Source organism: Azotosporobacter soli, from assembly GCF_030542965.1.
Lineage (GTDB): Bacteria > Bacillota > Negativicutes > SG130 > SG130 > Azotosporobacter > Azotosporobacter soli.
In genome coordinates this window covers 115,343-173,013 of record NZ_JAUAOA010000006.1, presented here as the reverse complement: position 1 = coordinate 173,013, position 57,671 = coordinate 115,343, and the positions used below count along the sequence as shown (strand labels likewise).

General features: G+C 54.3%; 49 protein-coding genes (2 of these 49 running past the window's edge). 33 read left to right on the top strand and 16 right to left on the bottom strand.

Features of this window, described 5'->3' with window-relative positions:
* On the top strand, positions 1 to 503 hold the 3' portion of the coding sequence (locus QTL79_RS08080) for an ABC transporter ATP-binding protein (protein WP_346354454.1). The gene continues 436 nt to the left of window position 1, outside the view; 503 of the gene's 939 nt are visible here — the last part of the coding sequence; its start codon lies off the left edge, out of view; it ends in the stop codon at positions 501 to 503.
* 2 nt (positions 504 to 505) lie between these two features.
* Positions 506 to 1,255: an ABC transporter permease gene (locus QTL79_RS08075; protein WP_346354453.1), complete on the top strand. Its 750-nt coding sequence runs from the start codon at positions 506 to 508 to the stop codon at positions 1,253 to 1,255.
* Between the two features lie 216 nt (positions 1,256 to 1,471).
* Here QTL79_RS08075 and QTL79_RS08070 read toward each other — a convergent pair whose 3' ends face one another.
* Positions 1,472 to 2,572, bottom strand: coding sequence for a zinc ribbon domain-containing protein (locus QTL79_RS08070; RefSeq protein WP_346354452.1), 1,101 nt, complete (start codon positions 2,570 to 2,572; stop codon positions 1,472 to 1,474).
* A 348-nt stretch (positions 2,573 to 2,920) separates the two neighbouring features.
* On the bottom strand, positions 2,921 to 3,286 hold the full coding sequence (mgsA, locus tag QTL79_RS08065; RefSeq protein WP_346354451.1) for a methylglyoxal synthase: 366 nt from the start codon (positions 3,284 to 3,286) through the stop codon (positions 2,921 to 2,923).
* Positions 3,287 to 3,528: 242 nt separating this feature from the next.
* Between mgsA and QTL79_RS08060 the strand changes: the two genes are divergently transcribed.
* From QTL79_RS08060 to pdxT, 7 genes are all read left to right on the top strand, one after another.
* Positions 3,529 to 5,250 carry a hypothetical protein gene (locus QTL79_RS08060; RefSeq protein ID WP_346354450.1) on the top strand — a complete coding sequence of 574 codons (1,722 nt, stop codon included), beginning with the start codon at positions 3,529 to 3,531 and terminating at the stop codon, positions 5,248 to 5,250.
* A 97-nt stretch (positions 5,251 to 5,347) separates the two neighbouring features.
* On the top strand, positions 5,348 to 6,562 hold the full coding sequence (locus tag QTL79_RS08055; protein WP_346354449.1) for a DUF445 family protein: 1,215 nt from the start codon (positions 5,348 to 5,350) through the stop codon (positions 6,560 to 6,562).
* 16 nt (positions 6,563 to 6,578) lie between these two features.
* Positions 6,579 to 7,823 (top strand): DUF445 domain-containing protein, encoded by a 1,245-nt coding sequence (locus QTL79_RS08050; RefSeq protein ID WP_346354448.1) that lies wholly within the window; start codon positions 6,579 to 6,581, stop codon positions 7,821 to 7,823.
* A 157-nt stretch (positions 7,824 to 7,980) separates the two neighbouring features.
* On the top strand, positions 7,981 to 8,355 hold the full coding sequence (locus QTL79_RS08045; protein WP_346354447.1) for a hypothetical protein: 375 nt from the start codon (positions 7,981 to 7,983) through the stop codon (positions 8,353 to 8,355).
* Between the two features lie 344 nt (positions 8,356 to 8,699).
* On the top strand, positions 8,700 to 10,181 hold the full coding sequence (pdxR, locus tag QTL79_RS08040) for a MocR-like pyridoxine biosynthesis transcription factor PdxR (RefSeq protein ID WP_346354446.1): 1,482 nt from the start codon (positions 8,700 to 8,702) through the stop codon (positions 10,179 to 10,181).
* 36 nt (positions 10,182 to 10,217) lie between these two features.
* The gene (gene pdxS, locus QTL79_RS08035; RefSeq protein WP_346354445.1) at positions 10,218 to 11,099 is read left to right on the top strand and encodes a pyridoxal 5'-phosphate synthase lyase subunit PdxS; all 882 of its coding nucleotides are present in this window, start codon (positions 10,218 to 10,220) and stop codon (positions 11,097 to 11,099) included.
* Between the two features lie 13 nt (positions 11,100 to 11,112).
* Complete coding sequence (pdxT, locus tag QTL79_RS08030) at positions 11,113 to 11,682, top strand: pyridoxal 5'-phosphate synthase glutaminase subunit PdxT (protein ID WP_346354463.1); 570 nt, start codon at positions 11,113 to 11,115, stop codon at positions 11,680 to 11,682.
* Positions 11,683 to 11,827: 145 nt separating this feature from the next.
* Here pdxT and QTL79_RS08025 read toward each other — a convergent pair whose 3' ends face one another.
* Complete coding sequence (locus tag QTL79_RS08025; RefSeq protein WP_346354444.1) at positions 11,828 to 13,153, bottom strand: hexokinase family protein; 1,326 nt, start codon at positions 13,151 to 13,153, stop codon at positions 11,828 to 11,830.
* A gap of 197 nt (positions 13,154 to 13,350) precedes the next feature.
* On the opposite strand from QTL79_RS08025, the gene QTL79_RS08020 reads away from it, so the two are divergent.
* The 6 genes from QTL79_RS08020 (at position 13,351) to QTL79_RS07995 (ending at position 19,765) form a co-directional block, all read left to right on the top strand.
* Positions 13,351 to 15,321 (top strand): methyl-accepting chemotaxis protein, encoded by a 1,971-nt coding sequence (locus tag QTL79_RS08020; RefSeq protein WP_346354443.1) that lies wholly within the window; start codon positions 13,351 to 13,353, stop codon positions 15,319 to 15,321.
* Positions 15,322 to 15,446: 125 nt separating this feature from the next.
* Entirely contained in the window at positions 15,447 to 16,307 is an 861-nt protein-coding gene (locus tag QTL79_RS08015; protein ID WP_346354442.1) for a response regulator, read from the top strand.
* A gap of 3 nt (positions 16,308 to 16,310) precedes the next feature.
* Positions 16,311 to 16,769, top strand: coding sequence for a chemotaxis protein CheX (locus QTL79_RS08010; protein ID WP_346354441.1), 459 nt, complete (start codon positions 16,311 to 16,313; stop codon positions 16,767 to 16,769).
* A 151-nt stretch (positions 16,770 to 16,920) separates the two neighbouring features.
* Positions 16,921 to 18,048 (top strand): AAA family ATPase, encoded by a 1,128-nt coding sequence (locus tag QTL79_RS08005; protein WP_346354440.1) that lies wholly within the window; start codon positions 16,921 to 16,923, stop codon positions 18,046 to 18,048.
* Between the two features lie 6 nt (positions 18,049 to 18,054).
* Positions 18,055 to 18,612: an RNA 2',3'-cyclic phosphodiesterase gene (gene thpR / locus QTL79_RS08000; RefSeq protein ID WP_346354439.1), complete on the top strand. Its 558-nt coding sequence runs from the start codon at positions 18,055 to 18,057 to the stop codon at positions 18,610 to 18,612.
* 151 nt (positions 18,613 to 18,763) lie between these two features.
* Positions 18,764 to 19,765 carry an FAD:protein FMN transferase gene (locus QTL79_RS07995; protein ID WP_346354438.1) on the top strand — a complete coding sequence of 334 codons (1,002 nt, stop codon included), beginning with the start codon at positions 18,764 to 18,766 and terminating at the stop codon, positions 19,763 to 19,765.
* 56 nt (positions 19,766 to 19,821) lie between these two features.
* Here QTL79_RS07995 and QTL79_RS07990 read toward each other — a convergent pair whose 3' ends face one another.
* Positions 19,822 to 20,106: a YjcQ family protein gene (locus QTL79_RS07990; protein WP_346354437.1), complete on the bottom strand. Its 285-nt coding sequence runs from the start codon at positions 20,104 to 20,106 to the stop codon at positions 19,822 to 19,824.
* Between the two features lie 139 nt (positions 20,107 to 20,245).
* On the opposite strand from QTL79_RS07990, the gene QTL79_RS07985 reads away from it, so the two are divergent.
* Together QTL79_RS07985 and QTL79_RS07980 are read left to right on the top strand one after the other, a co-directional pair.
* On the top strand, positions 20,246 to 20,503 hold the full coding sequence (locus tag QTL79_RS07985; RefSeq protein ID WP_346354436.1) for a type II toxin-antitoxin system HicB family antitoxin: 258 nt from the start codon (positions 20,246 to 20,248) through the stop codon (positions 20,501 to 20,503).
* 298 nt (positions 20,504 to 20,801) lie between these two features.
* On the top strand, positions 20,802 to 22,880 hold the full coding sequence (locus tag QTL79_RS07980) for a methyl-accepting chemotaxis protein (protein ID WP_346354435.1): 2,079 nt from the start codon (positions 20,802 to 20,804) through the stop codon (positions 22,878 to 22,880).
* 54 nt (positions 22,881 to 22,934) lie between these two features.
* Here QTL79_RS07980 and QTL79_RS07975 read toward each other — a convergent pair whose 3' ends face one another.
* Positions 22,935 to 25,184 (bottom strand): diguanylate cyclase domain-containing protein, encoded by a 2,250-nt coding sequence (locus QTL79_RS07975; protein ID WP_346354434.1) that lies wholly within the window; start codon positions 25,182 to 25,184, stop codon positions 22,935 to 22,937.
* Between the two features lie 164 nt (positions 25,185 to 25,348).
* On the opposite strand from QTL79_RS07975, the gene QTL79_RS07970 reads away from it, so the two are divergent.
* The 3 genes from QTL79_RS07970 to QTL79_RS07960 all read left to right on the top strand — a co-directional run bounded on the left by QTL79_RS07970 (position 25,349) and on the right by QTL79_RS07960 (position 28,717).
* On the top strand, positions 25,349 to 26,296 hold the full coding sequence (locus QTL79_RS07970; protein ID WP_346354433.1) for a DUF1858 domain-containing protein: 948 nt from the start codon (positions 25,349 to 25,351) through the stop codon (positions 26,294 to 26,296).
* 20 nt (positions 26,297 to 26,316) lie between these two features.
* Positions 26,317 to 26,961, top strand: coding sequence for a hypothetical protein (locus QTL79_RS07965; RefSeq protein ID WP_346354432.1), 645 nt, complete (start codon positions 26,317 to 26,319; stop codon positions 26,959 to 26,961).
* Positions 26,962 to 27,112: 151 nt separating this feature from the next.
* Complete coding sequence (locus tag QTL79_RS07960; protein WP_346354431.1) at positions 27,113 to 28,717, top strand: peptide chain release factor 3; 1,605 nt, start codon at positions 27,113 to 27,115, stop codon at positions 28,715 to 28,717.
* 74 nt (positions 28,718 to 28,791) lie between these two features.
* Here the strand turns inward: QTL79_RS07960 and ptsG are convergent, their stop codons facing one another.
* The 8 genes from ptsG to QTL79_RS07920 form a co-directional block, all read right to left on the bottom strand.
* Positions 28,792 to 30,357: a glucose-specific PTS transporter subunit IIBC gene (gene ptsG / locus QTL79_RS07955; RefSeq protein WP_346354430.1), complete on the bottom strand. Its 1,566-nt coding sequence runs from the start codon at positions 30,355 to 30,357 to the stop codon at positions 28,792 to 28,794.
* Between the two features lie 189 nt (positions 30,358 to 30,546).
* Positions 30,547 to 31,392, bottom strand: a complete 846-nt coding sequence (locus QTL79_RS07950) for a PRD domain-containing protein (RefSeq protein ID WP_346354429.1) — start codon at positions 31,390 to 31,392, stop codon at positions 30,547 to 30,549.
* A 40-nt stretch (positions 31,393 to 31,432) separates the two neighbouring features.
* The gene (locus QTL79_RS07945) at positions 31,433 to 31,915 is read right to left on the bottom strand and encodes a PTS sugar transporter subunit IIA (protein ID WP_346354428.1); all 483 of its coding nucleotides are present in this window, start codon (positions 31,913 to 31,915) and stop codon (positions 31,433 to 31,435) included.
* A gap of 178 nt (positions 31,916 to 32,093) precedes the next feature.
* A complete protein-coding gene (locus QTL79_RS07940; RefSeq protein ID WP_346354427.1) occupies positions 32,094 to 34,073 on the bottom strand; it encodes a methyl-accepting chemotaxis protein in 1,980 nt (659 codons plus the stop codon).
* 165 nt (positions 34,074 to 34,238) lie between these two features.
* A complete protein-coding gene (locus QTL79_RS07935) occupies positions 34,239 to 35,606 on the bottom strand; it encodes a PTS fructose transporter subunit IIC (protein ID WP_346354426.1) in 1,368 nt (455 codons plus the stop codon).
* 23 nt (positions 35,607 to 35,629) lie between these two features.
* Entirely contained in the window at positions 35,630 to 36,076 is a 447-nt protein-coding gene (locus QTL79_RS07930; protein ID WP_346354425.1) for a PTS sugar transporter subunit IIA, read from the bottom strand.
* Between the two features lie 7 nt (positions 36,077 to 36,083).
* Positions 36,084 to 37,028 (bottom strand): 1-phosphofructokinase, encoded by a 945-nt coding sequence (pfkB, locus tag QTL79_RS07925; RefSeq protein ID WP_346354424.1) that lies wholly within the window; start codon positions 37,026 to 37,028, stop codon positions 36,084 to 36,086.
* A gap of 21 nt (positions 37,029 to 37,049) precedes the next feature.
* Positions 37,050 to 37,805 (bottom strand): DeoR/GlpR family DNA-binding transcription regulator, encoded by a 756-nt coding sequence (locus QTL79_RS07920; RefSeq protein WP_346354423.1) that lies wholly within the window; start codon positions 37,803 to 37,805, stop codon positions 37,050 to 37,052.
* A gap of 175 nt (positions 37,806 to 37,980) precedes the next feature.
* Between QTL79_RS07920 and QTL79_RS07915 the strand changes: the two genes are divergently transcribed.
* The 6 genes from QTL79_RS07915 (at position 37,981) to pepV (ending at position 44,624) form a co-directional block, all read left to right on the top strand.
* Positions 37,981 to 38,499, top strand: a complete 519-nt coding sequence (locus QTL79_RS07915; protein WP_346354422.1) for a SixA phosphatase family protein — start codon at positions 37,981 to 37,983, stop codon at positions 38,497 to 38,499.
* A gap of 13 nt (positions 38,500 to 38,512) precedes the next feature.
* Complete coding sequence (locus tag QTL79_RS07910; protein ID WP_346354421.1) at positions 38,513 to 40,000, top strand: CYTH and CHAD domain-containing protein; 1,488 nt, start codon at positions 38,513 to 38,515, stop codon at positions 39,998 to 40,000.
* A gap of 186 nt (positions 40,001 to 40,186) precedes the next feature.
* On the top strand, positions 40,187 to 40,633 hold the full coding sequence (locus QTL79_RS07905) for an ATP-binding protein (RefSeq protein WP_346354420.1): 447 nt from the start codon (positions 40,187 to 40,189) through the stop codon (positions 40,631 to 40,633).
* A gap of 5 nt (positions 40,634 to 40,638) precedes the next feature.
* The gene (locus QTL79_RS07900; protein ID WP_346354419.1) at positions 40,639 to 41,025 is read left to right on the top strand and encodes an STAS domain-containing protein; all 387 of its coding nucleotides are present in this window, start codon (positions 40,639 to 40,641) and stop codon (positions 41,023 to 41,025) included.
* Positions 41,026 to 41,052: 27 nt separating this feature from the next.
* On the top strand, positions 41,053 to 43,059 hold the full coding sequence (locus tag QTL79_RS07895) for a methyl-accepting chemotaxis protein (RefSeq protein WP_346354418.1): 2,007 nt from the start codon (positions 41,053 to 41,055) through the stop codon (positions 43,057 to 43,059).
* Positions 43,060 to 43,232: 173 nt separating this feature from the next.
* Complete coding sequence (gene pepV, locus QTL79_RS07890; protein WP_346354417.1) at positions 43,233 to 44,624, top strand: dipeptidase PepV; 1,392 nt, start codon at positions 43,233 to 43,235, stop codon at positions 44,622 to 44,624.
* A 458-nt stretch (positions 44,625 to 45,082) separates the two neighbouring features.
* Here pepV and ppdK read toward each other — a convergent pair whose 3' ends face one another.
* Genes ppdK through ccpN form a run of 3 tightly spaced genes read right to left on the bottom strand, consistent with a single transcriptional unit; the run spans position 45,083 to position 49,214 of the window.
* Positions 45,083 to 47,740, bottom strand: a complete 2,658-nt coding sequence (ppdK, locus tag QTL79_RS07885) for a pyruvate, phosphate dikinase (RefSeq protein WP_346354416.1) — start codon at positions 47,738 to 47,740, stop codon at positions 45,083 to 45,085.
* A complete protein-coding gene (locus QTL79_RS07880) occupies positions 47,740 to 48,558 on the bottom strand; it encodes a pyruvate, water dikinase regulatory protein (RefSeq protein WP_346354415.1) in 819 nt (272 codons plus the stop codon). The genes ppdK and QTL79_RS07880 overlap by 1 nt, the downstream gene beginning before the upstream one ends.
* A gap of 23 nt (positions 48,559 to 48,581) precedes the next feature.
* Positions 48,582 to 49,214, bottom strand: coding sequence for a transcriptional regulator CcpN (gene ccpN, locus QTL79_RS07875; RefSeq protein ID WP_346354462.1), 633 nt, complete (start codon positions 49,212 to 49,214; stop codon positions 48,582 to 48,584).
* 408 nt (positions 49,215 to 49,622) lie between these two features.
* Between ccpN and QTL79_RS07870 the strand changes: the two genes are divergently transcribed.
* From QTL79_RS07870 to QTL79_RS07840, 7 genes are all read left to right on the top strand, one after another.
* Complete coding sequence (locus tag QTL79_RS07870) at positions 49,623 to 50,687, top strand: BMP family lipoprotein (protein WP_346354414.1); 1,065 nt, start codon at positions 49,623 to 49,625, stop codon at positions 50,685 to 50,687.
* A gap of 132 nt (positions 50,688 to 50,819) precedes the next feature.
* Entirely contained in the window at positions 50,820 to 52,352 is a 1,533-nt protein-coding gene (locus tag QTL79_RS07865) for an ABC transporter ATP-binding protein (RefSeq protein ID WP_346354413.1), read from the top strand.
* The gene (locus QTL79_RS07860) at positions 52,345 to 53,454 is read left to right on the top strand and encodes an ABC transporter permease (protein WP_346354412.1); all 1,110 of its coding nucleotides are present in this window, start codon (positions 52,345 to 52,347) and stop codon (positions 53,452 to 53,454) included. The genes QTL79_RS07865 and QTL79_RS07860 overlap by 8 nt, the downstream gene beginning before the upstream one ends.
* Before the next feature lie 3 nt (positions 53,455 to 53,457).
* Positions 53,458 to 54,372, top strand: a complete 915-nt coding sequence (locus tag QTL79_RS07855) for an ABC transporter permease (RefSeq protein WP_346354411.1) — start codon at positions 53,458 to 53,460, stop codon at positions 54,370 to 54,372.
* Between the two features lie 179 nt (positions 54,373 to 54,551).
* Complete coding sequence (locus QTL79_RS07850; protein WP_346354410.1) at positions 54,552 to 54,746, top strand: Spo0E family sporulation regulatory protein-aspartic acid phosphatase; 195 nt, start codon at positions 54,552 to 54,554, stop codon at positions 54,744 to 54,746.
* A 156-nt stretch (positions 54,747 to 54,902) separates the two neighbouring features.
* Entirely contained in the window at positions 54,903 to 56,318 is a 1,416-nt protein-coding gene (locus tag QTL79_RS07845; RefSeq protein WP_346354409.1) for a glycogen synthase, read from the top strand.
* Between the two features lie 143 nt (positions 56,319 to 56,461).
* A protein-coding gene (locus tag QTL79_RS07840) for a glycogen/starch/alpha-glucan phosphorylase (protein ID WP_346354408.1) crosses the window boundary here: on the top strand, positions 56,462 to 57,671 show its beginning. It continues 1,235 nt past the right edge of the window; 1,210 of the gene's 2,445 nt are visible here — the first part of the coding sequence; the start codon lies at positions 56,462 to 56,464; the stop codon falls past the right edge of the window.

Below are 57,671 nucleotides of genomic sequence, written 5' to 3'. Positions count from 1 at the left end.
GGCGTCTGGTCATCGCGCGCGCGCTGATCAATAAGCCGGAATTGCTGATTCTCGATGAACCGACGACCGGACTCGATCCGCAGGGAAGAAGGCTTGTCTGGCAGAAGCTGCGCCGCCTTAAAGAAGAGGGCGTCACGATGATCCTGACGACGCATTACATGGAAGAGGCGGAGCAGCTTTGTGATCGACTCGTTTTGATGAACGACGGCGAGATTCTGGCCGAAGGAACGCCGGAGGATTTGGTCAGCAAACAGGTCGACCCGTGCGTCATCGAGGTCAGGGCGCCGCTCGAAAGTCTGCCGGAACGGATTGAAGAAGCGGTGCTTTCGATTGGCGGTCGTCCGGTTTATCTGGCGGAAGGACTGTTTATCTTTGCCAAAGACGGCATTAAAGTCTGGCGGGAATTGGAATCGATCGGCTTGCCGCAGGCGAATTGCTATATGCGCGCGGCCAACTTAGAAGATGTGTTCCTGCAATTGACCGGCAGGCGAGAGGAGGGGTAGCGATGGTCGCGCTTGCGATTTTACGACGCCATATGATCGTTTTTCGGCGCAATTGGTGGTCGAATGTGATGATGAACTTTTTGGAGCCGTTCATGTATCTCTCGGCGATGGGCTTTGGTCTCGGCGCGTTTGTACAGGAAATGGACGGCATGAGTTATGTGCAGTTCATGGCGCCGGGCATGGTTGGCGCGTCGGCGATGTGGGCGGCCACGTTCGAATGCACATATGCCAGCTTTATCCGGCTGCATTTTCAAAAGACGTTTCATGCGATCCTGGCCGGCCCGGCTACGATCGGCGATATCGTGCTCGGCGAAGTGCTGTTCGGGATGGTGAAAAGCGTGGTCTTCGGCATGATCATTATGCTGGTGATCGGCGTATTGGGGCAGCTTCAGTCGGTCTGGAGTCTCTTGATACCGCTCTTTTTACTCTTGCCGGGCGCGGTGTTCTCCCTTCTGGCCCTGTCCTATACGGCGTGGGTAGGCCATATCGATTATATGAATTATTATATTACGCTGGTGATTACGCCGATGTATCTGATTTCGGGCATTTTTTTCCCGGCCAATACATTGCCGCTCTGGCTGCAGTATCTGAATTGGTTCAATCCTCTTTTTCACAGCGTGGAGGTATGCCGGGCGCTGGCGACGGGACGAATCAGCGCTGATCTCTGGCTGCACGCGCTGGTCTTGGCGCTCGGAACGCTTCTCTTTTGCCGTTTGCCGGTCCGTCTTTTGGAAAAGAAAATCATCAGCTAAGGAAAGGCGGAGACTGTCGACAAAACGAAATCAAGTGGGACGTTTTCTACACGAAGAGTTGAAGAAGGGAAGATCGGAAGGATTTTTAAATTCTTCTTCCTTTCTTCCCAACGGGCCGATACGAGCGGCCCGCTTCGCCTCTTCGTGTTATCGCATTCTATTTTTCAATTCTCTACACTCTGCGCCGCTGCCTTTTTAAAAAGGCAGCGGCGCAGGCTATTTCGGATTTTTTTCTAAAAAAGAACCGCAATTGATGCAAAATTTTGCGCCGACGTTGCCCAAATGGCCGCAGGTCTTGCAGAGAATGCGGTTTGTTATGGGCAAAGGTGCGGCTGCGGCCTCCGTATTGGCGGCGGCCGTGCAAAGAGCGGCAAGCCAAGCCGTCATGTTTTCCTCTAAAGCCGCGCAGGTCAGGGCTTGATGTCGGAAGGTGAGCTGTGCAGCGCTGGCGGGTGAAAACGAGAAAAGATGGTTGCTTTCCTGACTGGCAAGAAAAAAGAAACGCGCGAGACTGGAAAGACCGTTTTCGCCGAGCGTCATCGCTTCGCAGCCGAGCGGCGCGAGAAGGGAGCGCTGCAGTTCGCGGCACAGGCGCTGACCTTGCGGGCCGAGCTGCAGCGTAGCCTTGCTGTGCGAAGAGAGGAAACCCAGTTCGAACGCCGTTTGAAAGGCTTGTTCGGATAACTGCGGTTCTGTTTGCGGCAAACCGGGCGTCAGCGCCAGCAAGGCGATGCTCAGCCAGCGAAAGTCCTGCTTGCTCCAAGCGGCATGCAAATGGCTGCGCAGCGTTTCCTCACTGAGGGCAAAAGCGTCGGCCGTTTCATAGCGCAGCAAAGCTTCGAGTTCGAGACGCCGGTAGCTGTCTACGGTTTGCAAAAGGCAAAGCAGCGTCGGCAGGCCAAACGCATGCGCGCTGAGCGCGGGCTGCGCAGTGAGTGCAACGCGAGCGAAATTTTGCAGCCACCAGGCTATGTAATCGGCAGCGCTTGCGAAATAGAGCAGCGTCAGATTTTCTTCCGGCGAAGGCAAAAGGACGACGAAGGCTTGATTGCCGTTGCCGGGACTGCCGTAGGCCGTTATCGAACGCCAGCTTGGATCGCCTGTGGCCTGGCGATATTCGAGACGCAAACGCGGCTGTGCCAGAATCGCCAGCGCGGCTTGAAAATCCGGGCGCAGGGAAAGGGAACGCGTTTCAACGGACAGAGGAAGCGGCAAAGCGTCGAGCGTGAACGGCGAGAGTGCATTTAAGGGAATCTGGCGCAGTGCGAAAAGCTGCTCTTTCTTGAGCTGAAAGGACAGAACGGATTGTGAATTCATGCGCGGGCTCCTTTCAAAAAAAATAAAAGAAAAAGACTGAATAGTCAAAAATAATGTTGCAATCTGTCAAAGTTTATGCTATTCTCTAGACAAGCACCATCCTTATAGTAAAGACAGGTCCACAGGATTGCCCAGTGTCGAGGAACTCATCATTCCAAGTCTGTGCAGGTTGTAACCAGTCCCGGGGTAGTGTGTTTTTTATTCCGAACAAAAGGCGAGTGATCCGAAAAAAGATTTTAGGATTCTTAAATGGAGGGCTGCTCATTTATTTATCAACGAGTCTATAAGGATGGTCGCTAGTGAAAGAAGCTCCCGTAAGGGAGCTTCTTTTTTGCGCCAAAGCGCCGACTAGGCCAGCGTGGAAAGGAGCAGATGGCCGCAAGCGGCATTGGTGGCCACAGGAACATCATGGACGTCGCAGACGCGCAGCAACGCGGTGATATCCGGTTCGTGCGGCTGCGCAGTCAACGGATCACGCAGAAAAATGACTAGCTGTACCTGTCCGGTCGCAATCTGTGCGCCGATCTGCTGGTCGCCGCCGAGCGGGCCGGAGAGATAGGCGGTTACGGCAAGATCGGTATGTTCCTTGATGATTCGCCCGGTAGTGGCGGTTGCGATTAAATTGTGGCGACTGAGAATGGCAGCATGCGTCTTGACGAAATCAAGCATCAGATCTTTCTTGCGGTCATGTGCAATGAGTGCAATGGTCTTCATACGGCACCTACCTTATCGATTAAAATCAAAACAACTGCCTCTATCATATCGTACTTACGGGTGAGAGGAAAAGAGGGGAGCGCGATAATTTTCGCGCGCGGGTGCAGAAGGGAGAAAATAATGGAAAAAAAGAATGCAATCGCTAAAGCGAAGAGCAGGATGAAGGGGAAAAGGCTAGAATATTTATAGTACCGCCAATATGCTGGCGGATAAAAAGGTGTGGCTGAGGGGTGGAACTTGCTATGTTATCGACGCTAGGTGCTTTGTTATTGTTGTTTCACATCCTGTACTTTTACTTTGAACGCCCGGTATTTGCCTGGGGTTTTACAGACTGGTCGGGACTCGCGATCATCTGGGGCCTGGTCTTGCTCCTGGTCGCCGCACTGATGCTGCTGCAAAAATTCAGGCTGTATCTGGCGAAAACACCCTGGGGCGATGTCCTGAAACGCTTTTTTCCGCAGAATTGGCGGGAACATGCCCGCGTCGTCGATATCAGCGAATATCAAAGCGGCGGGACGGCGGTGCGCCGCTATAAAGTGATGGGCGCAGTCGGCGTATTCCTGCTCGGGCTTGGCATATGTAACGCCGTCGTATTTCCGCTGGTGACCAGTGCACCGCTTTTTTACAGTCAGGCCTACCGCAGTCTGTTAGGTGAGGTCAGAGAAAGCTCGTTTTCCAGTGACGTCGAACCGATCAATCTGAGCCAGATCCGGATTGTGGATGAGGAAACGGCACGTAAGCTCGCCGACAAAAAGATCGGCGAAGTTCCGGCGCTCGGCAGTGAAGTGCAACTCGGCGAGATGGTGCTGCAGCGTGTGCGCGACAAACTGTACTATGTGGCGCCGCTCGAACATCGTGGTTTTTTTCAGTGGCTGTCCAATTATAAGCAAGGCAGCAAAGGTTTTGTTTTAGTTTCGGCAACGAATCCGCAAGATGTGAGGCTGGTGCAAAACAGCTACATCAAATACCAGACGAGAGGCTTCCTATTTGATTATTTACCGCGCTATCTCTATGCGAACGGCTTTGTTAATGTTGGGATGACCGATTTTTCCTTTCAAATTGACAATGAGATGACGCCGTTTTGGGTCGTGACGCTCTATAAGAATAAGATCGGCTATCGCGGCGGCGATGCGGTCGGCGTCGCTACGGTCAATGCGCAGACCGGCGAAATAGCACGCTATGATATGGAAAATATTCCGCCCTGGATTGTACGGGTGCAGCCGGAAGAATTTATTTTGCGCCAGATTCAGGACTGGGGCGAATATGTAAATGGATTTTGGAATAGTATTTTTGCCAAGGTGGGAACGATGAAACCGACCGGGCGGGAAATGCATCTGATTTACGGCAATGACGACAAGATATATTGGTATACGGGGATTACGTCATCAGGCAAGGACGAAAGCACGGTCGGCTTTATCATGGTCAACTCGCGTACGAAGGAGGCGAAATGGTACAAGGTCGCTGGCGCGGATGAATCCGGCGCGAAGAAGTCGGCGGAAGGCCAGGTGCAGGAAAAAGGCTATCGGGCCGGATATCCTATTTTGTATAATATCTATGGCGTGCCGACATACATATCGCCGCTCAAAGATAAGGAAGGACTGCTCAAAGCGGTGGCCTTTATTTCCGTGGAAAACTACACGCAGGTCGGCGTCGGGGCCGATATTGAAAGTGCGATGCGCAACTACCAGCAAACGTTGGCCAGCAAAGGCAACCAGTTCATTCCCGGCAACGAAATGACGCCGGTCAAACTGCAGGGCAAGGTCAGCCGCGTGTCTACGGTCGTGAAGAATGGCGAATCCTATTTTTACTTCATGCTCGAAGGCGACAATCGGATCTTTGTCGGCACGGTGTCCACTTCACCGCGCCTGCCGCTCGTCAAGGTCGGCGACACCGTGACGGTGCAGGCGAATGACAGCAGCGATACGACGATACCGATCCATCTCTTCAAAGGCGAAAATTACTAGAACGCGAAAGCCTGCCGTTTCTCTTTGGAACGGCGGCTTTTCTTTTGGCGGCGCTGCCGCTATACTGGAGATAAAAGAGCAGAAAAGGCGGTGCGGCATGGGCAGCAAACAAGCAAAGGCGACAGTGGTTTTGGCATTGTCAGGACTTGGCGTCTTGACGGCCTATCCGTTTCAGGCCAGTTTTTCCGGCGGACTCTTGACCGCCGGTTTTACGGCGGCGACGGTCGGCGGTTTGGCCGACTGGTTTGCGGTCGAAGCGCTGTTTCGCAAACCGCTGGGCATTCCCTATCGAACGGCTGTAATTTCCCGCAACCGGCAGCGGATTTTTCAATTGCTGGCGGAAACGGTGCAAAAGGAATTGCTGTTGCCGGAGAAAATCCACCAGCATCTAGCGGAATATGACGTCGTTAAAGCGCTGCTGCGCATAGCGGACGGACGCGGCAGCCATCGCCTGCTGCGCGGTCTTTTATACCGCTTGGTTCGCGACATGCTGCGTCCGGAAAGCGGTGCGGTTCTTGCGCAAAAAGGCGAAGAAATGGTGCGCGAACTGGCCGAACACTGGGCGATTGCGCCGCGCATCATGACGTGGCTACAGGAAATGTCGAAGCGCGAAGAGGATGAGCGCATCATAAGCTGGCTGTTTGGCAAAGCGGCGCGCTGGGGACAAAGTCCGCTGCTGACGGCGGTATTAAATCGCTGGGCGGCGCAGGTGCTTGAAAAATATGGGCAAGGGGGCGCTTTGCGTGAACTGGCGGTCTCTTTTGCCGAACTTGATCCGAAGTTGCTCGGGCAATGGGCGCAGACGGAGCTGCTTCGTTTGCTTACTGCACTGCAGAATCCGCAACATCCATGGCGCATCAGTTGGCGAAAGGAGCGGCTTAGCTGGCTGCAAGAAAAGCAAGGCGATGCGCTCTTTTTGGCGAAACTGGAAGGTTGGAAAGAGCGGCTGCTGGCGAATGCAAGATTGGGCGGGCGGCTGCAGGCGATGCTCGTCGACCGCCGTCAGGCGGTTTGGCTCACCAGGCGTTTATACGGCTGGCTGCGCCAGTATCAAGAACAGCTGCAAAGCGATGCGGGCAAGCGGCAGCAGTTGAACGAAAAAGGAAAGGCCGGCCTCTTGGCCTGGCTGGAGCGCAACCATGAGGAAATCGGCCGGACGGTTCTGCAAAATCTGGAGAAATTCAGTGATCAGGACTTGGTGAAGTTGATCGAAAGCCGCGCCGGGGATGATTTGCAGATGATTCGGATCAATGGCGCCGTAGTCGGCGGCCTGGCAGGCATGGCCTTGTATTTGATCACCTGCCTGTTTTAAAGAAAGGGGAAAGAGGATGGCAAATCGACAATTGGCAAACGGTGCGCTGGCGGTCGCGTTCGGCGTTTTTTTGCTCGCAACGTGGCTGGGGCGCAAAAATCCGGATCTGCTTTTTTTAGAGTGGCTGCGCTGGGCCGCGGAGGCTGCGTTGGTCGGCGGCATCGCCGACTGGTTTGCGGTGAATGCGCTGTTCCGTAGGCCGCTTGGCTTTCCCTGGCATACGGCGCTCATTCCGCGTCACCGTCAACGTGTCACGGAAGCGGTAGCGCAGCTGGTGGAAACGGAATTGCTGAATTTGAAAGCGCTGCGCAGCCGACTCGCGGGCATACGGCTGGTCGAATGGCTGATTGGCGCTGTGGCGGAAAAAGGCATCGTCCATTGGCTGCGTTATTTGCTGACCGCGTTGGCTGGCATGGACAGCACGCGCTGGGGGCGGGAAATCGCGGTCTTATGGCGCAGTCAGGTGCGCGTTTTGCCGCTTGAGGAATGGTTACGCCGCGCTGCGCTTTGGGCGTTGGAAAAGGAACGCTATCGCCAGGGCCTTGCCGTTGCAGCCGATGCGTTGACGAAACTGATGGCGCGGCCTGAGATGGCAGACGAAATTCTGCAGCTTTTACAACGCTGGAAAGAAGCGAAAGAAAACGAGTCCTTCTTAAACAAAATGCTGCTTTGGCTGGGTGAAGCGACCGATGCGGTCAATTTAGAGGCGGCCGCGCAAACGACGCATCAGAGTCTGCTGCAGTTCATCAACGATCTGCAGCAGCCGGAGCATCCGTTATATGACTGGGTGCGTGAACAGCTTCAGGCGTTGGCGGCGGAAGCGGGAGCGAAAAGCGAGTGGCAGGCTTTGATCCGGGACGGACTGCGCAGTTTTCTCGACGGCGAAGCGGCGCGGCATCTGGCAGAGTATCTTTTGGCGCTGCTCGGTCGGACGGATTCGGCGCTTGGCAATTGGCTCGTGCGCCAGGGGGAAGAAAACTGGCAACGCTTTGCGGCGTCAAACGAAGCGAAAGAATGGTTGGAAGAGATTTTACAAGCGGCGTTGCAACGCTTGTTGGAAAGCGAGCATCCGATGATCGGTCGCCTGGTTCGTCTGGTCCTAAATCAGTTCAGCGACGAAGAATTGAACCGTTTCATTGAAGATAAGGCAGGGGAAGATTTGCAGTGGATTCGGGTCAATGGCGTTTTGGTCGGCGCGTTAGCGGGCAGTCTGCTGTTCGGATGTTTGCATTTTATCTATCGGCCATTACTGGCGTTATAAAAGGAGCGGTTTGATGCGCGAACGGCTGTTGGTTTATCTGGCGGTAGTCATAGCGACGATCTGTGAGATCATTGATATGGGGTTGAAGTGGGCGGCGGCAAAGCTGCGTAGATGACGGCTGTGAAAAAGACGCCATCAGGGACAACGGAAGAGTTTATTGCGCGGTGTATATTTTACAATAGAAGAGGGCGAAGAAATAGTGATTGTTTTTGAAAAACAACAAGCAAATGAAATACGAGAGATTAATTTTCATGATGCGGAAATTGCAAAAATTATTTGTGATTATGATGAGGGGACAGTTATGATGCCCATAATTGTGAATAATATTTATAAGCAGAGTGCATTGCTGAAATTTGAAAATGTAGTAAAAGTGGAAGTCAATCGCAAGGAACCATGGGGGGCAGGGAATTACATTTTTGAAGTAAATGTAGAACCGGATGGAGAGGCATATTTTAGCGTTGGATTTTTACTTAATTCGGGCGATGAGATAACTGTTATTGCATCAAAAATGAGCTATGAGGCTATCTCTTAAAGGATTTGTCTGCGTAAGCCGTTCTTTCGTCGATGTTTCTCCAAAACCACTTTTGCAAAACGCGAGCAAGGAATGAGCTATGGCTTCACTGCCAAGTTAAATTTGCTAAGACTGACTAAAAAGGCCTAGAGAAGAGTAGCATCTCTTTGCTCTAGGCCTTTTTGCTTTTTCCGCGTAAAAAGTACCAAAGAAGAAAATTCAAAACTGGACGGTTAAAAAAGCAACAAACTGTCCGTTGACGACAGGCCGGATAAAGAGTAAATTGACAATGTAAGTCCCATGAAGATTGCAAAGCTTCAATTAATTTAGGTAAAGTTGAAAACCTTCCTGCAGGAGGTAACCGGATGTTGCTATTGGAAATTGATGAGCAAAGCCGTAAACCACATTATCAGCAAATTGTCGAACAGATTCAGGAGAAAATAGAAAATCAAATGCTGCCGCCGGGAGAAAAATTGCCGTCGACGCGACGCTTGGCGGAACATCTGGGGTTGCATCGTTCGACGGTGGCCAGCGCGTATCAGGAATTGTGGGCGCTTGGCTTTGTCGATCTCAGACCCGGCGCTTGCCCGAAGGTGCGCGAACGGATGCAGCTGGCCACCGTTGAACGACGGACGCCAGCCGGCGTGGTCAACTGGTCGGCGATTGCCTCAAAGGCGAGCAATGCGGTCTGGCAGACCAGCCGTGAATGGGAACAAGAGTCCGGGCGTGAGCGAAAGGAAACGGGCATTGATTTTAGCAATCTGAATATTGATTATCGCTTGTTTCCGCTCGATCATTTTCGCTCCTGCCTGAATCAGGCGATCAGGGAACATGGTTTGCAGCTCTTGGGATACGGCGAACGGGCCGGTTTTTCGCCGCTGCGCGAGTATATCGCGCGGCACTTGCAAGGCCATGGCATTTCGGTGACGGCGGAAGAAATCCTGATTACCAATGGCTTGCAGCAAGGGATCGATCTGGTGTTTCGCATGATTGCGGAACCGGGCAAGGCGGTGGCGATCGAGTCGCCTACGTATTCGGAAATCATTCCGCTGCTCCGCTTTTGCGGTTTAAAGCCGATCGAAATTCCGATGCGTTCTGACGGCATGGATCTTGACGTCTTGGAGCAAGCGATCGCCAGAGAAAAACCGGTGCTCGTTTATACGATGCCGAATTTTCAAAACCCGACCGGCGTCAGTACGAATCAGGCGCACCGGGAACGGTTACTCTCGATTTGCCAGCAACATCGCATCCCGATCTTAGAAGACGGTTTTGAAGAAGAAATGAAATATTTTGGCCGCGTCGTGCTGCCGATCAAGTCGATGGACAAAGAACAGTTGGTCATTTATTGCGGCACGTTTTCCAAGGTCTTGTTCCCCGGCGTGCGAATCGGCTGGATTGCCGCCGATAAAGAGTGCATTGCCAGGCTGATTTCGATTCGCAGCTTCAGCGACTTGTCATCGAGCATGATTTTGCAGGCCGGAATCTATGATTTTTGTCAAAACGGCCATTATGAACGTCATATCAGCAAGATGCATCGCTTGTTTCGCAAACGGATGCAAACGATGCTCGAAGTGCTGCAACGCGAGATAAAACCGGCTTGGGCCAGTTGGCGTGAACCGAGCGGCGGTTACTTGGTCTGGCTGAAACTGGCGGAGTTGAAGGGGAAAACGCCCGACTTACCGGAAATTTTGCGTCGCCACGGCGTGCATGCGGCTTTCGGAGACAGCTTTTTTCTTTCCAAGAGCGCCGATCTTCACTTGCGCCTTTCCATCTCGCAGCTCAACGAGGCGGAAATTGTCCGGGGGATCGAGTGTTTGGCGCAGGCGCTGGCGGAAGTGTATGGCTAACACAAGACAAGAAAGAAATTTGAGGAGGAAATCAATATGGAATTAGGAACGTTTCGGGTAAAAGCAGGTCTGGCGGAAATGCTCAAAGGCGGCGTGATCATGGATGTCACAACGCCGGAACAGGCGAAGATCGCGGAAGCGGCCGGCGCCTGCGCGGTTATGGCGCTGGAGAGGGTGCCGGCGGACATCCGCGCGGCGGGCGGCATCGCGCGCATGGCGGATCCGACGATCGTGCAGCGGATCATGGAAGTGGCGACGATTCCGGTGATGGCGAAGGCGCGCATCGGACATTTCGTCGAGGCGCAGATTCTGGAAGCGCTGGGCGCGGATTATATCGACGAAAGCGAAGTGCTGTCGCCGGCCGACGATAAGTTTCACATCGACAAGAGCCAGTTCAAGGTTCCCTTCGTCTGCGGTGCGAAGAATCTGGGCGAGGCGCTGCGCAGAATCGGCGAAGGTGCGGCGATGATCCGCACGAAAGGCGAACCGGGTACCGGCAATGTCGTCGAAGCGGTAAAGCATATCCGGATGGTGATGGGCGAAGTACGGCAATTGCAAAATCTGCCAGACAATGAAGTGGCCAATTTTGCGAAAAATATCGGCGCGCCGCTCGAACTGGTCTGGGAGACGAAGAAACTGGGCCGTCTGCCGGTCGTCAATTTCGCCGCCGGCGGCATCGCGACGCCAGCCGATGCGGCGCTGATGATGCAGCTCGGCTGCGACGGAATTTTTGTCGGATCCGGCATTTTCAAATCCGGCGACCCGGAAAAACGGGCAAAAGCAATCGTCGCTGCGACGACTTATTACAATGACCCAAAAATTCTGGCCGAAATTTCCAAGGATCTGGGCGAAGCGATGGTTGGCATCGGCATCGATACGATTCCACCGCATGAACGGATGCAAGATCGCGGCTGGTAGGAGGCGAAAGTTGATGAGAATCGGAGTATTGGCTCTGCAGGGAGCATTTCGCGAGCATTGCCGGATGCTCGAAAAGTGCGGCGCTGAAACGCGCGAGGTGCGCAAGGCAGAAGAGCTCGACGGGCTTGACGGTCTGGTCATTCCAGGCGGCGAAAGCACGACGATGGGCAAGCTGATGACCGAGTGGGGCTTGCTGGAGCCGATCCGCGCCAAAGCGGCGCAGGGTTTGGCGATCTATGGCACCTGCGCCGGCATGATCCTATTGGCGAAAGACATTGCGAACAGTGAACAGCCGCGCCTTGGTCTGATGGATGCGACGGTCGTGCGCAATGCGTTCGGGCGGCAGCGCGAAAGTTTTGAGGCGGATCTGACGGTGAAAGAAATTTCGCCGCAGCCGATCAAGGCGGTTTTCATCCGGGCGCCGTATATCGAAGCGGCGGGCGCTGGCGTCACCGCGCTGGCGAAGGTCGGCGAGAAGATCGTCATCGCCCGGCAGGGTAAGTTGCTGGCGACCGCTTTTCATCCGGAACTGACGCAGGAAGAAAGCGTGCATCGTTATTTTTTACAGATGATTCAGGAATAAAAAAACAGCAGGGCTATACCGAAAAAATCGGCATGGCCTTGCTGTTTTACGTTCGCTACTTGAAAGAGTAAAAGAAAGATTAAAAAACTTCAAAAATATTTATTGTCGTGTTTGGTAATGCTATGATTAGGAAAGTGAAATAGTTCTAAAGTCCTAGGTTGCGGGATGCGATGGCTGTGGCAATCGCGGCCCCGATGCCGGAACCATCTTTGCTGAGTGCGGTCGTGATTTTCTGCGGCGCAGCCGCAAAGAGTTCGCTCAGCGCCTGGTCGATGAGCGTTGCATATCCGGGCGTCTTTTCGTAGAGCGAGCCGTCGACCGCGATATGGTGGCAGCGCGTGAGCTGCGGGTCGATGTGCAGCAGGATGCCGGCGTAAGTTGCCGCGGCCAGTCTAGCCGAACGTTCGACGACTGCGGAGGCCAAGGCGCGAAAAACCTGACGGTCGGCGAGCGTCGAGCGGCGCAGCTGCAGGCCATCTAGCACGGCGCGGATCTCAGACGCATCGGCGCTTTGGTCCGCTAAGAAGAAGGACAAATGCTCCGTGCCGAGGATGCCCGGCGTTTTGAGGCGCGGCGCATCGCTGCTTTCCGAAAGCAGGCCTGCCTCAAGCAGCTCGACCGCGAGCTGGCGCGCCAATTCGCCAAGATAGCGACCGGAGAGCATTTTTTCCAGACGACCGATGCGTGGTTGCTCGCTCGCCGCATTCAGCCTGTCGTCAAAGACGGTGAAAGGGAGCTTGTCAAAGTTGCCGGATTCCATATTGACGATCATCGGCTGATCTGTCTGACGCGGCGAAGGTTCCACGTAAGCGGTGTTGTGTCCGGTACCGCAAATCGAGCCGATATCGGTCGCCGGATTGCCGTAGGCGGCGGCTAAGAGCGTGCCGACGGTATCGTTGAGCAAGGCGACGGGATGAACGTTGTCTAATCCCTGGCGCAGCAGCGCGGCGCGCAGCAGTTGGTTGATCTCCTGGCCGACGACGCCGCCGGTCTCGATTTCCTTCGTCCAGTGCAGCAAGACGCCTTCGTTGAGCGCGGTTTGGCGGATCGGAAAGGAGAACGTGTGGCCAAGCGTATACGTGATGCCGGGCTCAACGAGCGCGCCGATCAGCGTGGCGATGAAATCGAACAGCTCTCGGCCGTCGGCCTGGCGGGACAGATAGTCGTAATGTCCGGCCGGATCGGTGAGCGGTTTGCTGCAGCGGTCGCTGATGCGAAACTTTCCCTGGCCGGACAGCTCCGCCTTTAGGATGCGCAGATTGGTCCCCCCGAAATCGAGCGCAAGAAAAGAACCGCATTCCTGACCGTCTGGCAAGCCGAGAAAAGAAGGCAACATTTTTAATGAACTCTCTTGTTCCATAAGACCAGCTAACATTTCCTGGTGAAAGGCACGCGCGACTTTTAACAGGTCGGCGCTGGACAGGGTGAAAGGAGCAAGAATGTTTTCTAAAGCAAGGCGTAGATGCGTCATGAGCGGCCTCCCCAAAACATAAAATAAATTACTATTATTATAACACATTTTACCAATGCCGCAGGCGGAGAGAAAAGAATGAAAAAACAGATTCTTCTTTCATTGAAGCGGAATAAAATGGCAGGAGTGAGTAGCATTATGTCGAATCTACTCAACACGGACTATATTATAAAAAATGAAGTGATAGGGGGAGCAGAATGAATTTACGAGCGAAATTATTGTTCAGTGTAGTGGCAGCGTCTACGATCGCGTTGATTGTCGTATCCGTAATGGGTTATTGGAATGCCAAAACGCAGGTCGTCCAGGGTATTAACGGACAAATGACCGCGATCACCGATGCCAACGTCAAAGAGCTCGACGGCTGGATCATGAGTCAGGCGCGCACGATACAGGATGCGGCCAACACCATCAACACCGTGGTGCCGAACGGCGACATTCCGGCGGGTTTCGTGACGCCGGACAAAGCGAACAAGGCGCTTAGCGACATGTATGTCGGCATGGAATCAGATGGAAAGTTCATCGACGGTTCAGGATTCACCCCCCCGCCGGGCTTTGACCCGCGCAAGCGCGCGTGGTATCTGGCGGCCGTGAAGGCGAACGGATTGACATTCAGCGAACCATATATCGACGTGCAAACGAAACAATATGTGGTTTCGCCAGCATTGCCGGTGAAAGACGCCACAGGAAAATTGCGCGGCGTTATTGGCGCGGACGTACTGCTGACGACGTTATCGGAACAAGTGAAAAAAATGAACCTTAACGGCAAGGGATATGGATTTATCATCGATCAAAGCGGAACCTTCCTGGCGCATCCGGATGAAAAAATGGTCACGACCAAGATCACGGAAAACGATGCGACGAAAGAAATGGGCAAAGTGATGTTGGCGAACGGCACCGGATTGTATTCGTATGAATACCAAGGCATAGCCAAGTTTATGGCCTACGAGAAGATTCCATCCACGGGTTGGATTATCGGTATTACCGTGCCGGAAGGCGAAGTGTATGGTGACCTGGCTTCGCTGCGCAACAAATATATCATGGTCAACATTGTGGTCATTTTGTTGATGAGCGGTATGGCAATCGTGCTGGCGCGCAAGATTACCGGTCCGATTATTGAACTGACCGATAATGCCAAGAAACTGGCTGCTGGAGATCTTACCGTCCGGGCTAAGGTAAACGGACAGGATGAAGTGGCCACGCTGGCGAGCGCATTTAACCAAATGGCGGATAACTTGCGCAACCTGATCAAAGAAATCAACGGTTCGGCGCAGTATCTCAGCAGTTCCTCGGAAGAGATGAAGCGCAACGCCGATGAGGCGGGCCAGGTTTCCGAGCAGATTGCCATTACGATCACTCAGTTGGCGCAGGATGCGACGCATCAGGCGCAAATCGTACAAGACGGTGCGCGCATGGTCAATGATATGACGCAGTCAATCAACATCATTACCGGAAATGTCGCCAGTTCGAGCCGTACGGCCGATCAGGTTAAGGAAGCGGTTGTGGTTGGCAGTCAGGCGATTGGCAGTCAGGCGGATCTGATGGATGCGAACCAGAAAGCCGCCGCGAATGTTGAGCAGGCTATGGCGGCGCTGGCTGAAAAATCGCAGCAAATTGGACAAATTGTTGAAGTTATCAGCAGCATTTCAGGACAGACCAACTTATTGGCGCTGAACGCGGCGATTGAAGCGGCGCGGGCCGGTGAACACGGCCGCGGTTTCGCGGTGGTCGCGGAAGAGGTGCGTAAACTGGCGGAACAGACTTCGGCCTCCAGCCAGGAAATTGCAACGCTGATCCGCGACATTCAAGCAGGCACGGAACAGGCAGTCAAAGAAATGGCCAATGGCGCGGGAATTGCCAAAGACTTGGAAAATTCAGCCGGTCAGAGCCGCGAAGCGCTTGAAAAAATCAGCAGCGCGGTACGTGAGATCGTAGCCCAGATCCAAAAAATTGCGACGGAAGCGCAGCAAGTGGACGGCAAGGCTGGTGAAGTTTCGAAAGCGATTGCGGAAGTCGCCGGCGTCGCGGAAGGCTCGGCTGCAGCGACCGAAGAAGTAGCCGCTTCGACCGAGGAACAAACGGCGACCGTGCAATCGATCGGTCAGGAAGCGCAAAAGCTGCAGCAGCAGGCAGAAAAGTTGAAGCAAGAAGTATTGCAATTTAAAATCTAGCACCGGATTCGTTTGCTGCACATGAATTTCACAGGGAACTTTTTCCAGATTGGCAGGGATATGCCGGGAGATGGGGAATATACTTCAATACGAATCGGAAAAATTTAATGACGGCGGTGACTGCTATGGAAAAGAAAAAGGTACTCATTGTCGATGACTCTCCGTTCAGCCAGAGAATCATTAAAGATGCCTTGAAGGGTTCTGCGTTTGAAGTCTGCGCGGCCGCGGATACAGGGACGCTGGCGATTGAAGAGTTTCGCAAGCAGCGTCCGGATTTGGTAACGATGGATATGACGCTGCCGGACATGGACGGCCTCGATTGTTGCAACGAACTAAAAAAAATCGATCCTGACGTGAATATCGTGGTGCTTAGCGCGATGCGTGACCAGAAGCTGATCGCCAGAGGCACGATGATTGGCGTGAAGGAGTTTTTGCAAAAACCGGTAAAGCGAGAGGAGTTGCTGTCCGCGATGGAAAAAGTGCTCCACCAAGAAGGAGAGGGATTGTGTTTGGTAGATCGTGAGTGGTTAGGTTATTTTGACGCGGCTTTCCGCAAGAATATTAAAGATATGGCGGGGCTCGAATCGACGATTTCGGTGCAGACCGATGTCGGGACAAAATTTATTTCGCACGGCCTGGCGATTATCGTCGGGCTGACCGGCACGACGCAGGGACGGGTCATCGTCGATATGGCGACCGATGTAGCGGAACGTTTCGCCTCGAAGATGCTGGGCGGCGATGCCGCCTCGGAAGACGACCAGATGAACAGCGTGGCCGAATTTGCCAACATCATCGCCGGACACGGCGTATCGCGAATCAACAACATTAACAGCCAAAACGATATGGATATGCGTTTGACGCCGCCCAGCATCTTGCTGGGGGAAAATCTCAGCATCATCAATCCGAAACTGTCCTCCTGCACCATCACGGCAGAGACATCGGTCGGGCTGATACATATGAATGTCGGCTTTGTTAGGGGGCGGTAAGCGATGGATGCCAGATATGTAAATCCTTTTATTGATGCGATCACGCATATTATGCCGCAGCTTGGTTTTCAGAATGTGGTGCGCGGCGGCGTAAAGACGGGCGATCAGTTCGTCGAGAGCAAAGGCGTTACGATTCTCGTCGGTTTGACCGATGACGCGCGCGGCAACGTAGCTTACAACATGACGGAAGAAGCGGCGATGAAAATCGCCTCGATCATGATGATGGGCATGCCGGTTACGCAGATGGACGAGATGGCGCAAAGCGCGATTTCGGAGCTGACGAACATGGTGACCGGCAATGCGGCGACAAATTTTGAGAGTCTGGATATGAAGGTCGATATTTCGCCGCCCAGTTTGGTCGTCGGACAAAAGTTCAGGGCCAAGCTCAGCAATGGCAAGTTCCTGATCATTGAGATGGTCGTCGACGGGATTGTGCTGGAGCTGAATGTGGGGATCGATTAGGACAACGAGACACCGGCGCTGGCCGGTGTCTTTTTTCTTAAAGGTATAAAGCAAAAGAGCAATGCGCTTTTTCTTATGTAAAAGCAGGAATATGGCGGAAAAAAGCCAATACATTCAAGGATAAGAGAAGATAAACGAGGAGCGACCGACTATGCAAGAATGCAAAGGCATCGCCGTGCCGCGCCTAGAGGCTTTGGCGGTGAAAAATTACCAGATCCATCAACGCTTGGAAATGCGGGGCTTGACCCCTTATGTCGTGATTGTCGGCGAAAACGGCAGCGGCAAATCAACTTTGTTGGATATTCTGGCATTCTTTGCCGAGTGCATGGCTTATGGCGTCAAAGTAGCGGTGAATCGCCGGGGCGGCTTTGAAGCGTTGCGCAGCAAAGGACAAAGCGGACCGGTCGAGATTGCGATCAAATATCGGGAACGGCCGGAAGCGCCGGCGATCATCTACCATCTGACGATTGACCAGGGACCGGCAGGTCCGTATGTTGCGGAAGAGTGGGTGCAGTGGAAACGCGGCCTGAAGGGAAACATCTGCCGTTTCCTTGAAGCGAAAAACGGCAAATGCGCGGTTATCGGTGGCATTTCACCGCATGAGCAGGATGTGTCGGTCAATGAGGTGCTGGAAAGCAACCAATACTTGGCTGTTGGCATCATGGGACAGTTCAGCCAGTATCCCCGCATCAGCGCCTTACGCAAATATATCCTTAGCTGGCAGGTCGAGCTTAGCGGCCAAGAACGCGTCAGTGGCGGAATCCCGGCAACCTGGCCGGAAAACGGCGAAGCGGCGCGCGCTTTGGCGCGTCTTTTTCCGGAGCGCTTTCAGCATGCGGTCTCTTTCTTGAATGAGCATACGTTATCGGGGCGGCAAATCGGTTTCGGCCCGCTGCAGGAGATGATCCTGGCGGGAGATAAGCTGCCGGGCGGGATGAATAGGGTCTTGGAACGGCTGCTGCTTTTGGCGCAGCCGGAGTTTCACAATCTGATGGCGTTCGAGAATCTGGAAGCCGACCTCTATCCGACGCTGCTGAAAGCGTTTCAGCAGGAACACCGTCAGGCGTCGCGCAGCGGACAAGTGTTCAGCGTGACCAATTCGCCGCTGTTGCTCGATGCTTGCCGCAGCGACGAGGTCTGGCTGCTGACGAGCGATGCGCAAGGCGTCAGCGAAGCCTGCCGCGTCGATGAAATGCCAGGGATCCAGCGTGCCGTCGAACAGGGCGCGCTGCTCGGCCAGCTTTGGAGCGAAGGTTATTTTATCGGGAAAAAAGGCTAGCAAGCGATGCGAATTTTCATTGCGATCGAGTTGCCGGAAAGAGAAGAAGACGGATTGCGACAGGTGCAAACGGATTTGGAGAAAATCTGTCAGCGAGGACGCTTCTATGAACGGAGAAATTTGCATTTGACGTTGCGCTTCTTGGGCGAAGCGGCCGAAGCGTGGCTGCCGGAGCTGCGCGGCGCATTAACGCGCACGGTAAGCGGGCAGGAGTCGTTTACGCTGCGCTTTGAAACAGGCGGCACATTCGGCGAACGGGAACCCTGGCCGGTCGTTTGGCTTGGCGTGTCGAGCGAGCAGGCGGCACTTGAAAAATTGCAGCGCCGTTTAGAGGAAAATCTGGCGCTGGCAGGCTTTCCGCTCGAGGAACGCCCGTATCGGCCGCATATCACCTTGGCCCGGCAGGCGTTGTTGAGCAAGGAACAGGTCAGGACGCTAAGCGGCAAGGCTGTGCCGCCGTTTAACGTGACGTCGCTCGCCTTGATGGAAAGCGTTGTGGAAGACGGACGGCGAGTCTATCTGACGCGCGAACGCTTTCCTTTTACCGCTTGCGCGAAGGCGTGAGCGCGGCTGGCAGGATGAAAGAAAACGGACAGAGAAAAGCGCCGCAAACGCTCTTCTCTGTCCGTCTGTTTTTTGTTTGGCTGTAAGTCTTGGCAGTTGGAGCCGGAAGACTTATAATGAAGCGGAGATCGATGCTAAAGGAGAGTGGCGAATGAAGCAAAGACAATGGCTGGCCTTATGCCTGGCGTTCGTATTGTGCCTGGGCGTTGGCGGCTGCAACAAAAAAAACGAACCGTATAAAGAGACGCAGTTTCTCTTGGATACGATCATTGAAATCACCGCATATGGCGCGGACGCACAAGCGGCGGTCAAGGCTGCCATGGAGGAATTTCGCAAGATACAACCGCTGACGGATCATTTTGATCCGGCAAGCCAGATTTCAAAAATAAATCAGAATGCGGGAATCGCGCCCGTTCGCGTCGATCCGGAAGTGATCGGGATGATCCGGCATGCGCAGGAACTGTCGGAAAAGATGGACGGCGCGTTCGATATCAGCGTCGGCGCGCTGACTCGCCTTTGGAACGTCGGACACAACGGCGAGTATGTGCCGGAAGCGGCGGAGATTGAGGCGCTTTTGCCGCTTGTCGATTATCGTTTGATTCAGATCGATCTGGTGCAGCAGACGGTATACCTGCCGAAAAAAGGCATGTATCTCGATTTGGGCGGCGTCGCCAAGGGCGCTGCGCTGAATAATGCGGTCAATGCGCTTAAGGCGAAGGGCATTACGTCCGCGCTCGTCAATGCGGGCGGCGACGTCCGGGTCATCGGGCGCAAGCCGGACGGCAAAGCGTGGCGCATCGGCGTGCAGGATCCGCGCAACAGCGAGGGCGTCATGGCCAAGCTGACGCTCGATCAATGGGATACGCTCGAGACCTCGGGCGACTACCAGCGTTTTTTTATCAAGGACGGAGTACGTTACCATCATATAATCGATCCGAAGACCGGCCGCCAACCGCGTGAGATTGCCAGCGTCACGCTGGTCTATCAGGATTCGGCCGAAGTGAGCGATCTGGCCAGTTCCGGTATTCTAGTGCTTGGCGTAGAGAAAGGTCTGCAGGTTTTGCAGCGCTTTCCCGGCGTGGAGGCGATCATCATGACGACCGATGGACGATTGATTACGACGCCGGCCCTTGCCGGAGCGGTCGGGCAATAAAAAGAGGCTGCTTCAGTCAGACGTCAAGAGTCCATTTTGAGGCAGCCACTTCTTATTCAACTTGATTTGCTCAATCCTTCCAGTAACTGACGCGCTTTTTGCACGCCGTTTTCCGTGACCCAGACATTGCGCAGATTGGAAAACCAGACGCCTTCGCCATCTGTCGTCGGCTGAGAGATGAACGCGCCGGTGATGTAACCGGCATCCTGCAGGCTCAAAATGGTCTGCGCGAAAGAGGTCATTTCAAGCTGAAACATATCCGGCGTCAGACGGGACATATCCGAGTCATCCTTGGCCTGTTCATCGCATAATTCGAGCAATAAGCGCTCCGCGTTGTTCATGGCGCAGTCACCAACCTTTCCAGATGAAATATTATCTGAGTATTCGGCAAGCGGGGCTTTGAATCCTGCAAGAAAAAGGAAGTCGCGATTGAAGCGCGACAGCGCTGTTCAAAAGAAAGAGAAAGCGAGGCAAGATACGATGAGAAAGATGATTTACCCGGCGATCGTAAAACAGCAGGAGACCGATCTGCTGCAGATCCGCTACCCCGATTTTCCCGGTTGCTTCAGTACGGCCGCCAGCGACGCGGAAAGTTTTCAAGTGGCGGGCAGCTGGCTGCGCGAACACATCACGGCCATTGCGGAAGCCGGCCTACCGATTCCCGCACCGGGCAAGCTCTCTACGATCGATTTGGGCGTGGAAGAGTCGCTGATTTTTGTCGAAGTGCTGCGGCCATAGGAAAAACGTTGCAGATGAGGTGAAAAAATTGGAAGAGCAAAAGAAAGTCGTCTGTATGCACTGCCAGTTTTTTTTTAATACCTGGGAAGCGGCCTGTCCATACGGCTGTCGCGCACTCGGTTTCAAAAGCCCGCGGCCACCGTCGGAAGTGGTTCGGCAAGCGTCGGGGCAGGAGTGTATGAGCTATTCACCCAAGCGCCAAGCGCCTTCGTAGGGCTTTTTCTGACAGGAACTCTGTACCATAGCGTCGAAAGAAAAACGTGGTTCCGGATAGAGTCAGGAAATAGGGGGCGAAACAATGGTACAGGGGACAAAAGGTTGGGGTATGAAGGCGCGGCTTGTCGCGGCATTTCTCGCAGTAACGCTGGTGCCGCTTTTGGTTATCGGCATCTTTATGGATTTTGCGATAAAAAAGCAGACGCGCGAAGATTTCTTAAAGTCGACGACGCGCGAAATCAGCCAGGTCGACCATGGCATCCAGCTGTTTTTTGACGGCATGAAAGAAAATACGCGTTTAATGGCCGATGATCCGCTGACGCGTCGCAGTGACGGAAAGATCAGCGTCTATATCGACAAAAAAGGCGGCGCGGACGGCATGGTGGCGATGACGCCGCAGGAAAACGGCGGCTATGAGGCGGAGTTGTACGGTTTGATGCAGCGTTTTGCCAAGAGTCACCCGACCGTATCGGTCATTTCTTTTGGTACGGCGGACGGCGGTTATTTGCAATGGCCGGCGGTACCGCGCAAAGGCGGCTACGATTCGCGCAGCCGTGACTGGTATAAGGATTCGACGGCGAAAGCGAACGAAGTGATTGTCGCCGATCCGTTTCTCACTTCGAAAGGCGTGCCGACGGTGGGCATCTTCGCGACCGTCAAAGATAACTTCGGCGGCGTACGCGGCGTGCTTGGCTTTAATATCGACCTGCCGGTCATCACGGAAATGGTCAAGAACATAAAGATCGGCGAACGCGGCTATGTGATGCTGCTCGATGCCAAGGGCACGATTATTGCGCAGCCGAAAAAACCGGAACTGAGCTTTAAACCGGTCAAAGAGATGAATGTGGCGCAGTTCGCTGATGTCGGCAAGCTGACGGACAGCAACTTCGAAGTCACGATCGACGGCGTCGAACATTGGGCGAATGTCTATACGTCGCCGTCAACCGGCTGGAAGTTCATTGCGCTGGTGGAGAAAAGCGAACTGATGGCCAGTGCGCAAAAAATGCGCCAGGTGATGCTCGGCGTTGCCGTAGTGCTGTTGCTCCTGATCATCGGCGCTGCGGTTGCGGTCGCCGGACAATTTTCCCGTCCGATGGAAGAGGCGGTACGACAAATGGCTGAAATGGGCGGCGGCAATTTCCGTCTGCCGATCGAAGGCCGCTTGAAAAGCCGTCAGGATGAACTGGGGCGCTTGTTTCAGGCGATGGAAGCGATGAAAAACGATATTCGCGTGCTGATCGGTCAGGTGCAAAGCGTCGCGCACAATGTGGGCGGCGTCGCACAGACGATGGATCAGGTAACGACGCAGACCGGCGGTTCGATTCAGGAAGTGGGTTCGTCGATCAGTGAGATCGCCCGCGTCTCGGCGTCACAGGCTAAAGAACTGGAAGCCGGCGTTGTGCGGATCAATGAAATGGCGGACGATGTCGCGACGGTTGCCGTTTATACGCAGGAAATCCACCAGGGCTACGGCGAAATGAACCGCCTGAGTACGCAGGTCGGCGGCATCGTCAACAATCTGACGAAACGGACCAGTGAAGGACAGCAGGCGATCGGCGAGCTCAATGTGACCGTCGTGAAGGTCAATGAAATGACGGCGCAGATCGGTACGATCACCGACATGATCCAGCAGATCGCCGACCAGACGAATCTGTTGGCGCTCAACGCCTCGATCGAGGCGGCTCGGGCTGGCGAGCACGGTCGCGGGTTTGCCGTGGTCGCGGAAGAAGTCCGCAAACTGGCGGAACAATCGTCCGATGCGGCGTCGAACATCAAGAATCTGATTCAGGATGTGCAGCTGCAGTCGAGTACCGCCGTTGACGCGATGGGCCGTGCGCGCAGCGTGGTGCAGGATCAGGAAACGGCGGTTGCGGAAACCGGGCATATCTTTGCCGAGATCGCCGCATCGGTCACGGCGATGAGCCGCAAGGTCGGAGAGATCGAAGACTGCTTTAGTGCGATGCGCGTCAAGAGCAACGAAGTCGTCGATGTCTTCAGCAGCATTTCGGCCGGCGCGCAGGAAACGTCGGCGATTACTTCGGAAGTTAACAATGCCACCGCGCGTCAGCTTGACAGTATGAGTCAGGTCACCGAGCAGGCGCAGGCGCTAAACGGCATGATTAAAGAATTGACCGATAAAGTGGAAAAATTTCGCGTCTAAGCATGAGAAAGAACAGCCGCACAGGTTCAAAACCTGTGCGGCTGTTCTTTTTCATCAGAGGCGTTGACGGATCATGCGGCAAAAGATCGCGAGCAGATGGGGATCATAAAGATGCTCCTGATCCTGTTCTAAGAGCGTCAAGGCGCTTGTCGGCGAAAGAGGCCGCTGAGCGGCGCTGCCGCAAAGCGCGCTGTCATAGGCGTTGATGATCGCAAAGATTCGGCATTCGAGCGGGATGGCTTCGCCGGACAGGCCGAGCGGCTGGCCGCTGCCGTCCCAGTGTTCCTGCTGACGCAGGATCAGATCGGCGATCGAAACCAGTTCAGGGATAACAAGCGCGATCCGGCTGCCGGCTTCGCAGAGAGAGAGACGTGACGATTCCTGCGTGTCCAGGCTGCCGGGAGGCAGGTTTTCCGGAATGAACATCCGGCCGATGTCATGGAAACAGGCCAGGAGTTGTAGGCGCTGCGTGATTTCCGGCGCAAGCGCCAATTCTAAGGCGAAGTCGTCGACCAGCAGCGGAAGCTGCGGCGTATGATTTTCGATGTAAAAATCATGTTCGGCCAGCGCGCTGATCAGGCCGCTGATGATGTTGCCGTGACTGGTCTTCTTATGCAGATGTTTTTGCTGATACATTTGATCGTCTGCTTCACGAAAGAGCAGGTTGATGTCAAACGGATGCGATTCGGCAGTGGCAAAGCCGATGGAAAGGCCAAGCGGCAGCGAAGGGTGCGCGTTGTTATATTCCTGAAGCGTAGATACGATGCGTTGATAAATCGCCTCGGCGGCAGCAGGGCCGGTGTGCGGCAGGATGATCGCGAATTCATCGCCGCCGATGCGGGAAATGGTATCGATTTGCCGGACCGCTTTCTGCAGGACCTGCGCCGTATTTTTCAGCAGTTGGTCGCCGTGCTGGTGGCCGAGCGTGTCGTTGATCAGCTTGAGGCCGTCGATATCGCAGACGAAGATTGTCAAAGGCAGGCAATCTTCCTCACTATAGAGCAGAAGCTGCTGTTGAAAGTAGGACCGGTTGAAGAGGCCGGTCAGCGCATCATGGATGCTGAGCTGCTGCAGCTGCAGCAGCATTTCGTTTTGGCAGGTGATGTCGCGTACGATCGCGATGATCTCATTCGCGTTCGCATAAAGCAGGCGTCCTTCCCAGTGGCGCAGCTGCCCGTCGGCCTGCGCCAGTTCATATTCGATAAACTGCAGTTGCTTCGTCTGCAAGGTCCGCTCGATCGCGGACATGATTCGCGCACCCAGTTCGGGCGGCAGGACATCGTGCACGCGTTTGCCGACTAGTTCCTCGGCGCTAAAGGGCAGGATATCTTCCATTTGCGGCGCTTTGCAATAAAGGTAGGTGCCGTTGCCGTCGACGCGGAAAATCAAATCGGGAATCAGGGAAAGTAAGGTTTCGGTCTGCTTCGCCTGCTGGCGGGCGTTTTCTTCGGCCAGCTTGCGGATTTGGATTTCCGTTTGCTTTCCCGCGTGCAGCCGTGCATTTTCAAGGGCCAGCGAGGCCAATTGTGCAAAACGGCTGACGAGTTCTTTGTCCGTTGCGGCAAAGTGGCGTGAGCGGTCGCGCTGTGCAAGGGCGAAGAAACCGATCACGTCTTGCCCGGCAAAGAGCGGCGCCGCCAAAACGGCATGGAAAGCGTCGAAGCCGCTCAACTCCGCGTGCATAAGCGCGGCGGCGTCAAGCAGCAGCGGCAGTTTGAACTTTTCCAGCAGGAGGCCGAGACTTTGTTGCGCAGCCAGCGACAAAGGCGCGTCGACAAAAGCGCCAAGCGCGAAGCGCTCCTCCTTCTCTTGCGTCCAGGCGACGAAGGCATGCTCGACATCGAGCAGCAGCGTCAGGCGTTTAAGCAGAGTTTGCATCAATGTGCAAATGTCCTGATGCTCCATCACATGCAAAGCGGTTTCATGCAAGCAGAGCAGGTATTCATTTTGTCGGTGGATGATGCTTTGCTGCAAGGTGATTTCATCGACTTGCCGGGTCAGCCTTTCTTCCACCGCATGAAGAAAGTCGTTAGCCTGCGAGAGTTCCGCGTTTTTTTGCAGCAGCTCTTGATGCGAAAGCGCCAAATCGTCGGCATAGCGGTGCAGCAGCCAATAAAGAAGCGCGGTGATGAGCGCGACGTAGAGCCAGCCTTTGAACATGCTGACGAGCATCATGGCGGAAGGCGTTGTGAAAAAGAGCGCGACAAGATAGTCGCTGCCGCCGATCCAGAAGAGGCTGGCCAAAAGATAGATCGCGACGATGCGATTGGCGGAAAGGCGGCTGCCGGATGAGGTCGAATCCATAAAGAATCACCTCCGTAAAGCGGGTATACTATTTAGATATTTCTGGAAAAGAATTGAAAATCCTTTAAAGAAAAAAAGCAAAAAAAGGCCGGTCTGAGATATAAGTCACAGTGAAGAAAAAAGAAACGGAGTATAATCAGGCTAAGAACGAAGGAGGTGGCGTCATGTTGCCAACGGGAGCCAATTTACAAAAAATAAGGGATGGTAAAAAGACATACGCGATCACGCCGCAGATCCCCGGCGGATTTATAAAACCGGATGCTTTGCGAAAATATGCCGATGCGGCGGAAAAATATCATGGTGTGCTGAAGCTGACTTCGGCGCAACGGATCATGATCACGAATCTGGCGGCAGAGGATGTGGAAGCGGTCTGGAGCGAACTCGGCATGCAGCCGGCGATCGGCTTTGCCAATTGCGTGCGCAGCGTCAAGGTATGCCCGGGCAGTCTCTTTTGCAAACGCGGCAAACAGGACAGCGTGAAACTCGGTCTGGAACTGGACCGCTTGTATCATAAGAAGGAAATGCCGTCGCGTCTTAAGATCGGAGTGGCCGGCTGCCAGAACTCCTGTGCAGAAGTGCATGTCAAAGATATCGGTTTGCTTGGCACGGATGACGGCTGGGATGTCTATGTCGGGGGCAGCGCCGGAGCGCAGCCGCGCCTTGCGGACAAAATCATCCAGGCGCTCGACTACGAAGAAGCGCTGCGCATGGTCGGCGTCATCATCAAATATTATCAGGAAAACGCCGAAATCGAGCGCATCGGCCCATTCATCGATCGGATCGGTCTGAAAAAATTCAAGAACGATGTTCTGGCCCGTTTTTATCAGGCGGCTGAGGCAGAAATGTCGACGCCTGCGCCTAAAGAGCCGCCTAAAGAGGAAGCGACGCAGACAGGAGAAACGCTCAGCTTGGGGCAGGCGGTGGACGCGGACAGCATCATCAGCGAGATCATCCGGGTCTACCCGCAGACGATCTCGGTACTGCGTTCGTTCGGCATGGGCTGTCTGGGCTGCCCGTCGGCAACCGGCGAACCGCTGCACAAAGCGGCGGAAATCCACGGTCTGGCGGTTAACGAACTGGTGGAAAAAATCAATGCGGTGCTTACGAAATAAGAAATGACGGAGGTTTTAGCATGAGTGCGTTTTTAGGACATATTCATTATTGGCTGTACCATAAAATTGAGCGCGTGGTCGAACGCGAAGAGTTGTTGTATCAGGCGGCAGCGCAAAACTGCGGCGACACGGCGGAAGAACTGCGCCAACAGGTCTGGCAGATCTACGGTCAGCCGCTCCCGGCTAACAGCGATCTGGGCGAACACATCGACCAGCGCAATATCCACGGCTGGCTGCAGCGCCAGATTATGCTGGCCGAAACGCGCGAGGCGGCGTTCATCAAAGAACTTTGCGACGCCTGCGGCGGACTGGCGGAAGGGCTTGTGGAGGAAACGTTTCGTCAGCATGGCGCCTTGTGCGGCCAGGCTGCGCAGCAAGCGGGAAAACATGCTTTGGACAGCGCGAAGAGCATCTACCAGGCGTTGAACGATTTCTTCCTGAACGGTATGCCCTGCGACGAAGGCGACCAAGTGGCGAAGGAGAGTCCGGAGCTTCTCAGCTGGACGGGCGTATGCCATCAGGAGCGCAACTGGCTTAGAGGCGGCATGGATAAAGAGCGCATGCAAAGCTGGCAGCAGCTGTGGCTCGAATCTTTTGTCGCGGCGGCCAATCCGGCGTATCAGTATCAAAGCGTCGGCAGCAGCCAGGAAATCAAACGCAAATGAGTGAAAGAGCAGGCCGTTTTTCGGCCTGCTCTTTTCTAGTATGAAAAATTGTCATTTCAATGAAGGAAATCGACGGTCCAGGCGTTGACTTTTACCCTGCTCCCTTCTATAGTAGTAGGGTATGAAGTAGCAGGAGGCGGAAACATTTTTTATGGAAGAATTGAAACAAGAAACGTTGCGGCGGCGTACCTATGCGATCATCTCGCATCCCGACGCCGGCAAGACGACGTTAACGGAAAAATTATTGCTGTATGGAGGCGCCATCCGTTTGGCTGGCACCGTAAAGGCCAGAAAGGCCAATAAACATGCGGTTTCGGACTGGATGGAAATCGAGAAGCAGCGCGGCATCTCGGTCACGTCCAGCGTGCTGCAATTCGACTATGACGGCTATCGCGTCAACATTCTCGATACGCCGGGACATCAGGACTTCAGCGAGGACACGTACCGGACGCTGATGGCGGCGGACAGCGCGGTCATGTTGATCGATGTGGCGAAAGGCGTCGAGGATCAGACGAAGAAACTGTTCAAGGTTTGCCGGCAGCGCAACATCCCGATCTTCACGTTCGTCAACAAGCTGGACCGTTTCGGCAAGAGTCCGTTTGAATTGATGGAAGAAATCGAAGAGGTGCTCGGCATTCGCTGCTATCCGATGAACTGGCCGGTGGGCATTCACGGCAATTATGTCGGCATTTACAATCGACGCGAAGGACAGGTGGAGCTGTTTGACAAGGACGGCGGCCACGGCAAGACGATCCGTTCGTCGAGCAAGGCCAGTCTTGATGATCCGATCTTCCGCGAGACGCTCGGCGATGAAGTATTCCAGGCGCTCAAGGACGATATCGAGCTGCTGGATATGGCGGGCGATGCGTTTGACATGGATCAGGTAACGGCCGGTGAATTGACGCCGATGTTCTTCGGCAGTGCGATGACGAATTTCGGCGTGCGCAATTTTCTCGAAGAATTTCTTCGACTTGCGCCGCCTCCGGTTGCGCGTCAGGCGAGCATCGGGGAAGTGAATCCGGTGGAGCAGCCGTTTTCGGCTTTTGTCTTCAAGATCCAGGCGAATATGAATCCGGCGCATCGCGACCGTTTGGCCTTCATTCGGATCTGTTCCGGCAAATTCACGCGCGGCATGCCGGTCTTTCATGCGGAAACCGGCAAACTGATCAAGCTGGCGCAGCCGCAGCAATTCCTCGCACAGGAGCGCAATCTGGTCGAAGAAGCGTATCCGGGCGACATCATCGGCTTGTTTGATCCGGGGGTCTTCGGTATCGGTGACACATTGTGCGCCGAAGGTCAGGATTTTAAATTTGAAAATTTTCCGGTCTTTCCGCCGGAACTGTTTGCCAAGGTGCAAGCTAAGGACAGCATGAAACGCAAGCAGTTCGTGAAGGGAATGACGCAGCTGACGCAGGAAGGTGCGGTACAGGTTTTCCGCCAACCGGACAGCGCGGTGGAAGCGTTCATCATCGGTACGGTCGGCAGCCTGCAGTTTGAAGTGCTCGAATACCGCCTGAAGAATGAATACGGCGTCGATCTTTTGATCGATCGTCTGGCCTATAGCGTGGCACGCTGGCTGATTGGCGAAGAGCAGGATTTAAGTTCGCTCAAGGGCATCGACAGCGGTATGGTGATCCGTGATATTCAGGATCGGCCGGTGCTTTTGCTCTCAAACGAATGGTCGCTGCGCTGGGTGGAAGAACGCAATCCCGATGTGAAATTCTTAGTGGTGCCGCAGGACGCGCGCCGCGTATAACAGAAAAAAGCAGCACTGCTTACAAAGCGGTGCTGCTTTTTTCTGTTTATATAAGGTTATTGAGGAGAAGGCGGTTACGAAGGAGTCGGAGCCGCTTTAAGCGGCGCTTTGTCATCGCCGCGTGCGATGATCTCCTGAATCTTGGTCTTGATGTTGTCGGATTGCGGTCCGAAGATGACCTGCAGGTTGTCGCCGACTTCCATGATGCCGGAAGCGCCGAGTTTTTTCAAACGATCGCCGTCGACCTTCTTGATGTCGGCAACGCTGACGCGCAGACGCGTGATGCAGGCATCAAGGCTGGTGAGGTTTTCTTTGCCGCCCAGCGCCTGCAAAACATTGAGCGCTAGTTCTGCGCCTTTGAGCGGGGCGGTAGCGGCGGAAGCCGCTGCGCCGTTTTCTTCCTCTTCACGGCCCGGCGTAGCCAGATTCCAGGTGCGGATCGCAAAGCGGAAGCCGAAATAGTAGACGACCGCGAACGCCAGGCCGACCGGAATAACCAGCCACCAGTCGGTACGGTTCGGCAGAATGCCGAAGAGGAAATAATCGATGACGCCGCCGGAAAAGGTCATGCCGATCTTGACGTTCAGGATGTGCATCGTCATGAAGGAAAGTCCGGCAAACAGGCAATGGACGCCGAAGAGGATCGGGGCAACAAAGAGGAAGGAGAATTCGATCGGTTCCGTGATGCCGGTGAGGAACGAAGTCAATGCCGCAGAGAACATGATGCCGGCGACCTGCGTTTTCTTTTCCGGTTTTGCCTCCTGGTAGATCGCCAGTGCGGCAGCGGGCAGGCCGAACATCATGAACGGGAATTTACCGGTCATAAACGTACCTGCGGTGAAAGGAACGCCGTCTTTCATCTGTGCGAAGAAGATGCTCTGATCGCCGTTGACGATCTGACCGGCGTGATTGACGTATTCGCCGAACTGGTACCAGAACGGATTATAGAAGATATGGTGCAGGCCGAACGGAATCAACGAGCGTTCGATAACGCCGAAGATGAAGGCTGCCAGGGTCTTATTGGTGTCGATCATATTTTTCGAGAAGGAAGTCAGGCCGTGCTGGATCGGCGGCCAGAGAAAGACCATCGCGATGCCTAAGAGGACGGCGCTGGCGGCCGTGACGATTGGCACAAAACGCTTGCCGGCAAAGAAGCCAAGGTAGCTCGGCAGCGAGATGTTGTAAAAGCGTTTGTAAATTTGCGAAGCCATGATACCGCAGATGATGCCGCCGAAGACGCCGGTTTGCAGCGTCGGGATGCCAAGAACCATTGCAAGCGCCGGATTCTTGCCGACCATTTCCGGCGTGACGCCGGCCATCAAGCCGATGGTGACGTTCATGATCAGGTAGCCGACGATTGCGGCCAACCCTGCGACGCCATCGCCGCCGGAAAGACCGACCGCGACGCCGACCGCGAAGAGCAGCGACAGGTTGGCGAAGACGATGCCGCCCGCCGCTTCCATTACCTTGGCCACAGCCTGCAGCCAATGCACGTCAAGAGCAGGCAGCGCGCTAAGCATCTGCGGATTTTGCAGCGCATTGCCCAGCGCGAGAAGGATACCGGCCGCTGGCAGCAAGGCTACCGGCAGCATCAGGGAGCGGCCGACTTTTTGCAGCACGCCGAAAGATTGTTTAATCATGGTGATAAGCTCCTCTCATTAATAAAAAATATCGGTCATACCAAGGGGGAGTTAAAATATCGCCTCCTCCGCGTTGTTTTTTATAAGTGCGGATAAAAATAAAAACAGGCAGGAGTTAACAAAGGTAACTCTTGCCTGTGGGGAACACAGTAACATGTTACGAAACAGATGTTTCTTATGCGTTTATCTTCATTGATGCGTACGCAGTTTTTCGATATGCAAGGTCAGATAACCGACCTCATCATCCGGGATCGCAGGCATCGCCAGCTCGTCGGCAATTAGTGCGCCGACTTGTTTGGCTAAGGCGAAGGACGCCTTATATTTTCGCTTGATTGTCGCAAGCAGTTCGTTTTGAATCGGCACATTGGTCAGCAGACGTTCGACCGTGAAGCGGACATGCGTGATAAAACGCGCGTAAGTCAGCGATTGACGGTCAATTTCAAGCTGCAGCTCTTCTTCCAGGAAATCGACGATCGTATTGGCGAGAAACGCGCATTTGATCGTCTGCGAAATCTGACCGCTGCGCCGCGCCGAATGGATGTGCATCGCGATAAAGCCGATTTCGCCGTCCGGGATTTGCAGTTTGGTGTCTTCTTCCAGCATCGAGACGGCCTTGCGGGCCAGTTCGAATTCCTGCTTGTATAAGACTTCGATTTCGGTTTGGAACGGATTGCTAATCTCGTCGCCGCTTTGCAGACGCTTGAGCATAAAGGCGATGTGATCAACGAGGTTGATGTGAATCTTCTCATTCAGTTCTTCGCCGAGTTCGCGACTGATCATATGGATGATATTTTCGCAGGTGATGAACAAAGCGTCGCTGATCTCACCCAGCAATTGACGCAGGCGGCCTGAGTTTTCCGCGTCGTCAATCGTGAATATCTTTTCGCAAGGGGTATCGGCTGCGAGGCAGTCGCCGACTTGACGGCCGAAGCCGATGCCTTTGGCGATCAAGATGCGTTCTTTGCCGTTTTGCAAAGCCAGAAGAACGCTGTTATTGAAAGCCTTGACTACCTGATAGGGTTCAGGGACATGCATCGGACTCCTCCTTTTCACCGTTTCTTGTTGCGAGTGACCCTTATTTTTGCTTGTAGCTGAGGAGCATATCTTGCCCGGCTTTGACCGTCTTGCCGACAGCGGCTTCCAAGCTGCTGAGCAGAGCGCCGTTCGTGATCACGACCGGCGTGACGAGCGAAAGGCCCGCGCCCAAAATTACGCTGCGATCGATGCGGATGATCGGCTGGCCTGCTTTTACCGCAGTGCCCGGTTCGACCAAGCGCTCGAAACCCTGACCTTTCAGTTCGACCGTGTTGATGCCGATATGAACCAGGACTTCGAGTTCATCGGTCGTCTTCACGACGAAGGCGTGATTGGTGTGAAAGACCATTTCCAGGCTGCCGTCCGCCGGTGCGCAGACGAGATCGCCGGTCACATCGGCAATCGCGGCGCCGTCGCCGACCGTTTTTTGCGCGAAGACCGCGTCGGGAACCTGATCGATCGCGATCACGCTGCCGTCTAGCGGCGCTAAGAGTTGTGATTTTTTGCTGAACAAACCAAACATGCTATCTTCCTCCGTAAGTGTAAAATGAAAGTAAGGCAGAGCAACGACAGGAAAAAAGGCATGAGCCCCTTGGGGAACTCATGCCTGAAAGATCAGTAACACGTTGCATTACCCATTATAGGATGGGCTATAGAGGCTGTCAATACGAAAAAGCGCAATTTTGCAAAAAAATGTCTGTCTAGACCTTAAAACGGCTGATCGCCTTAGCCAGATCTTCGGCCATCTGCGCCAATTGATGGCTGGAGGCCGCCATTTCCTGCATCGTTGCGGACTGTTCCTGCGTAGAGGCGCTGACCGTCTGCGTTTCGCTGGACGTTTTGCGGCTCAGGTCTTCGACGCGGATAAACTGCCCGGTAACCGTATCGGCGCCGCTTGCGACATGGCCGATATTGGACTGGATCGTAACGACCTGCTCGTGCAGCTGCGCAACGACGCTGCGGATTTCCTGGAACGCGGTACCGGCCTGATTGACAAAATCGGCGCCGGACGCCACTTCCTGCAGACCGCTGTCCATCGCCGTCACCGCGTGGGCGGTATCACGCTGGATCTCTTGAATCAGCAAGGCGATTTGCCCGGCTGCGCGTTCCGACTGCTCGGCCAGATGCGAGACTTCATCGGCTACGACTGCGAAACCGCGTCCGTGTTCACCGGCGCGTGCCGCTTCGATCGCGGCGTTAAGCGACAGCAAGTTAGTCTGGCTGGCAATCGCCGTGATCGAGGCAACAAACTCCTGAATCTTAGAGGCGTGGCTTTCCAGTTTTTCGATCAGAGCGGCCAGATTTTGCACCGAAGCATCAATTTCGCCCATCTGCGATACAGCCTGGTTGATGACCTGGCTGCCGGTCGCGGCCTGACTGGCGGCGGCGTCTGCCTGTTGCACGGCTGCAGCGGCGCTGTCCTTTGCGGTAAGCACCTGCTGACCGACTTCCTGCATTACGCCGAAAGCCTGGCCGGTCACGCTGACCTGCTGATCGGCGCCGGCGGCAATTTCAATGACGGAACCGGCAATTAACGTTACGGCCTGCGCACTTTGTTCGCTGCTGGACTGGAAATCGACCGACGCTTCGGCCAGGCGGTTGGCCGCGCTGCCGACATCACGCAGTACCTGGCGCAGCGCTTCGGTCATCCGGTTGAAATCACTGGCCAATTGCCCCAGTTCATCGCGGGAGGTGACCGCGACCGTTTGCCGCATGTCGCCCTGCGCAACGGCGGCCAGTGCGGCGACCATCGCTAAAATCGGCTTGAGGCCGCGCGTGACCAGCAGCCAAGTCAAAGCAAATACCAGCAGGTTGGTGATCACGGCAATCGCGATCATCGAAAAAATCATCTGATTGCGCGCCTGCTGCGCCGCGGCGAGCGGCTGGCCTGCAAAGAGCGCGCCATAAGGCTTATTGGCGCTGTCTTTCAGCGGCTGGTAAGCGGTCATAAAAGGGAGTCCCTGCACGTCGGCCGGACCGGTGAACGCTTGTCCATCCTGCAAAACCGTTTTGGCAACGGGTTCGCTCATCTTCGTGCCGATCAGACGTTTACCGTCTTTGCTCACGGTAGTCATCAGGCGGGTGTCGCCAAAAAACAAGGTGACTTCCGTTTGATAGTTTTCCTTCATTTCATCTAAATAGACTTCTTTACTTAAATCATAACCGGTTGAAATGACGCCCACGACTTGCCCTTGGCCGTTTTTAACCGGTGCACCGGCGCGCGCCGACAACCTGACTGCGGTGCCTTGCTCAATGCCGCTGCTCGCAGTGCCTTGCAGCGCTTTTTGCACATTTGGCTGATTCGTGACGCTGTCGCCGCGTTTGGCGTCATGGCTGCGGTAGAGAACGATGCCGCTGGCATCGGTGATCGTGACGAAGTCCATCGGCATATTGCGCAATTGTTTGTCGAGCTGCAGCTGAATCTGAGCGGCGTCTTTCGCGGCGATGCCGGCGCTGAGAAAGGGGTCTGCAGCGAGGATGACCGCGTAGCGAGCGGCATTCGCCTCGAGCTGCCCGACTTGATGCTGAAAGCCGTTCAGCGCCTTCAGCGCGTCGCTTTTGGCGGACTGCTCGACATAGTTGTTGAACAGCCAGATGGTCGGTAAGGCCAGCGCGGCACTGACCAGAGTGATAAGGATAAATAGGCCGAGAAGGATTTTTGGCTTCAAAGAAGTGAACATCGGTGGGCCTCCTTACAAAATAAAATAAAAAAGATATAAAGGGAATCGTAGCTTCATTGTAGCGGCCTTTTCTTTTAATTTCCATAGGAAAACCGTTTCGTAAGTTTTTAAAGCAAAAAGCAGGCATTCTCTGTTTTGAGAATGCCTGCTTTTTGCTTTAAAAGTTTATGCTTTATCGAGACGGGGTTTACAAAGTGCGAGGCAAATCGCGGTTACGATCGTGCCGGCCAGGATCGCCAGGACGTACATGCCGAGATTGCCCACTGCGTGCGGAATCGGCAGGACGAAGATGCCGCCGTGCGGCGCACGCAGCGTGCAGCCGAAGGCCATCGAGAGCGCACCGGTCAGCGCCGAACCGATCATGATCGAGGGGATGACGCGCAGCGGATCGCTTGCTGCAAACGGGATCGCGCCTTCGGTGATGAAGGAGATGCCCATCACGCCGGCGGCTTTTCCCGCCTCACGTTCCTCTGCGCTGAATTTGTTGCGGAAGAGATACGTCGCCAAGGCCAAACCGAGCGGCGGCGTCATGCCTGCGGCCATAACGGCGGCCATCGGTTCGAAGACGTTGCTGCCAAGCAGGCCGACCGCAAAGGTGTAAGCGGATTTGTTGACCGGTCCGCCCATGTCGAACGCCATCATAGCGCCGAGGATCAGGCCGAGTACGGCGGCATTCGAGGAGGTCATGCCGCTGAGCGTCGCGGTCATGAAATCCATAATCGCCTTGACCGGCGTACCGATGATATAAATCATCAGCAAGCCGACGACGGCGGAGGAAAGCAAAGGAATAATCAGAATCGGCTTCAGGCCTTCCAGCGCGCGCGGCAGCGAAATGGATTCGCGCAGCCAGCGGGCGACGTAACCGGCGAGGAAACCGGCGACGATGCCGCCGAGGAAACCGGCGCCGATCTTGGCGGCCAGCATGCCGCCGATCAAGCCCGGCGTCAGACCCGGACGGTCGGCGATGGAGTAGGCGATGAAGCCTGCTAAGACCGGAACCATGAGGGCAAAGGCGGAACCGCCGCCGATATCCATCAGAGCGGCTGCCAGCGTGCCTTTTTCCTTAAAGGCTTCGATGCCGAAGATGAACGAGATGGCGATTAACAGACCGCCGGCGACAACGAGCGGCAACATGTGCGAAACGCCGGTCATCAAGTGTTTGTAAATCGCAGACTGTTTTTGTTTGCCTTCTTCTTTGGCGGTCATGACCGCCGCAGTGAAAGTATCCGTTTTTTTTGCCTGACAGGCTTTTTCCAGCAAGGCTTTGGGGTTTGTGATCGCATCTTTGACCGCGGCTTCAATGATAGGCAGACCGGCAAAACGATCCCGATCTACGCTGGTGTCCACGGCAAGAATGACCGCGTGCGCTTCGGCCAGATCGGCGGCGGTCAGTTCATTTTCCGCACCGACCGAGCCGCGGGTTTCTACCTTCAGATCAAGGCCCATTTCCTTAGCGGCCAATTGCAGCGCTTCGGCGGCCATATACGTATGAGCGATGCCGGTTGGGCAGGCGGTGACAGCAAGAATTTTCATAAAAGAACCCTCCTGTATTTGATTTAGTCGGCAAAAGCGTTGATTACGTCGTCATAAGAAGACGCGGACATCAGGCGGTCGCGTACCGCTTGGTGCATCAGGCGACGTGAGAGGTGGGACAGGATTGCCAGGTGCGTGTCGTTCGCATCGGCCGGTACGGCGATTAGGAAAAAGAGATGTGACGGCGTGCCGTCCATCGATTGATAATCGGCGCCGCCAACCGAGCGGCCGAAGACGAGCGCGGCTTTGCGAACACTGGCGTCTTTGGCGTGGGGAATGGCGATGCCCATGCCGATGCCGGTCGAATACTCCTGTTCACGTTTCCAGGCCGCTGCCTCGAATTGCTTGCGGTCGGAGAGGTAACCCGCGTTGTCGAGTACAGTTACCAACTCGGACAATACCTCTGCTTTAGCGGTCGCCTTCAGATCAAAAAGAATCAGCTCGGGGGTTAAAAGTTGCGACAAGTCCATTTTGACATTACCTCCATTGCTCTAATTTTATTTTTGCAAGCAGCGTCTGCACTGCCTGATAGGAACCGGGTTGCGTGCCGGGCATCGCGACCGCAGCGGCGGCCGCCGCCGTCGCCAGGGCCAGGCTGTCGCCGAGTGATTGACCGCGCGATTGTGCTACGGTCAGTCCGGCGACGAAAGCGTCTCCGGCGCCGACCGTACTGGCGACAGGGATGCTCAGTGCGGGCGCGAACCAGGCTTCTTTCTGCGTTGCCAAAAGTGCGCCCTGCGCGCCAAGCGATAACCCGGCAAGCGTCAAGCCGCTTGCCAACAATTGATCGATTGCCGCGAGCCAGGAGCTTTTGTCAGCCGCAGCGCGGCCGGTCAGTTGGCAAAGCTCGGGCAGATTTGGCTTGGCGGCGTAGGGGTGACTTTTCAGTCCTAACTTAAGAGAGTCGCCGCTGCTGTCGAGCAGAATGCGGCAGCCGGATGGTTTCAAGGCTTCAATCAGCTTGGCGTAAGAATCGCTTGGCAAGCTGGCGGGCAGGCTGCCCGAGAGGACGAGCCAGACGTTCGGCGCTGCCAAGTCTTTGAGTTTGGCGAGCAGCAGGGCAAGGTGCTGCTGCGTGGGCGAAATGCCGGGGCAATTAAGTTCGCTGACGCGTTGCGTCGCATGTTCCACCAGTTTGATGTTGGTGCGGTTCTCGCCCGGCAAAGCGATGAAATCGTGTTCAATCGCCCGCTCCTGAAAAAGTTTGAGAAAGGGCTCGGCGTTAGCCTGGCCGAGAAAACCGGTGGCAAGAACCGGCTCGCCCAGCGCGTGAACCACGCTCGTCACATTGATGCCTTTGCCGCCGGGGTCTAAACGGGCCTCGGCAACTCGGTTCAGTTGGCCTGGCTGAAATTCTTCCAAAGAAAGCGTGTGATCCAGAGCAGGGTTTAAGGTTACCGTGATGATCGAGGGTCGATTCATTTCCACTCCTCCTTCGCGTTGTTACGATGCCAGCTGGACTTCGAGACAAGTCTCCAGTTCGGCTAATATTTCGGGACTGACGCCGCTGTCGGTCAGCAGCAAAGACAATTCCGCCAGGCCGCAGATGCGGGCAAAATCTTCGCGTCCGAATTTGGAGTGATCCGCGGCCAGGATTACGCTGCGCGAAGCGGCGAGCATCGCCTGTTTCGTCTCCGCTTCCTGTAGGTTATGCGTGGCAACGCCGTGCACGGAGTCGATCGCGTTAGCGGCTAAAAAACATTTGTCGAAGCGCATTTGTTTCAGCAGACTGTTTGTCAGCGGACCGACCAGGGAATTGATCGACTTGCGCCAGATGCCGCCGAGCAGCAGGACTTGAACAGCCGAGTCGTCGGAGAAGATGCTGGCGACGTCCATGCTGTTGGTGGCGACCGTTATCGCTCTGCCGCGCAGACGACGCGCGATTTCACGCGTTGTGGTACCGGCATCGAGCAGAATCGTTTCGCCGTCTTCGACCAACTGCGCGGCGGCGGCAGCAATCGCTTCTTTTTCCGCTAAATGCTGTACTTCCCGATCCTGAAAACTAAGTTCGAGCGGAAATTGCGGCGCAACAGCGCCGCCATGCGTGCGATGGATCAGACCCATCGCGCGCAGTTCTTGCAAATCGCGGCGAACCGTTGCCTCGGAAATATTAAGCCAGGCGCTGATCGCGCCGACCTTTAACGGCTCGCCGGATTGGATGCGTTGCAAAATTTTATTGCGGCGTTCTTCAGCAAACATGACGGCCTCCTGAACTATAAATGATTATTTGTGACCAGTATAATCTGAATTTTCTTCTAGGTCAATCAAAAAAGTGCAATAAAAATCAAAAACGATCAAGAAAAAGCAAAAACGATCAGGCGAGGGAAAAAATGACAATTGTGCCAATTTAGCAACTGGAGTACAATGGAAGAGAATGAAAAGACGCGAAGGCGAAGGCGGTACGGAAGGAGCGAAAAGTATGGATTTGATCCTGATGCGCCACGGCAAGGCGGAGGAAGGGCAGCCTCATTTGCCGGACCGGGAGCGGCGTTTGACGGAACAGGGAGCGGAGCGGGCTGCGGCCGCCGCGCGTGTACTCAAGGAGCGTTTGCTCGGCTCAGGCACGCTGCATATCTGGTCGAGTCCGCTGCGGCGGGCGAAGGAAACGGCGGACATCCTCGCTGCCGAAAATGGCGTTGCGATACGTGAAGTCACCGCGATTGCGCAGGGGGATCTGGATGCGCTGGCCGATTTATGGCAGGAGTTTTCAAGCAAGGATACACTCATTATCGTCGGGCATGAACCGGATATGGGTCTGTGGTCGGCGCGGCTGGCCAATGTGGTCTTGCCGTTTCGGCCGGGAGCGGCCGCTGCGTTTAAGCTGGTGGAACAGGTTCCGCCGCAGGGACGGCTGCTTTGGTTTGTTCAACCGATGATCTGGGCAAAGATGTGAGGAGGGCGAAGGCATGGAAACGGAATTGAAGCTGCAATGCCTGAATGGAGCCTACTGGGAACGTTTGCGTGAAGGACGTGCATTGGCCGAGTGGGTTGTCGTCGGCAGCAAGGGCGAAGATGAAATGGAGGCGCGCTACTTTGACACCGCCGATTTGGCGCTGCAGCGTTCCGGACTGGCCTATCGCGTCCGCCGTGAAGGCGGCGTATGGGTTGCTACCGTGAAGGGGAACGGCAGCAGCGGCGGCGGGCTTCATCGACGTGAAGAATGGAATGTGAATGTGCCGAGTGCGGATGCGGATATCTCGCTCTTAAAGAGCCTTAGCATCTGGTCGCAGATTAAAGGGGCGGTCGGGAACGCTGCATTAGAGCCCATTGTCGTCACGCGCTTTCAGCGCTTTTGGCAGGAGGTCGACACGCCTGACGGCAGTCGGGTGGAAATCGCTTTTGACAAAGGCGTGATCCTCGCCGGCGGCAAAGAAGAACCGATTATGGAAGTCGAGTTGGAACTGCTGGAGGGGAACTCCGCCGTTTTATTGGAACTTGGCGCGATGCTGGCCAAAGAGTGCGGCTTGCGCCCGGAAAGTCGCAGTAAGTTTTATCGCGGCTTGCTGCTCGGTGGTTTGGCGAAAGAGGACGGCAGGAAGGAAAGACTGGAACTGGACGCCTCCCTGCCCTGCGGTAAAGCGGTCAAGGAACAGGTCAGACACCATCTGTTCCTGGTCTGGGAATATGCGAAAGCGTTCATGGAAAAGGCGGAAAACCCGGAAACCGTGCATCAATTGCGGGTCAGCATCCGGCGCTTGCGCTCGATGCTGGCTTTGGCGAAACCGTTTTTAGCGGAAGTCGATTATGAACGCTTTGCCGCGGATTTGGCCGACCTGGCGGGACGGCTCGGCCGTCTGCGTGAAATGGATGTGGCGATGGAAATTCTGCATCAGGACAATGAAGCGCTGCAGGGGCTGCGAAATACGGAAGCGCTGCAAAGGCAGGCTGATTTTTACCGCGGTATCGATACGCCGATTTTGCTTGAATTATGGGCCGCATTGGAAGAGTCGGACTGGCTGGATGAAGCCGGCCGTACGCTGGAGCGCTTCGCCGCGGAGCGGATCGAAGCCTGGCTTTGCAAAGTTCTGGACGGCAGTCGCGACGCCGTGATGGAGAGCGCGATCGAGACGCCGCTGCTCCATAAGCTGCGCGTACGGGTGAAGCGGGCGCGCTATGTCTGGGATGTCTTTCAGTATCTCTGGCCGGAAGAAAAGGGCAGCATGCGACGCGGTCTGATTCGTCTGCAGGATAATCTGGGTACGATCTGCGATGCGAGCGGTGCGGATCAGCTTTGGCAGGAGGCGCTGCAAGGTCAGACGGATCCGCAGGTCTATTATGCGGCCGGACGGATTGCGGGCTGGCAGGAAGCCAGAGCAGGCAACGCCGGCAAGGAACTGGTCAAGACGTGGCGCAAGCTGCGCAAAGCGGTGCGCGAGTGGGAAAAAATCCGCTGAGGCGGGGAAAATGAAGAAGGTGAGGAAAACTGTTGCAACAGGGCTGCGCGGCCCAAGTGCAACAGTTTTCTTTGCGAAAGAGGCGGGGCGGAAGCTGTGAAAAACAAATTGTAAAATAAAGGGTTTTATCTTTTTGCGAAGAAGTAAATATATTACAGTTTTAGCAAAACATAGGGAGGGAGGCGGATGTCTGTACCACGACATGAGCGAGAACCTGAACTATGGGCGTTGGAGGTGGAGGCGGTTCCTGCGGAATTGGCGCGGGTCGATGCCTTCGCGGAAGATTTGTTTCAGCGTCTTTGCCCGGAGGAAGGAGAGCGGCTCAGTTTTGTCCTGCGAGAAGCGGTTTTGAATGCGTTGGAGGCGATGGCAGAGAGTGAAGGGAAAGAGCGGATCGAAATAGAGGTGAGCGTTGATTGGCAGGGGATTGTCATCTGCATCATCGACCAAGGCTTCGGTTTTCAGCCCGAATGGCAGGAAAAGCTGGCCGAAGCGTCGATGGAGGATTGTCTGCTGGACGAACGGGGACGGGGGCTGCTTTTTATCCGTCAGATGGTCGATGAAATTTGGTCGTTTTATCAGCCGGAACGGGGCCATGTCTTTGGCATGCGTAAAAGATGGAAGGGGGTTTGATGACGATGTCGGAATTTGATGTAGGTGTGGCTGGCGACGGATATCGTAACTACATGCGGATCCGTTTAAGCGGCAGACTCGTTTATGAAAACACGCAAGCCGCCAAAGAGGGATTAAGGCAGTTCGTTGTTGACGGCGGTGTCGGTTATATCCTGAATCTGTCTGCCGTTACGAAAATCGACAGCACCGGATTTGGCGTCCTGATCAATTTTGCCAAGGAAGCTGCTAAAGAGAAGGTTAAGGTGGCTATGGTCGTGCCGTCGGGATTCATGAGGGAATTGTTTACGATTTCAAAGTTTCATTGCATCTTCCCCATTGTCGGAAGCGATGAGGAAGCGGTCGCGATTCTCGAATCAGGATATCAGCCGCAGATGCCGCTTGGGCAATATTGAAGTCGGTCAAGAAAGGGAGGATGCGTGATGAACAGTATCCGAAGCAAATTAATCTTAATTGTAGGTTGTCTAGTGATTCTGGCAATCGGCGTGTTGGGAACGTTGAACTATTGGCAGGCTAAGAATGCCTTGTTGCAACAAGCGCAGGAGGATATTACCGATACGGCTGTATCGCGGGCGGATGCATTACAGTTGTGGCTGACGGCGCGCCGGGGAGAGATGGCGGCTGTTGCCTCGGGTATCCCACTTGCCGGCGACGATAAAGCAGCCGTGCTGCAATTTATGAAAAATGAAGTTGGCGCGCTGAAAGATGGAAAAGGAACGGCGCTGTATTCGTGGATGTTTTTTGCAGATGCGCAGGGCAAATCATATAACACAGTCGGAGCGGAAGTCGATGTCAGTGCCCGGCCTTATTTTAAGGAAGCGATGACAAGTGGCAAGGTCGTGATATCTGATCCGCTCATTTCACTGACGGACAACAAAACGCTGGTTGCTGTCGTCGCTGCGCCCGTAGTGAAGGACGGTGTTAAGCTCGGCGTTGTCGGGGGGACGATTTCAATTGAAGGTTTGAGTCAACGGGTGTCGGCGGTTAAAGTCGCAAAAACAGGCTATGCATTCGTGATAAAGAATGACGGCGTTGTTTTTATCCATCCGGATCCGAATTTGATTATGAAGTTAAACATGGCGACCGACGCAAGCCTTGATAAAAATCTGCAAAATTTGGCTACGCAGATGATTAAAGGCGAAAGCGGTCTGATGCAATACACATATAAAGGGATTTTGAAGTATAGCGCTTATGCGCCGATTCCAGGGTCTAGCTGGAGTCTTGGCGTGACGGTGCCGCAGGACGAATATTTGGAAGATATCATTGCATTACAAAAAACATCGTTGCTTGTCGGATTGACGATACTGATTTTGGCAATGTTGTTGGTATTTTGGTTTGCAGGATATATGGCGGCGCCGTTGCATAGGTTGAGCGTCGTTGCCAATAAGATTGCCGGCGGTGATTTGCGCAAGACAGCGGAAGATGAAATTCACTATCGATCGAAAGATGAAATCGGCAGTCTGGCGGTAGCAATGGAAGGTATGCGTGCTGAGCTGTCGGATATGCTGCATCATATTACCCGGCATGCGCAACAGGTTTCGACCAGCAGCGGCCATTTGTCGCAAACGGCGGAACAAACCGGCTTGACGTCGGGGCAAATTGCGCAGGCGATCAATGAAGTGGCGCAAGGAGCGACCGAGCAAGCGGAACACAGCAATACCGTGCTCGACAAGATGCGCGACACGAAGAAAGAAGTTGCGATCGGCAATCGAGAGGCCGATGAAACGGCGGCGATGGCGGCGCGAACGTCGACAGCCGCGCAGGCGGGTGCCGATGCGTTGAATGAGTCAATCGAACAGTTGGGCAATGTGCAAAAGACGGTGCGTTTCGCCACCGAGTCGATTCAAAATCTTGGCAAACGTTCGGAAGAAATCGGCGCGATCGTCACGCTGATTTCCGATATATCCAGTCAAACGAATCTGCTGGCTTTGAACGCGGCGATCGAAGCCGCCCGCGCCGGTGAAATGGGCCGCGGTTTTGCGGTCGTTGCCGACGAAGTGCGAAAACTCGCCGAAGGAGCAGCCAATGCGGCGAAGCAGATTGAAAACCTAGTCAACGATATCCAGGCGGAAACGGCGGTAACGGTACGGACGATGGAAAGCAATCTGGAAACAATCAACTTCCAGGTCGATTCGATCCAGCGCGGCGGCGAGGCGATCAAAGTGATCGTCGTCAATGTAGCCGAAACGAGCCAGGGCGTCGAGCATATGCGGCAGCGATTGGAAGTGCTCGGCAAATATTCCGATGATGTCTTACAATCGATGGAACAGGTAGCGGCGATCGTCGAAGAATCGGCTTCGGCGGCGGAACAGGTGGCTGCGGCCTCGGAAGAGCAGTCAGCGGCGGCCGAAGAGATCGCTGCGAATGCAGGCGGTTTGGCTGAAATCGCCCAGGATCTGCAGGAAGAGGTGCAAAAGTTCAAGGTCTGAAACGAAAGAGCAGCGCCAAGCTGTAAAACGAGAAAGCGGCGCTGCTTTTTTATGCAATCTTAGCAGATGTGCACAAAAGAGGCGGCTGCTTTTTTGAGCGGTTAAACACAGGGAAAAAGGTGGGAATTAGCGAAAATATACTAAGAGAACCAGTGAGGCAGGAGGAAGAAAAAGTGGAACAATTACAGAGAAAAGTAGAGAGTTTGCAGCAGGAAATGCTGCAGAGCATTAAAGAATCGGTGGCGATCCCGAGTGTACAAGGCGAAGCGAAGCCGGGACAGCCGTTTGGCGCAGCGGTGGCAGAGGCGCTCGAGCATGCGCTCGGCGTAGCCGGAAAAATGGGCTTGAAAACGAAGAATCTTGACGGTTATATCGGTTACGCCGAATACGGCGATGGCGAGGAGTACGTCGCGGTGCTCGGTCATCTTGACGTTGTGCCGGAAGGCGACGGCTGGCAGCATCCGCCGTTCGGCTGCGAAGTGCACGACGGAAAGATGTACGGACGCGGCGTGCTTGATGACAAAGGGCCGCTCTTTGCCGCATTATACGGGCTTAAAGCGGTAAAAGAACTGGGCTTGCCGCTTAGTAAACGGGTCAGGATCATTTTTGGCACCAATGAAGAGACCGGTTGTCTCGATGCGGCGTACTATACGGAGAGAGAACCGGCCCCGGCGGCAGGTTTTACGCCTGATGCGAGTTTTCCGGTCATTCATGCGGAAAAAGGCATCGTGAATTTTGAACTGAAAAGCTCGTTTCAAGCAGCGCAGAAAGGTGAAATCATCCTGAACCGTCTTGATGGAGGACGGTTGCCGAACATGGTGCCGGATTATTGTGAAGCCGTTCTGACCTGTAGTGCTCCAGATACGGTAGTGGCTGCCTGCAGCGACTATGCCCAGAGAAAGAACTGTGAAATCAGTGCGGTTTGTGACGGAAATACAGTCAATGTTACAGCTCGAGGGTTGGGGGCGCATGGTAGTACGCCGGAACTCGGCGTCAATGCGGCGATGCTGATGGTGGACTTCTTGCAGGGACTGCAAATTGCCGGCGGCGTCAGCGAAGCGTTGCATAAATTGCAAAAAGCAATCGGTGAAGAAACGAATGGCGCATCACTCGGCATTGCCTGCCAGGATGAACCATCCGGATTGCTAACAAACAACCTGGGGATTTTAAAGATCGATGAGACAAGCATGACCGCTACTTGCAACGTACGTTACCCGGTCACGCTGAAGTTTGAAGATTTGCTGGCTAAACTGGAGCAGGGGGTTGCTGCGCTAGGCTTGACGCTGGTATGCCGTAAGCCGCATTTACCGCTTTATTTCCCGAAAGATCATCCGCTGGTTGCCACGCTGCTCCGCATCTTCGAAGAGCAGACCGGCATAAAGGCGGCACCGCTGGCGATCGGCGGCGGAACGTATGCCAAGACGATGTCGAATGTCGTTGCCTACGGTCCGGAATTTCCCGGCACGCCAGGCTGCTGTCATGAGCCAAATGAGCAGATGGCGCTCGATGAACTGCTGCTCAGCGCCAAAATTTATGCGCAGGCTATTTATGAACTGGCCAGATAAAGGATAAAAAAGCCTGGAAAGCTTTGCTTTCCAGGCTTTTTTATGACTGTTAATAGGGGGCCGTCTCAAACATTTTCTGCGTGACCCACTTATAAAAGACGGAGCCGCAACGATTGCAGCAATAAAGATTCCAGCCGCGGACCAAAGGCTTTGAAACGAGATGAGCCCGGCCAGCGCAGGAATGGGTGATGATGGCATACATAGAGACAGCTCCTTTAACGGATTCGAAGGCTGAACCAGTCTAAAACATATTCTAGCCAAGCGGGCGAATTCCCTTTAAATTAGCTGACGCACGATCGTGCAGACTGATCAGTCAAAAACAATGACGATCGTCAGCTGCTATAACTATCGGTGAAAAGTGTCACGGACTTAAGGAAATAGAGAAAAAGAAAAGGCGGCTGCAGCAAAATAGCTTGCAAGCTACCGGCTACAGCCGCCTTTTTAAATTACTGTGGCGCTCAACGCGTACCGTAACTTTCGCCGGTGCTGATCGCGGCCTGCGCCGCCGCGAGGCGGGCGATCGGAACACGGTAAGGCGAGCAGCTGACAAAGTCCAGACCGATTTCGTGGCAGAACTGGACCGAATTCGCTTCGCCGCCGTGCTCGCCGCAAATGCCGATCAAAAGATCGGGGCGGACGCGGCGTCCTTTTTCGACCGCGATCTGCATCAGTTGGCCGACGCCTCTGCGGTCCAGCGTGATGAAAGGATTGTCCTTGAGAATTTTGAGGTTGAGATAGTCGGAAAGGAATTTTCCTTCGGCATCATCGCGGCTAAAGCCAAGCGTGGTCTGCGTCAGGTCATTGGTGCCGAAGCTGAAGAAATCGGATACTTCGGCCAGTTCGTCGGCCAATAGAGCGGCGCGCGGCAGTTCGATCATCGTGCCGCTGGTATAGTGGAACGTCACGCCATATTGCTGCATCGTTTCCTGCGCGATGCGGTCGATCTTCTCTTTGAAGAAGACCATTTCCGATTTATCGATCGTCAAAGGAACTTCGATTTCCGGCAGAACCTGGACGCCTTCTTTGCTTAAACGGGCCGCGGCATTGCAGATCGCCTGAATTTGCATTTCATATATTTCCGGGAAACTGATGCCGAGGCGACAGCCGCGATGGCCAAGCATCGGGTTGAATTCATGCAGCGCGCGTACTTTGCGCAGCAGCAGTTCGCGGCTGCGCAGGCGCTCGGGTTCCTGGCCGGTCGCGCGAAGCGTGGCGGTTTCGACCAGCAGCTCTTCGAGACTGGGCAGGAATTCATGCAGCGGCGGATCGAGCAAGCGGATGCAAACCGGATAACCGGCCATCGCCTTGAGGATGCCGTAGAAATCGCTTTCCTGCATCGGCAGGAGAGCTTGCAAAGCTTCAAGCCGTTCCTCGGTCGTTTCGGCCAGAATCATCTGCTGTACATGCGGCAAGCGTTCCTGCCCCATGAACATGTGCTCCGTGCGGCAGAGACCGACGCCGGCGGCGCCGAATTCGCGCGCTTTGAGTGCGTCTTCCGGCGTGTCGGCATTGGCTCTGACCTGCAGGCGGCGCACGTCATCGGCCCAGGAGAGGAGTGTGAGATATTCTTTGGACAGGACAGGATCCTTCATCGGCACATTGCCGAGGATGACCCGTCCGGCCGCGCCGTCGATCGAGACGAGATCGCCTGCCTTGACGACGGTGCCGTCGACGGAAAATTCCTGCTTGGCGTAATCGATTTTAATCGCTTCGCAGCCGCAGACGCAGGGCTTGCCCATGCCGCGCGCGACCACCGCGGCGTGGCTGGTCATGCCGCCGCGACTGGTTAGGATGCCCTGTGCGGCGACGATGCCGTGAATGTCGTCCGGCGTCGTTTCGGTACGGACGAGCAGCACTTTTTGGCCGCTCTTGCCCAGCCGCTCGGCTTCGTCGGAGTCGAAGACCACCTGGCCCGAAGCAGCGCCGGGCGAAGCCGGCAGGCCTTTGGCCAGTACGGTGAGTTTGGCCTCGCTGTCAATTTGGCGGTGCAGCAAGTGATCGAGCTGCGCCGCTTCGATCAAGAGTAGCGCGTCATTTTTACTGATCAGACCTTCCATAGCCAGATCGTGCGCGATCCGGATGCCGGCCTGCGCGGTTCGTTTGCCGTTGCGCGTCTGCAGCATGTAGAGCTTGCCTTTTTCGACCGTGAATTCAATGTCCTGCAGATTTTTGTAGTGCTTTTCCAGCGTACGGGCGATTGTCGAGAACTGCTGATAGACCGCCGGCATTTCTTCGGCCAGCTTGGCGATCGGGCGCGGCGTGCGGATGCCGGCGACGACGTCTTCGCCCTGTGCGTTGGTAAGATATTCGCCGTATAAGACGTTTTCGCCGGTCGAGGGGTTACGCGTGAACGCGACGCCCGTGCCCGAATCGTCGCCCATGTTGCCGAAAACCATCGATTGGATGTTGACCGCGGTCCCGAGATTGTGGTCGATTTTATTCAGGTTGCGATATATAATGGCGCGGTCGTTGTTCCAGGAACGAAAGACCGCTTCTACGGCCATGAACAGCTGTTCCATCGGGTCTTCGGGGAAAGGACGGCCAAGCCGTTCTTTGACCAATGATTTGAACTGGTCGATCAGCGAACGCAGCGCGTCGGCGGACAGTTCCTGATCGTAGGTGACGCCCTGGCGTTCTTTTTCTTTGCTCAGGATATGTTCAAAATCATGTTTGGGGATTTCGAGCACCACATCGCTGAACATTTGAATGAAACGGCGGTAGGAGTCATAGGCGAAACAGAGATTGCCGGTCAAGCGCGCCATGCTTTTAACGGTCTGCTCGTTAAGACCGAGATTGAGAATGGTGTCCATCATACCCGGCATCGAGAAGACGGCGCCGGAACGAACGGAAATCAAAAGCGGGTTGTCGACATTGCCAAGCTCCTTGCCGACGTTTTTTTCGAGCGTGACCAGGTTACGCTTGATTTCTTCCGCCAAACCGTCGGGGAGTTGCTGGCCGCTTTCATAATATTCGCGGCAGGCTTCGGTACTGATTGTCATTCCCGGGGGAACCGGCAAACCGATCTTGGTCATCTCAGCCAGATTGGCGCCTTTGCCTCCCAAGAGGGAACGCATTTCGGCGCCACCTTCATGAAACAGATATACGTACTTTGCCATTATTCAATCACTCCTTTACGGTAGATATCGAGCACGCGGGCAGCCGTTTCTTCTGTCGCCTTGCTGGTTACGTCCAGGATCGGACAACCGATGCGGCGCATGATGTCTTCGGCATACTTCAGTTCCTCCAGGATGCGCTCCAGGCTTGCGTAATCGGATTTTCCGCCGACGCCAAGGCCCATCGTCTTCAAACGTTCTTTGCGAATCTCCATTAATAAAGAGGGTTTTATCGTCAGACCGACGACTTTCGAGGGCGGAACGAGGAACAATTCCTCCGGCGGCGCAATGTCGATGACGAGCGGAATATTGGCGGCCTTGAGGCCTTTGTGCGCCAAATACATGCATAGTGGGGTCTTGGATGTGCGGGAAACGCCGGTGATTACGATGTCCGACTTCAAAAGACCGCGCGGGTCCTTGCCGTCATCAAACTTGACGGCAAATTCGATCGCTTCGATCTTGGTAAAATAAGCGTCGTCCACCTTGCGGATCAGACCGGGTTCGTTACGCGGCGTGAGGTTTGTCAGCGAGGCCAATACGTCGATGACCGGGCCCATCAGATCGGCATGCGGAATGCCGGATTTGTGCAGACGCTGCTCCAGATAATTCATCAATTCCGGCCGCACGAGCGTGTAGATGACGGCTGCCTGATTGGCTTCGACTTCTTCCAGCGCTTCCGCCAGTTGCAGTTCCGTCGTCAAGAAGGATTTGCGGATGATGTTGAGATGAATGCCGCCGAATTGGCTCAGCGCAGCTTTGAGAACGAGTTCACCGGTTTCGCCGACGGAATCGGATAAGATATAAACGGTGGGATTGGACACGCTAAAACCTCCCGTCTTAAAATCTACTCTTCGGCCAGTTGGACAAACAGACGAGTCAGATTGGTCTTGGTGAAGCGTCCGACTACCCGATAGACGGAGCCGGAGGCGGTTGGCAGCGGAACGACAACGGGCAACGCGTCGATTTGATGCGTCAGCAGTTTCTTCGCGGCGTTCAAAACCGTTTCGTCCGGTGTGGTGAAAATGATGTTCGGCATGCGCGTCATCGCGACGCTGACCGGAAGTTCGGTGATATTGTGGTTGCCCATGGCGGCCTTGATCAAATCCTTGCGCGACAAAACGCCGTCAAGACCGTCTTCTTCCGAGACGACAAAGATGGTGCCGACGTCTTCGCGAAACATTGTTACGATGGCTTCATAAACGGATTTTGTGCCGTGAATGACGATGGGCGGAGAGTGGATCGTTTTTACCTGTAGATCATCAAAGAGGGCGGGGCTGATCATTTTTGGGTTTTTCCCGGTGAAGTAATAGCCTACTTTCGGTTTGGCCTCGGCCAGGCCGGAACTCGTCAAAATCGCCAAATCGCTGCGCAAAGCGGCGCGGCTCAGGTTAAGACGTCCTGCAATGGCGCTGCTGGTGATCGGGCCGGACTCTTTAATCATTTCCAGGATAAGAAGTTGTCGGGCTGAAAGTTCGATGGGGAATCACCTCCTTACGATTCATTAATAGGCGCTAATATAAATATAGTATATCATATTATCGAAAAGACAACATACTAAAGGAGCGGAATAAGGGGAGGATTTTTTTTGTGAAAAAGGCGGCGTAAGAAACACATAACAAGAAAGCGGTTTCAAAGAGAAGCGGCGTGCAAGTGCCTTGCTCATTGTAAAGTATACATAATAAATAGAAACAAGCTAAAAAAAATCAGCGAACGGTCAGGATTTGCAAATGGTGTACCTTATTTGACGAAATACAATTGTTTTTAGAAAAAAGCGAAAAGTTTATGCGCGCAAGAGGATTTTTCTAAGGAAATGTAGTATATTTGTATACGAATCAAGCTGTCGCTTTGAAGGCGACGGAGGAGCGAAAAAACAAGGAGGAAAAACATGAAGAACATGAAGTGGATGTTGGCCTGTCTGTTAGCCGTGCTGATGTTGTCGACCGCGTTTATTAGCGGCTGCGGCAAGAAGGAAGAAGCGAAACCGGCGGACGGTGCTAAGAAAATCAAGGTTGGTTTGGTGTTTGACGTTGGCGGACGCGGTGATAAGTCCTTTAACGACGCTGCGTATGCGGGTCTGGAAAAAGCGACGAAAGAGTTTGGCGACAAAATTGAAGTCAAATATCTCGAACCGGCTTCCGGCGGTGAAAACCGTGAACAACTGCTGCGCCTTTTGGCACAGGAAAAGTATGATATCATTTTTGGCGTAGGCTTCATCTTTACCGATGCGGTTGCTAAAGTTGCCAAAGATTTTCCGCAGACCAAGTTTGCTCTCATCGATGGATATGTACCGGAGCTGAAAGACAGCAGCAATATTTCCTGCCTGCTCTTTAAAGAACAGGAAGGCTCGTTCCTGACCGGCGCAGCGGCTGCGCTGAAAAGCAAGACCGGTAAAGTAGGTTTTGTCGGCGGCATGCAGATTCCGACGATTGAAAAGTTTGAAATCGGTTACACGGCGGGCGCTAAATTCATTAATCCGAATATCGTCGTCATGTCCGATTATATCGGCACGACCGGCGAAGCGTTCAAAGATCCTGTGAAAGGCAAGGAATTGACGCTGAAGCAGATCAAAGACGGCGTTGATGTTGTCTACCATGCTTCCGGCGCGTCCGGCATCGGCGTGATCGAGGCAGTGGCTTCGCAGAAAAAACTGGCGATTGGCGTAGACTCCGACCAATCGTTGACGGCAACCGACGCACAGCGTCCGTTCATCCTGACTAGCATGCTGAAACGCGTCGATACCGCTGTTTTCAACGCGATTAAGAGCGTGCTCGACAACAAGTTCAAAGGCGGCTATCAAGAGTTTGGCGTCAAGGAAGACGGCGTCGGCTATGCTGAGAACGAATACAACAAGAATATGATCGGCGACATCAAAGGTAAACTGGAAGAAATAAAAGCCAAGATCATTGCAGGCGAGATCAAAGTGCCCGCCAGCAAGAAGGATCTGAAATAGTCCGCGCACTGTAGCGCAGAAGGCAAGAGATGAGCCGGGGGCTGGTGAACGTTGTCAGCCCCCGTTTCATATCGCAGTTTGTAACCGGTTTCTAAGTCAGCAAGAAAGCCTTTGTAAAGAAGGAGAGTTACTGTGGAGAAGATATTAGAATTAAAAGGGATTACAAAACGGTTTCCCGGACTGGTCGCGAACGATAGCATTTCTTTAATCGCGCTAAAGGGCGAAGTGCATGCGCTGGTCGGAGAAAACGGCGCGGGCAAAAGCACGTTGATGAATATCATCACCGGCCTGTATCATCAGGACGAAGGCGAAGTCTGGCTGCGCGGCGAGAAGTTGCAGCTCGTCGGGCCGCGCGATGCGATCCTAAAAGGCATCGGCATGGTGCATCAGCATTTTATGCTGGTCAATCGTTTTACCGTGGTGCAGAATATTATTCTGGGCTTTGAAGAAGCGAAAGGCGGGGTCATTGATTTCGCCAAGGCTCGGGCCAAGGTGGAAGAACTCTGCCGCTTATATGATTTTAAATTGGATTTGGACAAGCCGGTGGGCGAACTTTCGGTCGGCCACCAGCAAAGGGTAGAGATTCTCAAAGTCTTGTATCGGGGCGCGGATATCTTGATTCTCGACGAACCTACGGCCGTGTTGACGCCGCAGGAAGTGGAAGAGCTGTTTGTCAATCTGAATCGTTTGAAAGCAGAGGGCAAAGTCATTTTGTTCATCAGCCACAAACTGAATGAAGTTCTGCGCATTTCCGATCAGATCACCGTATTGCGCCGCGGCAAAGCGATCGGTACGGTAAGGGGAGCGGAAACGAGCAAGAAACAGCTGGCGGAAATGATGGTCGGCCGTCCGGTGCTCTTTCAACTTGAGAAACCGGCCTGCACGGCAACCGAGGCCGTTTTGCAAATGAAAAATGTCAGCGTTAAAGGCGAATCGACGCATTACAGCTTGAATCAACTGAGTCTGACCGTCCGGCGCGGCGAAATTTACGGCGTGGCCGGCGTCGAAGGCAACGGACAGCGTGAACTGGTCGAAACGATCATGGGATTGACCCGCTATGATGCGGGCGAGATTCTGATCAAGGGCGAAGATATCAAAGGAAAAAGCGTGAGCGCGATCCGCCATATCGGCGTCGGCTATATCCCGGAAGACCGCCATCATCGTGCGGTAGTTCTGCCGATGACGGTTTGGGAAAATGCGGTGCTCGGCCTGCACCGCGAACCGGCGGCAGGATCGGCTTGGAAGCTTAATATTGCAGCAATCAAGGAATTCACCGCGCGCAAGATCAAAGAATTCGATATTCGCCTCAGCTCCTATGACATGGCGATCCGCAATCTTTCCGGCGGCAATCAGCAAAAAGTCGTTCTGGCGCGCGAACTCAGTCAGGATCCTGATTTCATCATTGCATCGCAGCCGGTGCGTGGTCTTGATATCGGCGCGATCGAGTTTGTGCAAAAACAGCTGATCGAGGCTCGCAACCGCTGCAAAGGAGTACTCCTGATCTCGGCGGACCTGGAAGAAGTGCTTTCTGTATCCGACCGCGTCGGCATCATGTATAACGGGGAAATCGTGAAAGAATTCGTGCCGGGTGAGTTGGACATAGAAGAAATCGGCCAGTATATGCTGGGCGCCAGCCAGAAAGGAGGCGAGGCTATCCATGAATAAAAAGACGAAGATCTTATGGCTGCAAATCTTGACGCCGCTGGCGGCCGTACTGTTCGCGATGATTGTCAGTTCCTTTCTGATGTTAGCGATCGACAAGAATCCGCTTGAAGTATATGCGACGATGGTCGAGTTCAGTTTTAGCCGCATGGACAGTATGGCGGCGATCCTGTTCAATGCGACGCCGCTCATTTTTTCCGGCCTTTCCGTGGCGGTCGGTTTTCGCCTCGGTCTTTTTAATATCGGCGTTGAAGGGCAGTATTTCATGGGCGCGTTTTGCGCCGCACTGGTCGGCTTTAGTTTTACCAACTTACCGATGTTTATTCATTTGCCGCTTGCGATCGTTGCGGCAATGGCCGGCGGCATGCTCTGGTCGGCGATTGCGATTTATCTGAAACTGAAACGCGGCGTGCATGAAGTCATCAGTACGATCATGCTCAATTACATCGCCTACTCTTTGATTCATTATCTGGTGGCCGATGTGTTCATGGATCAGAACCAAAATATTCCGGAAGGGCTGGGCTCGCCGCTGATTCGAACGGCTAAGATCGCAGAATCGGCGCTGATGCCGAAATTGCATGGCTTGATGGGCTTGTTTGGCGTCGAACTGCCAAGCTATGTGTACGTGAACTGGTTTTTCCTGCTGGCGATCGCACTGGCGGTCGGCATCTACTATCTGATCCAGCGTACGCCGTTCGGCTTTGAAATCCGCGCCGTCGGACAAAATCCGGGCGCGGCCGAAGCTTCGGGCATCAAACCGGCGGGCGTATATCTGCGCGGCTTTCTTTTGAGCGGCGCCATTGCAGGCCTGGTCGGTCTGTCGCACCTTCTCTGCTTTTACGGCTTCATGGATCTTGATTTTCCGAAAAGTCTCGGCTTCAACGGCATTGCGGTTGCGCTGATGGGCAATAACAATCCGCTCGGCATTGTGCTGTCGGCGCTTTTATTCGGCTTTCTCAGCCGCGGTGCAGAAGGCATTCAAACCTTTTTAGGCGTGCCGATGGAAAGCGTCGTCATCATGCAGGGCATCATCATCCTCAGTGTGGTTGTGGCGGCGAATATTCTCGGCCGATACATCCGCATCTGGGAAAAGAAGGAGGCGTAAGCGATGGATATCATGGAAATGCTAGCCTCAGCGCTGCGCATGACGATGCCGATCCTGATCACCGGTATCGGCGCCATTTACTCGGAGCGCAGCGGCGTAACGAATATAGGCTTGGAAGGCATGATGCTGACCGGCGCTTTTTGGGGGGCATACGGATCGCTGCATGGCGGACCGGAAGTCGGTGTCATCTGGGCAATCGGCATGGCGATGCTGATGGCGCTCGTGCACGCGTTCGTTACGGTTACCTATGGCGTTGACCAAATCGTTTCGGGCGTGGCGATCAATATCCTGGCCTATGGCCTGGCTCGCTTTTTCAGCATCGCGCTGTATGGGATGGCGACGACCAGCCCGCATGTCGAAAGTTTGCCGCACATTGATATTCCTGTTCTGGCGAATATCGAATTTTTCCGGCCGCTTGCGGCTGGCGTCTCGCCGATCATCCTCCTCGGTTTGGCGCTGGTCTTCGTCACGTATTGGGTGCTGGAACGCACAGTTTTCGGTCTGCGCTTGAAAGCGGTCGGTGAAAATCCCCTGGCGGCCGATACGCTCGGCGTCAAGGTGCAATGGTACCGCTACGGCGGCGTTTTGATCAGTGGGGCCTTTGCCGGTCTGGCGGGCGCGTATCTGGCTATTGAGCATACGGGAATGTACGTCGAGGGCATGACGCAGGGAAAAGGCTTCATCGCGCTCGCGGCGATGATCTTCGGCAATTGGAAACCGTTCGGCACGTTGACGGCCGCTTTTCTCTTTGGCTTTGCCGAAGCGTTCAGCCTGCGGGTCGTGCAAAACAAGATTATTCCGTATCAGTTTATTAAAATGCTGCCTTATCTGCTCACGTTATTCGTACTGGCTGGCGTAGTGCGTAAAACGCAGCCTCCGGCGGCGGTCGGAATTCCTTATTCACGCGAAGAAAAATAGAAGCAAAGAAATGAAGGCGCAAGAAAGACGGACGCGCAGCGAAAAGCTGCGCGTCCGTCTTTCTTTAATTTAAAAAAACGGCAAAAGCGGCAGGAAAAAAAAGGGAATCCGTCAAATTACTGCATAGAGAATCGTTTCTGACGAAGTGCAAGAGCGTGGATGCGAGGAGGGATTGTTTAGTGAATTTTGGCGTACTGGAACGGAAGATCGACTGCCGCCGGAAACAATTGCACCGCCTGGCTGATGAAAAAGGGCTGGCCAGCATGGAAGTGCTCGAAGCCAGTCGGCGGCTCGATGAAGTGATCGTTGCATATCAGAGATTGTTGCAAAAATTGGAAAGAAAAAGTTGCAATAAAGCGGCTTTTGGCAGATAAAAAGAAAGAAAGTGTAAGAGAAAAGCGTGAGAAAAAAGAAGAAATGTCTCTAATTAAAGGAAGATAAAGTAAGATGTCGAAAGACAGATATTGACAGTCTACTTTTGAATCAGAACATCGACCGCTGTCAGGCGGCGAAAAAGAGGTGGATCAAAGATGGAAGGTATCTTATTGGCGGCCGCCGAAGCTGCTCCGTTTTGCCAAGTCGGCGATTTAGGCGTCGTCGTCGGTAGTTTGCCGCAGGAGCTGCGGCGCAAAGGGAATGACGTCAGGGTGATCATGCCGCGTTACCAGAGCCTCACGTTGGAGGCGAAGCTGCTCGGCGAAGTCACGGTGGAACTCGGTTGGCGCAGGCAGATTGCGAAAGTTGAACAGGTTGAGCATGAAGGCGTTAGCTTTTATTTTATCGGCAATGACTATTATTTCGACCGGCCGGATGTTTATGGTTATGCGGATGACGGCGAGCGCTACGCATTCTTTTGCCGCGCCGTTCTGGAAGCGTTGCCGCTCTTACAGTTTTGGCCGAAGGTCATCCACTGCCACGACTGGCATACCGGGCTGGTTGGCGTGATGCTGCAGGAATTTTACCGGCAGCGGCCGGAATATCAAAGCATGCGAACCGTGTTCACAGTGCATAACGCTCGCTTTCAAGGAGCTGTTTCCGGCGATTTCTTCGAAGATATGCTCGGTTTGCCGCCGGAGAAGGTGAACGCGCTCGGTCTGAAGGAAGAAGGCGGCTTCACGTTCCTGCAGGCGGGGATACGGATGGCGGACCAGTTGACGACGGTCAGTCAAAGCGGCATCCGCGAAATGACTGCGGTTGCCCAGGCGGCGCCGCTTGCCGCAATGCCGCTACCGAAAATAAGCGCCATTCCCTACGGTCTTGATTATAAGGAATACAATCCCAGCAGTGATCCCTACATTTATGCGCAGTACCATAATCGCGCGCTGAAAAAAAGGCTGCAGAACAAACTGGATTTACAAGAGGCGTTGGAACTGCCCGTGCGGGGCGATATCCCGTTGGTCGGTATGGTGTCGCGCGGCGAAAAAGATCAGGGTTTCGAACTTTTGCTGCCTGTACTGGCGGAAATGATGGCGCTGAACATCCAGTTGGTCATTGCCGGATACGGCGGAATCGAAGAGCGGCTCAGACTCACGGAGGCGTCGCTTCGCTATCGCGGCAAGCTGGTCTTTTTGGAAAGCGGCGAAGAAGAAGTGGTGCGGCGGATTTATGCCGGGTCGGATTTGTTCTTGATCCCCTCACGCAGCGAAGCGTGCGGTTTGTCGCAGCTGATCGCGATGCGCTACGGCAGTCTGCCGGTGGTGCGCGGTTGCGGTAAGGTAACCGATACGGTCGCGGCTTACAATGCGATGACCGGCGAAGGGTGCGGTTTTGTTTACTCGCGTTATGACGCGCAGGAGATGATCGCTGCCGTGCGCCAGGCGGTCGACCTGTACGGCAACCGCAAGGCGTGGGAACAGATCGTGCGCAATGCGATGAAGCGCGATAACAGCTGGCAGCAGCCGGTGAAGGAATATTGCAGCTTGTATCAGCAATTGACGCAGGAGTAGCGAAAAAAGTTAAAATAATTAAAAAATGATTGAAAATTGCAAAAATAACGGATGCAGGCAGGATTTGCCAAGCAAGAGACGGAAGAAAGTCAGTCAAGACCTTGGTTGCTGGACGAGATTTTCACAGGTAGGGGGACGATGTAATGTTAAGAAATAAAGAAGCGTTTAAAGAGGCCTTCGTTACCAAGTTGCAGTCCATGTTTGGCAAAAGCATCAGTGACGCCAGCGTGACCGATAAATATGTCGCGTTGGCGCGCGTTATGCGTGACAACATCAGTATGGATTGGGTGCAAAGCAACGATCAGTACACGGAAAAAGAAGAGAAACAAATGTATTATTTCTCGATGGAGTTCCTGCTCGGCAAATTCCTCGATATGTATCTGATCAACATGGGACTGAAAGAGACCTGCCAGGAAGCTCTGAGCGAGCTTGGTATCAGTTTGGAAGAACTGGAGAAGGAAGAGCCGGATCCGGGGCTTGGCAATGGCGGTTTGGGGCGCTTGGCGGCGTGTTTCATGGAATCACTGGCGGCGCTGCAGCTGCCGGGACATGGCTGCGGCATTCGCTACAAATACGGCTTGTTCGAACAGCGGATCCTCGACAATAACCAGGCGGAGCTGCCGGACAACTGGCTAAAAGACGGTTATGTCTGGGAGTTTAGAAAGCCGGATAAGGCTGTGGAAGTGCATTTTGGCGGCAATATCCGGATGGAGGAGCAGGACGGACGCTTGAACTGCATACATGAGAATTATGAAGCAGTCGCAGCCGTTCCATATGACGTGCCGATCATTGGCTATCGTAACAATAATGTCAATACGCTGCGCCTCTGGAACGCCGAATCGATCAATGACACATTCGATCTGGCTTCGTTCAACCGGGGCGAATATCTGCAGGCGATGGAGTACCGCGCATCCGTCGGCATGATCTCTAAAATCCTCTATCCGCAGGATAATTTTTACGAGGGCCGTCTGCTGCGTCTAAAGCAGCAATATTTTTTCACGTCCGCCGGTCTGCAGAGCATTGTGCGCCGCTTCAAGAAAAAATACGAAGACATCCGCCTGCTGCCCGACAAGGTCGCGATCCATATCAACGACACGCATCCGGCGGTCGCCGTGCCGGAACTGATGCGTCTGCTGATGGATCAGGAGGGACTAGGCTGGGATGCGGCCTGGGACATCACGCGCCGTACGATCTCGTACACCAATCACACGATCATGCCGGAAGCGCTCGAGACATGGCCGATCGATATGTTCAAGCAGCTGCTGCCGCGCATCTACATGATCGTGCATGAGATTAATGAGCAGTTTTGCAAAGAGTTATGGAAACAGTATCCGGGCAATTGGGATCGCATCG

What these genes read in the sequence shown, in the direction of transcription:
- QTL79_RS07940 (WP_346354427.1), bottom strand. Translation starts at nt 34,073, where the DNA reads ATGTTCACTTCTTTGAAGCCAAAAATCCTTCTCGGCCTATTTATCCTT.
- pdxR (WP_346354446.1), top strand. Translation starts at nt 8,700, where the DNA reads ATGTTGCTATTGGAAATTGATGAGCAAAGCCGTAAACCACATTATCAG.
- QTL79_RS08005 (WP_346354440.1), top strand. Translation starts at nt 16,921, where the DNA reads ATGCAAGAATGCAAAGGCATCGCCGTGCCGCGCCTAGAGGCTTTGGCG.
- mgsA (WP_346354451.1), bottom strand. Translation starts at nt 3,286, where the DNA reads ATGAAGACCATTGCACTCATTGCACATGACCGCAAGAAAGATCTGATG.
- thpR (WP_346354439.1), top strand. Translation starts at nt 18,055, where the DNA reads ATGCGAATTTTCATTGCGATCGAGTTGCCGGAAAGAGAAGAAGACGGA.
- QTL79_RS08010 (WP_346354441.1), top strand. Translation starts at nt 16,311, where the DNA reads ATGGATGCCAGATATGTAAATCCTTTTATTGATGCGATCACGCATATT.
- QTL79_RS07995 (WP_346354438.1), top strand. Translation starts at nt 18,764, where the DNA reads ATGAAGCAAAGACAATGGCTGGCCTTATGCCTGGCGTTCGTATTGTGC.
- QTL79_RS08055 (WP_346354449.1), top strand. Translation starts at nt 5,348, where the DNA reads ATGGGCAGCAAACAAGCAAAGGCGACAGTGGTTTTGGCATTGTCAGGA.
- pfkB (WP_346354424.1), bottom strand. Translation starts at nt 37,028, where the DNA reads ATGAATCGACCCTCGATCATCACGGTAACCTTAAACCCTGCTCTGGAT.
- QTL79_RS07920 (WP_346354423.1), bottom strand. Translation starts at nt 37,805, where the DNA reads ATGTTTGCTGAAGAACGCCGCAATAAAATTTTGCAACGCATCCAATCC.
- pdxT (WP_346354463.1), top strand. Translation starts at nt 11,113, where the DNA reads ATGAGAATCGGAGTATTGGCTCTGCAGGGAGCATTTCGCGAGCATTGC.
- QTL79_RS07845 (WP_346354409.1), top strand. Translation starts at nt 54,903, where the DNA reads ATGGAAGGTATCTTATTGGCGGCCGCCGAAGCTGCTCCGTTTTGCCAA.
- QTL79_RS07950 (WP_346354429.1), bottom strand. Translation starts at nt 31,392, where the DNA reads ATGCATGTCCCTGAACCCTATCAGGTAGTCAAGGCTTTCAATAACAGC.
- pdxS (WP_346354445.1), top strand. Translation starts at nt 10,218, where the DNA reads ATGGAATTAGGAACGTTTCGGGTAAAAGCAGGTCTGGCGGAAATGCTC.
- QTL79_RS07910 (WP_346354421.1), top strand. Translation starts at nt 38,513, where the DNA reads ATGGAAACGGAATTGAAGCTGCAATGCCTGAATGGAGCCTACTGGGAA.
- QTL79_RS07860 (WP_346354412.1), top strand. Translation starts at nt 52,345, where the DNA reads ATGAATAAAAAGACGAAGATCTTATGGCTGCAAATCTTGACGCCGCTG.
- QTL79_RS07870 (WP_346354414.1), top strand. Translation starts at nt 49,623, where the DNA reads ATGAAGAACATGAAGTGGATGTTGGCCTGTCTGTTAGCCGTGCTGATG.
- QTL79_RS08020 (WP_346354443.1), top strand. Translation starts at nt 13,351, where the DNA reads ATGAATTTACGAGCGAAATTATTGTTCAGTGTAGTGGCAGCGTCTACG.
- QTL79_RS07965 (WP_346354432.1), top strand. Translation starts at nt 26,317, where the DNA reads ATGAGTGCGTTTTTAGGACATATTCATTATTGGCTGTACCATAAAATT.
- QTL79_RS08070 (WP_346354452.1), bottom strand. Translation starts at nt 2,572, where the DNA reads ATGAATTCACAATCCGTTCTGTCCTTTCAGCTCAAGAAAGAGCAGCTT.
- ppdK (WP_346354416.1), bottom strand. Translation starts at nt 47,740, where the DNA reads ATGGCAAAGTACGTATATCTGTTTCATGAAGGTGGCGCCGAAATGCGT.
- QTL79_RS07935 (WP_346354426.1), bottom strand. Translation starts at nt 35,606, where the DNA reads ATGAAAATTCTTGCTGTCACCGCCTGCCCAACCGGCATCGCTCATACG.
- QTL79_RS07945 (WP_346354428.1), bottom strand. Translation starts at nt 31,915, where the DNA reads ATGTTTGGTTTGTTCAGCAAAAAATCACAACTCTTAGCGCCGCTAGAC.
- QTL79_RS07960 (WP_346354431.1), top strand. Translation starts at nt 27,113, where the DNA reads ATGGAAGAATTGAAACAAGAAACGTTGCGGCGGCGTACCTATGCGATC.
- QTL79_RS08025 (WP_346354444.1), bottom strand. Translation starts at nt 13,153, where the DNA reads ATGACGCATCTACGCCTTGCTTTAGAAAACATTCTTGCTCCTTTCACC.
- QTL79_RS07990 (WP_346354437.1), bottom strand. Translation starts at nt 20,106, where the DNA reads ATGAACAACGCGGAGCGCTTATTGCTCGAATTATGCGATGAACAGGCC.
- ptsG (WP_346354430.1), bottom strand. Translation starts at nt 30,357, where the DNA reads ATGATTAAACAATCTTTCGGCGTGCTGCAAAAAGTCGGCCGCTCCCTG.
- QTL79_RS07900 (WP_346354419.1), top strand. Translation starts at nt 40,639, where the DNA reads ATGTCGGAATTTGATGTAGGTGTGGCTGGCGACGGATATCGTAACTAC.
- QTL79_RS07855 (WP_346354411.1), top strand. Translation starts at nt 53,458, where the DNA reads ATGGATATCATGGAAATGCTAGCCTCAGCGCTGCGCATGACGATGCCG.
- QTL79_RS08015 (WP_346354442.1), top strand. Translation starts at nt 15,447, where the DNA reads ATGGAAAAGAAAAAGGTACTCATTGTCGATGACTCTCCGTTCAGCCAG.
- QTL79_RS08050 (WP_346354448.1), top strand. Translation starts at nt 6,579, where the DNA reads ATGGCAAATCGACAATTGGCAAACGGTGCGCTGGCGGTCGCGTTCGGC.
- QTL79_RS07905 (WP_346354420.1), top strand. Translation starts at nt 40,187, where the DNA reads ATGTCTGTACCACGACATGAGCGAGAACCTGAACTATGGGCGTTGGAG.
- QTL79_RS07975 (WP_346354434.1), bottom strand. Translation starts at nt 25,184, where the DNA reads ATGGATTCGACCTCATCCGGCAGCCGCCTTTCCGCCAATCGCATCGTC.
- QTL79_RS07970 (WP_346354433.1), top strand. Translation starts at nt 25,349, where the DNA reads ATGTTGCCAACGGGAGCCAATTTACAAAAAATAAGGGATGGTAAAAAG.
- QTL79_RS07930 (WP_346354425.1), bottom strand. Translation starts at nt 36,076, where the DNA reads ATGGACTTGTCGCAACTTTTAACCCCCGAGCTGATTCTTTTTGATCTG.
- QTL79_RS07980 (WP_346354435.1), top strand. Translation starts at nt 20,802, where the DNA reads ATGGTACAGGGGACAAAAGGTTGGGGTATGAAGGCGCGGCTTGTCGCG.
- QTL79_RS08060 (WP_346354450.1), top strand. Translation starts at nt 3,529, where the DNA reads ATGTTATCGACGCTAGGTGCTTTGTTATTGTTGTTTCACATCCTGTAC.
- QTL79_RS07895 (WP_346354418.1), top strand. Translation starts at nt 41,053, where the DNA reads ATGAACAGTATCCGAAGCAAATTAATCTTAATTGTAGGTTGTCTAGTG.
- QTL79_RS08075 (WP_346354453.1), top strand. Translation starts at nt 506, where the DNA reads ATGGTCGCGCTTGCGATTTTACGACGCCATATGATCGTTTTTCGGCGC.
- QTL79_RS07985 (WP_346354436.1), top strand. Translation starts at nt 20,246, where the DNA reads ATGAGAAAGATGATTTACCCGGCGATCGTAAAACAGCAGGAGACCGAT.
- QTL79_RS07915 (WP_346354422.1), top strand. Translation starts at nt 37,981, where the DNA reads ATGAAAAGACGCGAAGGCGAAGGCGGTACGGAAGGAGCGAAAAGTATG.